General features: G+C 36.4%; 59 protein-coding genes and 1 tRNA gene (1 of these 60 running past the window's edge). 45 read left to right on the top strand and 15 right to left on the bottom strand.

The features are described from left to right. From LI241_RS03820 to LI241_RS03810, 3 genes are all read left to right on the top strand, one after another. Nucleotides 1–1,428: the 3' portion of a GspE/PulE family protein gene (locus LI241_RS03820; protein ID WP_008687984.1), read on the top strand. 246 nt of this gene lie to the left of the window's left edge; 1,428 of the gene's 1,674 nt are visible here — the last part of the coding sequence; its start codon lies beyond the left edge, outside the window; its stop codon occupies nucleotides 1,426–1,428. Nucleotides 1,429–1,436: 8 nt separating this feature from the next. After that, nucleotides 1,437–2,495, top strand: coding sequence for a type IV pilus twitching motility protein PilT (locus LI241_RS03815; protein WP_008687985.1), 1,059 nt, complete (start codon nucleotides 1,437–1,439; stop codon nucleotides 2,493–2,495). Nucleotides 2,496–2,561: 66 nt separating this feature from the next. Further along, nucleotides 2,562–2,975, top strand: coding sequence for a DUF3788 domain-containing protein (locus tag LI241_RS03810; protein ID WP_008687986.1), 414 nt, complete (start codon nucleotides 2,562–2,564; stop codon nucleotides 2,973–2,975). Nucleotides 2,976–3,222: 247 nt separating this feature from the next. Here the strand turns inward: LI241_RS03810 and LI241_RS03805 are convergent, their stop codons facing one another. Next, complete coding sequence (locus LI241_RS03805) at nucleotides 3,223–3,903, bottom strand: peptidoglycan-binding protein (RefSeq protein ID WP_008687987.1); 681 nt, start codon at nucleotides 3,901–3,903, stop codon at nucleotides 3,223–3,225. Between the two features lie 250 nt (nucleotides 3,904–4,153). On the opposite strand from LI241_RS03805, the gene LI241_RS03800 reads away from it, so the two are divergent. Beyond that, nucleotides 4,154–5,866: an oleate hydratase gene (locus LI241_RS03800; protein ID WP_008687988.1), complete on the top strand. Its 1,713-nt coding sequence runs from the start codon at nucleotides 4,154–4,156 to the stop codon at nucleotides 5,864–5,866. A gap of 42 nt (nucleotides 5,867–5,908) precedes the next feature. Here LI241_RS03800 and LI241_RS03795 read toward each other — a convergent pair whose 3' ends face one another. The 3 genes from LI241_RS03795 to LI241_RS03785 all read right to left on the bottom strand — a co-directional run bounded on the left by LI241_RS03795 (nucleotide 5,909) and on the right by LI241_RS03785 (nucleotide 7,211). After that, nucleotides 5,909–6,205 (bottom strand): hypothetical protein, encoded by a 297-nt coding sequence (locus tag LI241_RS03795; RefSeq protein ID WP_117547522.1) that lies wholly within the window; start codon nucleotides 6,203–6,205, stop codon nucleotides 5,909–5,911. Nucleotides 6,206–6,332: 127 nt separating this feature from the next. Continuing rightward, nucleotides 6,333–6,406: transfer RNA gene (locus LI241_RS03790), tRNA-Gly, on the bottom strand. Nucleotides 6,407–6,533: 127 nt separating this feature from the next. Next, on the bottom strand, nucleotides 6,534–7,211 hold the full coding sequence (locus LI241_RS03785; RefSeq protein WP_008687990.1) for a TIGR00266 family protein: 678 nt from the start codon (nucleotides 7,209–7,211) through the stop codon (nucleotides 6,534–6,536). A 111-nt stretch (nucleotides 7,212–7,322) separates the two neighbouring features. On the opposite strand from LI241_RS03785, the gene LI241_RS03780 reads away from it, so the two are divergent. From LI241_RS03780 to pheT, 8 genes are all read left to right on the top strand, one after another. Further along, complete coding sequence (locus LI241_RS03780; protein ID WP_008687991.1) at nucleotides 7,323–8,291, top strand: Gfo/Idh/MocA family protein; 969 nt, start codon at nucleotides 7,323–7,325, stop codon at nucleotides 8,289–8,291. A 64-nt stretch (nucleotides 8,292–8,355) separates the two neighbouring features. Further along, nucleotides 8,356–9,621, top strand: a complete 1,266-nt coding sequence (locus LI241_RS03775) for an O-acetylhomoserine aminocarboxypropyltransferase/cysteine synthase family protein (RefSeq protein WP_008687992.1) — start codon at nucleotides 8,356–8,358, stop codon at nucleotides 9,619–9,621. Nucleotides 9,622–9,632: 11 nt separating this feature from the next. Further along, on the top strand, nucleotides 9,633–10,553 hold the full coding sequence (metA, locus tag LI241_RS03770) for a homoserine O-succinyltransferase (protein WP_008687993.1): 921 nt from the start codon (nucleotides 9,633–9,635) through the stop codon (nucleotides 10,551–10,553). Between the two features lie 64 nt (nucleotides 10,554–10,617). Beyond that, the gene (locus tag LI241_RS03765; protein ID WP_008687995.1) at nucleotides 10,618–11,736 is read left to right on the top strand and encodes an aldo/keto reductase; all 1,119 of its coding nucleotides are present in this window, start codon (nucleotides 10,618–10,620) and stop codon (nucleotides 11,734–11,736) included. 181 nt (nucleotides 11,737–11,917) lie between these two features. After that, nucleotides 11,918–12,160, top strand: a complete 243-nt coding sequence (locus tag LI241_RS03760) for a FeoA family protein (protein WP_008687996.1) — start codon at nucleotides 11,918–11,920, stop codon at nucleotides 12,158–12,160. Further along, on the top strand, nucleotides 12,150–14,270 hold the full coding sequence (gene feoB, locus LI241_RS03755) for a ferrous iron transport protein B (protein WP_008687998.1): 2,121 nt from the start codon (nucleotides 12,150–12,152) through the stop codon (nucleotides 14,268–14,270). The genes LI241_RS03760 and feoB overlap by 11 nt, the downstream gene beginning before the upstream one ends. 275 nt (nucleotides 14,271–14,545) lie before the next feature. Continuing rightward, nucleotides 14,546–15,589 carry a phenylalanine--tRNA ligase subunit alpha gene (gene pheS, locus LI241_RS03750; RefSeq protein WP_008687999.1) on the top strand — a complete coding sequence of 348 codons (1,044 nt, stop codon included), beginning with the start codon at nucleotides 14,546–14,548 and terminating at the stop codon, nucleotides 15,587–15,589. 12 nt (nucleotides 15,590–15,601) lie between these two features. Next, complete coding sequence (gene pheT, locus LI241_RS03745; protein ID WP_008688002.1) at nucleotides 15,602–18,007, top strand: phenylalanine--tRNA ligase subunit beta; 2,406 nt, start codon at nucleotides 15,602–15,604, stop codon at nucleotides 18,005–18,007. Between the two features lie 395 nt (nucleotides 18,008–18,402). Here pheT and LI241_RS03740 read toward each other — a convergent pair whose 3' ends face one another. The 4 genes from LI241_RS03740 to def all read right to left on the bottom strand — a co-directional run bounded on the left by LI241_RS03740 (nucleotide 18,403) and on the right by def (nucleotide 22,820). Continuing rightward, nucleotides 18,403–19,290 (bottom strand): DUF3658 domain-containing protein, encoded by an 888-nt coding sequence (locus tag LI241_RS03740; protein ID WP_213540024.1) that lies wholly within the window; start codon nucleotides 19,288–19,290, stop codon nucleotides 18,403–18,405. A gap of 44 nt (nucleotides 19,291–19,334) precedes the next feature. Further along, a complete protein-coding gene (locus LI241_RS03735; protein WP_008688006.1) occupies nucleotides 19,335–20,201 on the bottom strand; it encodes a metallophosphoesterase in 867 nt (288 codons plus the stop codon). Between the two features lie 78 nt (nucleotides 20,202–20,279). Next, on the bottom strand, nucleotides 20,280–22,121 hold the full coding sequence (gene rnjA, locus LI241_RS03730; RefSeq protein ID WP_008688007.1) for a ribonuclease J1: 1,842 nt from the start codon (nucleotides 22,119–22,121) through the stop codon (nucleotides 20,280–20,282). A 141-nt stretch (nucleotides 22,122–22,262) separates the two neighbouring features. After that, the gene (gene def / locus LI241_RS03725; protein ID WP_008688008.1) at nucleotides 22,263–22,820 is read right to left on the bottom strand and encodes a peptide deformylase; all 558 of its coding nucleotides are present in this window, start codon (nucleotides 22,818–22,820) and stop codon (nucleotides 22,263–22,265) included. Between the two features lie 135 nt (nucleotides 22,821–22,955). Here def and LI241_RS03720 point away from each other — a divergent pair, with 135 nt between their 5' ends. From LI241_RS03720 to LI241_RS03705, 4 genes are all read left to right on the top strand, one after another. Beyond that, complete coding sequence (locus LI241_RS03720) at nucleotides 22,956–24,224, top strand: FtsW/RodA/SpoVE family cell cycle protein (RefSeq protein ID WP_008688009.1); 1,269 nt, start codon at nucleotides 22,956–22,958, stop codon at nucleotides 24,222–24,224. Between the two features lie 28 nt (nucleotides 24,225–24,252). Then, nucleotides 24,253–24,846 carry a 16S rRNA (guanine(966)-N(2))-methyltransferase RsmD gene (gene rsmD / locus LI241_RS03715; RefSeq protein ID WP_081484685.1) on the top strand — a complete coding sequence of 198 codons (594 nt, stop codon included), beginning with the start codon at nucleotides 24,253–24,255 and terminating at the stop codon, nucleotides 24,844–24,846. A 188-nt stretch (nucleotides 24,847–25,034) separates the two neighbouring features. Further along, nucleotides 25,035–25,526: a pantetheine-phosphate adenylyltransferase gene (gene coaD, locus LI241_RS03710; protein WP_008688011.1), complete on the top strand. Its 492-nt coding sequence runs from the start codon at nucleotides 25,035–25,037 to the stop codon at nucleotides 25,524–25,526. A 233-nt stretch (nucleotides 25,527–25,759) separates the two neighbouring features. Beyond that, complete coding sequence (locus LI241_RS03705) at nucleotides 25,760–26,641, top strand: hypothetical protein (RefSeq protein WP_008688017.1); 882 nt, start codon at nucleotides 25,760–25,762, stop codon at nucleotides 26,639–26,641. 123 nt (nucleotides 26,642–26,764) lie between these two features. Here LI241_RS03705 and LI241_RS03700 read toward each other — a convergent pair whose 3' ends face one another. The 3 genes from LI241_RS03700 to LI241_RS03690 form a co-directional block, all read right to left on the bottom strand. After that, entirely contained in the window at nucleotides 26,765–27,163 is a 399-nt protein-coding gene (locus LI241_RS03700) for an HIT family protein (protein ID WP_008688019.1), read from the bottom strand. Nucleotides 27,164–27,232: 69 nt separating this feature from the next. Further along, on the bottom strand, nucleotides 27,233–28,117 hold the full coding sequence (locus tag LI241_RS03695; protein ID WP_008688021.1) for a hypothetical protein: 885 nt from the start codon (nucleotides 28,115–28,117) through the stop codon (nucleotides 27,233–27,235). A 12-nt stretch (nucleotides 28,118–28,129) separates the two neighbouring features. After that, on the bottom strand, nucleotides 28,130–29,131 hold the full coding sequence (locus LI241_RS03690) for a peptidylprolyl isomerase (RefSeq protein WP_008688023.1): 1,002 nt from the start codon (nucleotides 29,129–29,131) through the stop codon (nucleotides 28,130–28,132). Between the two features lie 191 nt (nucleotides 29,132–29,322). Between LI241_RS03690 and sufC the strand changes: the two genes are divergently transcribed. From sufC to sigK, 16 genes are all read left to right on the top strand, one after another. Then, the gene (gene sufC / locus LI241_RS03685) at nucleotides 29,323–30,141 is read left to right on the top strand and encodes a Fe-S cluster assembly ATPase SufC (protein ID WP_008688025.1); all 819 of its coding nucleotides are present in this window, start codon (nucleotides 29,323–29,325) and stop codon (nucleotides 30,139–30,141) included. A gap of 1 nt (nucleotide 30,142) precedes the next feature. Continuing rightward, entirely contained in the window at nucleotides 30,143–30,931 is a 789-nt protein-coding gene (locus tag LI241_RS03680; protein WP_008688027.1) for a SufD family Fe-S cluster assembly protein, read from the top strand. Beyond that, on the top strand, nucleotides 30,924–32,156 hold the full coding sequence (locus LI241_RS03675; RefSeq protein WP_008688028.1) for an aminotransferase class V-fold PLP-dependent enzyme: 1,233 nt from the start codon (nucleotides 30,924–30,926) through the stop codon (nucleotides 32,154–32,156). Before LI241_RS03680 ends, LI241_RS03675 begins: the two co-directional genes overlap by 8 nt. Nucleotides 32,157–32,170: 14 nt before the next feature. Then, nucleotides 32,171–32,617 (top strand): Fe-S cluster assembly sulfur transfer protein SufU, encoded by a 447-nt coding sequence (gene sufU / locus LI241_RS03670; protein WP_008688029.1) that lies wholly within the window; start codon nucleotides 32,171–32,173, stop codon nucleotides 32,615–32,617. Next, the gene (gene sufB / locus LI241_RS03665) at nucleotides 32,614–34,011 is read left to right on the top strand and encodes a Fe-S cluster assembly protein SufB (RefSeq protein ID WP_008688030.1); all 1,398 of its coding nucleotides are present in this window, start codon (nucleotides 32,614–32,616) and stop codon (nucleotides 34,009–34,011) included. The genes sufU and sufB overlap by 4 nt, the downstream gene beginning before the upstream one ends. Beyond that, the gene (locus LI241_RS03660) at nucleotides 34,008–34,538 is read left to right on the top strand and encodes a 5-formyltetrahydrofolate cyclo-ligase (protein WP_008688031.1); all 531 of its coding nucleotides are present in this window, start codon (nucleotides 34,008–34,010) and stop codon (nucleotides 34,536–34,538) included. Before sufB ends, LI241_RS03660 begins: the two co-directional genes overlap by 4 nt. A gap of 359 nt (nucleotides 34,539–34,897) precedes the next feature. Then, entirely contained in the window at nucleotides 34,898–36,337 is a 1,440-nt protein-coding gene (locus LI241_RS03655; protein ID WP_008688032.1) for a GntR family transcriptional regulator, read from the top strand. Between the two features lie 347 nt (nucleotides 36,338–36,684). After that, nucleotides 36,685–37,314, top strand: coding sequence for a GDSL-type esterase/lipase family protein (locus tag LI241_RS03650; RefSeq protein ID WP_008688034.1), 630 nt, complete (start codon nucleotides 36,685–36,687; stop codon nucleotides 37,312–37,314). A gap of 86 nt (nucleotides 37,315–37,400) precedes the next feature. Continuing rightward, nucleotides 37,401–38,579, top strand: coding sequence for a D-alanyl-D-alanine carboxypeptidase family protein (locus tag LI241_RS03645; RefSeq protein WP_008688035.1), 1,179 nt, complete (start codon nucleotides 37,401–37,403; stop codon nucleotides 38,577–38,579). A gap of 79 nt (nucleotides 38,580–38,658) precedes the next feature. Next, on the top strand, nucleotides 38,659–38,820 hold the full coding sequence (locus LI241_RS03640; RefSeq protein WP_008688036.1) for a hypothetical protein: 162 nt from the start codon (nucleotides 38,659–38,661) through the stop codon (nucleotides 38,818–38,820). 129 nt (nucleotides 38,821–38,949) lie between these two features. After that, nucleotides 38,950–39,267: an anti-sigma factor antagonist gene (locus LI241_RS03635; RefSeq protein WP_008688037.1), complete on the top strand. Its 318-nt coding sequence runs from the start codon at nucleotides 38,950–38,952 to the stop codon at nucleotides 39,265–39,267. Continuing rightward, entirely contained in the window at nucleotides 39,264–39,698 is a 435-nt protein-coding gene (gene spoIIAB, locus LI241_RS03630; protein WP_008688038.1) for an anti-sigma F factor, read from the top strand. The genes LI241_RS03635 and spoIIAB overlap by 4 nt, the downstream gene beginning before the upstream one ends. Then, a complete protein-coding gene (locus LI241_RS03625; protein ID WP_119957456.1) occupies nucleotides 39,679–40,404 on the top strand; it encodes a SigB/SigF/SigG family RNA polymerase sigma factor in 726 nt (241 codons plus the stop codon). Before spoIIAB ends, LI241_RS03625 begins: the two co-directional genes overlap by 20 nt. Nucleotides 40,405–40,873: 469 nt before the next feature. Continuing rightward, entirely contained in the window at nucleotides 40,874–41,512 is a 639-nt protein-coding gene (locus tag LI241_RS03620) for an N-acetyltransferase (protein ID WP_008688174.1), read from the top strand. A 3-nt stretch (nucleotides 41,513–41,515) separates the two neighbouring features. Next, a complete protein-coding gene (locus LI241_RS03615; protein ID WP_008688175.1) occupies nucleotides 41,516–42,568 on the top strand; it encodes a hypothetical protein in 1,053 nt (350 codons plus the stop codon). Between the two features lie 588 nt (nucleotides 42,569–43,156). Then, nucleotides 43,157–43,891: an RNA polymerase sporulation sigma factor SigK gene (gene sigK / locus LI241_RS03610; RefSeq protein WP_008688178.1), complete on the top strand. Its 735-nt coding sequence runs from the start codon at nucleotides 43,157–43,159 to the stop codon at nucleotides 43,889–43,891. A gap of 57 nt (nucleotides 43,892–43,948) precedes the next feature. On the opposite strand, the gene LI241_RS03605 is transcribed toward sigK, so the two are convergent. Further along, nucleotides 43,949–44,983 carry a M42 family metallopeptidase gene (locus tag LI241_RS03605; RefSeq protein WP_008688180.1) on the bottom strand — a complete coding sequence of 345 codons (1,035 nt, stop codon included), beginning with the start codon at nucleotides 44,981–44,983 and terminating at the stop codon, nucleotides 43,949–43,951. Nucleotides 44,984–45,497: 514 nt separating this feature from the next. On the opposite strand from LI241_RS03605, the gene LI241_RS03600 reads away from it, so the two are divergent. The 11 genes from LI241_RS03600 (at nucleotide 45,498) to LI241_RS03550 (ending at nucleotide 53,220) form a co-directional block, all read left to right on the top strand. Next, on the top strand, nucleotides 45,498–45,989 hold the full coding sequence (locus LI241_RS03600; RefSeq protein ID WP_008688181.1) for a glucose PTS transporter subunit IIA: 492 nt from the start codon (nucleotides 45,498–45,500) through the stop codon (nucleotides 45,987–45,989). 5 nt (nucleotides 45,990–45,994) lie between these two features. Beyond that, nucleotides 45,995–46,855 carry a PRD domain-containing protein gene (locus LI241_RS03595; RefSeq protein ID WP_008688183.1) on the top strand — a complete coding sequence of 287 codons (861 nt, stop codon included), beginning with the start codon at nucleotides 45,995–45,997 and terminating at the stop codon, nucleotides 46,853–46,855. A gap of 72 nt (nucleotides 46,856–46,927) precedes the next feature. After that, nucleotides 46,928–47,242, top strand: coding sequence for a PTS transporter subunit EIIB (locus LI241_RS03590; protein ID WP_227151010.1), 315 nt, complete (start codon nucleotides 46,928–46,930; stop codon nucleotides 47,240–47,242). Continuing rightward, nucleotides 47,217–48,308, top strand: a complete 1,092-nt coding sequence (locus LI241_RS03585; RefSeq protein WP_227151008.1) for a PTS transporter subunit EIIC — start codon at nucleotides 47,217–47,219, stop codon at nucleotides 48,306–48,308. The genes LI241_RS03590 and LI241_RS03585 overlap by 26 nt, the downstream gene beginning before the upstream one ends. Before the next feature lie 2 nt (nucleotides 48,309–48,310). After that, a complete protein-coding gene (locus LI241_RS03580; RefSeq protein WP_008688187.1) occupies nucleotides 48,311–49,267 on the top strand; it encodes a translation initiation factor eIF-2B in 957 nt (318 codons plus the stop codon). Between the two features lie 2 nt (nucleotides 49,268–49,269). Beyond that, nucleotides 49,270–50,178, top strand: coding sequence for a pseudouridine-5'-phosphate glycosidase (locus LI241_RS03575; RefSeq protein ID WP_008688189.1), 909 nt, complete (start codon nucleotides 49,270–49,272; stop codon nucleotides 50,176–50,178). Nucleotides 50,179–50,319: 141 nt separating this feature from the next. Continuing rightward, nucleotides 50,320–50,811 carry a MarR family winged helix-turn-helix transcriptional regulator gene (locus tag LI241_RS03570; protein ID WP_008688191.1) on the top strand — a complete coding sequence of 164 codons (492 nt, stop codon included), beginning with the start codon at nucleotides 50,320–50,322 and terminating at the stop codon, nucleotides 50,809–50,811. Next, entirely contained in the window at nucleotides 50,798–51,196 is a 399-nt protein-coding gene (locus tag LI241_RS03565; protein WP_008688193.1) for an FMN-binding protein, read from the top strand. The genes LI241_RS03570 and LI241_RS03565 overlap by 14 nt, the downstream gene beginning before the upstream one ends. A gap of 1 nt (nucleotide 51,197) precedes the next feature. After that, entirely contained in the window at nucleotides 51,198–51,734 is a 537-nt protein-coding gene (locus tag LI241_RS03560) for a flavodoxin domain-containing protein (protein WP_227151006.1), read from the top strand. 278 nt (nucleotides 51,735–52,012) lie between these two features. Next, on the top strand, nucleotides 52,013–52,648 hold the full coding sequence (locus tag LI241_RS03555) for a TetR/AcrR family transcriptional regulator (RefSeq protein ID WP_008688196.1): 636 nt from the start codon (nucleotides 52,013–52,015) through the stop codon (nucleotides 52,646–52,648). A 2-nt stretch (nucleotides 52,649–52,650) separates the two neighbouring features. Further along, nucleotides 52,651–53,220, top strand: coding sequence for a flavodoxin family protein (locus LI241_RS03550; protein ID WP_008688200.1), 570 nt, complete (start codon nucleotides 52,651–52,653; stop codon nucleotides 53,218–53,220). Between the two features lie 349 nt (nucleotides 53,221–53,569). Here the strand turns inward: LI241_RS03550 and LI241_RS03545 are convergent, their stop codons facing one another. Continuing rightward, on the bottom strand, nucleotides 53,570–54,205 hold the full coding sequence (locus LI241_RS03545) for a DJ-1/PfpI family protein (RefSeq protein WP_008688201.1): 636 nt from the start codon (nucleotides 54,203–54,205) through the stop codon (nucleotides 53,570–53,572). Between the two features lie 376 nt (nucleotides 54,206–54,581). Here LI241_RS03545 and LI241_RS03540 point away from each other — a divergent pair, with 376 nt between their 5' ends. Next, the gene (locus LI241_RS03540) at nucleotides 54,582–55,514 is read left to right on the top strand and encodes a YafY family protein (protein ID WP_008688203.1); all 933 of its coding nucleotides are present in this window, start codon (nucleotides 54,582–54,584) and stop codon (nucleotides 55,512–55,514) included. Between the two features lie 277 nt (nucleotides 55,515–55,791). On the opposite strand, the gene LI241_RS03535 is transcribed toward LI241_RS03540, so the two are convergent. After that, nucleotides 55,792–56,187 (bottom strand): hypothetical protein, encoded by a 396-nt coding sequence (locus LI241_RS03535; RefSeq protein WP_008688205.1) that lies wholly within the window; start codon nucleotides 56,185–56,187, stop codon nucleotides 55,792–55,794. Beyond that, the gene (locus tag LI241_RS03530) at nucleotides 56,177–56,389 is read right to left on the bottom strand and encodes a helix-turn-helix transcriptional regulator (protein ID WP_026006723.1); all 213 of its coding nucleotides are present in this window, start codon (nucleotides 56,387–56,389) and stop codon (nucleotides 56,177–56,179) included. Before LI241_RS03530 ends, LI241_RS03535 begins: the two co-directional genes overlap by 11 nt. A 777-nt stretch (nucleotides 56,390–57,166) precedes the next feature. On the opposite strand from LI241_RS03530, the gene LI241_RS03525 reads away from it, so the two are divergent. Next, complete coding sequence (locus LI241_RS03525) at nucleotides 57,167–57,637, top strand: low molecular weight protein-tyrosine-phosphatase (protein ID WP_227151003.1); 471 nt, start codon at nucleotides 57,167–57,169, stop codon at nucleotides 57,635–57,637. Nucleotides 57,638–57,671 lie beyond the last annotated feature (34 nt).

Here is a 57,671-nt window from a genome sequence, read left to right as displayed (position 1 = left end):
TTAGCATTAAAGTATGATCTGATTGCGATTTCTGAGAATAATGGACGCTTAACGGTGGTTACCAGTGATCCATTGAATTTCTATGGCATTGAAGATGTACGATTAGTTACAGGTATGAATCTTGCTATATGCTTAAGTGAAAAGAAAGAAATTCTACGAGCGATTGATTATTATTATGCGGAAATCAAGGCACGTGAAGCTGCCAGTGTGGCAAATGAAAATGTTGTTTCTTTTGAATTTGATGAAAGTGAATTATTTAATTCTGAAGAAGATGATACACCGGTTGTTAAACTGTTTAGCTCTTTGCTGACAAGAGGGTATAATGCAAATGCAAGTGATATTCATATTGAACCATTTGAAGATAAAACCATGGTACGTATGCGTATTGATGGAATGATCATTGATTATGTTCAGCTGGCAAAGAATCTACATCAATCTCTTATTGTGCGTATCAAGATCATGGCAAATATGGATATTGCTGAAAAACGTGTTCCTCAGGATGGTCATTTTGTTACGACCTTAGAAGGTACGAAGATGAACCTTCGTGTATCTGTCATTCCTACAGTGTATGGAGAAAAGGCCGTTTTACGTTTTTTAAATAGCAATACGCCAATTCTGAATGATACTCAATATGGTATGAATTTAGAAAATTATCAAAAGATGCGCAAGATGATGGAAATGCCGCATGGTATCATATACTTAACCGGGCCTACCGGAAGCGGGAAAACAACGACGTTATATATGATTTTGGAAACTTTGGCAAAACGTCAGGTAAATATTTCAACGATCGAAGATCCTGTGGAGAAAAACATTGAACGTGTCAATCAGATGCAGATTAATAATGCGGCAGGCTTGACCTTTGAAAAGGGATTGCGTGCATTATTGCGACAGGATCCCGATATTATCATGGTTGGTGAAACACGTGATGGAGAAACCGCTTCTATATCTGTCAGAGCAGCAATCACCGGACACTTGGTATTAAGCTCTTTACATACCAATGATGCAATTAGTACGATTGTTCGTTTGCAGGATATGGGGGTAGAGCCGTATATGGTAGCCAATTCTTTAATTGGTAGTGTTTCACAGCGTTTGGTTAGAACAATCTGTCCACATTGTAAAGAAAAGATACGAACAACGGCGCTTGAACGTGAAGAACTTGGTGAAGATGTCGAATATATGTATCGTGGAGCAGGATGTCATCAATGCAACCAGACAGGGTATAAAGGCAGAACCGCAGTGCATGAAATTATTTTGATTGATAAAGAAATGCGACGTATGATATCCAGTCATAAAGATATTGATGATATTTATGCTTATGTGAAAAAAAGTCAAAATTTAAGAACGCTGCGTGAAGAAACAATACAGCTTGTGAAAGATGGTTTAACAACGATTGATGAATTACGTAAAATCAGTGTATACTCTGATTAGGAGGCTTTATGAATCAATTACTTGAAGAAGCTTTGCAATATGCGCGTGAGAATGGATGCAGTGATTTACATTTGAATGTAGATGGTCCGGCAATGATTCGTAAAAATGGAAAGCTGATTGAATTTCCTAAACAGTTTGATAATGCACAAACAACAGAAATGATCTTATCCATGTTGAATGATTTGCAAATGGAACAGTTGAAACAGGGAAAAGATATTGACTTTACGTATGTTGATCAAAAGCATGAACGTCAACGTGTAAATGTATATCGACAACAGGATAAGTTAGCAGCGGCTATACGTATCATTGATAATCGTATTCGTTCTTTAGAGGAATTGATGCTGCCGGATGTTCTTAAGAAGTTAGCAATGGAACCACGTGGTTTAGTACTAGTGACAGGTCCTACCGGAAGTGGGAAATCTACCACATTGGCAGCTATCATGCAGTATATCAATGAGCGTAGAGATTGTCATATCTTAACGATTGAGGATCCAGTAGAGTATTTATATGAACGCTCGAAAGCTTTGATTCATCAACGTGAAATCGGACGTGATGTTGATTCCTTTGATACGGCATTACGCAGTGCAATGCGTGAAGATCCGGATGTTATTTTAGTTGGAGAAATGCGTGATTATGAAACGATAGCAGCAGTAGTTACTTTGGCGGAAACCGGACATTTAGTATTTTCCACCTTACATACGATTGGTGCAGCTAAAACAATTGATCGTATCATTGATGTGTTTCCTCCTCATAAACAGGAACAGATCCGTATGCAGATATCAGGAATCTTACGTGCGGTAATCACACAGCAATTACTTCCAACACTAGATGGAAAAGGCAGAGTAGCTGCTTTGGAAATTATGGTTGGAAATGATGCGATTAGCAGTATGATTCGTGATAATAAGGTACATCAGATCAATTCGCAGATTCAAACAGGGGCAAAAGATGGCATGCAGACATTGAATTTTGCGTTAGCTAAGCTTGTGCGTACACAGAAAATTGGGTTGGATATTGCGGAGAAATATAGTGATGATGCAAAAGAATTACGTCAGTATTTAGGCATGTGAGAAATCATGTGCTTTTTATAATTATGAATGCAGGGATAATATAAAAATGATAAAGGAACTGATTTTATGTATGAAAGAATGCTAGAAAAACAAAATAAACCTACTATAGAAGCAATGAAAGCATATTGTGGAGAAGCATCTTCCTTATTCACAATATTGCATTCATGGTTAATGCAATATTCTGATATAACCTATGATATCGTTTTTCCTTATGGAAATCATTATGGATGGGGAATTGCATTTCGGAAAAAGAACAAGTTGATTTGTAATATTTTTCCTGAAAAAGATGCCTTTACTGTAATGATTCGTCTTACGAATCAACAATTTGAATCCATTTATGATAAGGTAGAATCATATACACAAGCCTATATTGATCAAAAATATGCCTGTGGAGATGGTGGTTGGATACATTACCGTGTGTTAAGTGAGGTCCATGTAGAGGATATAAAGAAATTAGTAAAAAGTAAGTGTCACATCTAGAATAACCACATTTTAAATATAATGGGAAGATGTTATATCTAAACGTTCGATTAATGTAAAATGCAATAGGCTGGATAAGGCTACTTGTTAAATATAGAATGCAAAAAGTTATTGACATTAAAATACTATCTTGGTTTAGACGAGTAGTTTTGCGTTTTATTCTATAATTAAATGCTTTCATAATTTATAAAAAGGCGATGTTATCGCCCTTTACTCATGAAAAAATACTAAGATAAAAAATCTTTTATTAAGGATCAATAACTGTAGGTGTTCTGCCAATACCTACTACTTCATTCACAAGACGTGTCCATGTTCCGCAACCACTTATGCCATCTGCTGTTAATCCATTATTACGTTGGTAAGCGATAAGAGCGGCGCGAGTATTACTTCCAAAGGCGCCATCCAATGTTTGTGTGCTATAACCTAAAGCATTTAAAGCATCTTGTAAAATGAGCACATACACACCTCGACTGCCTTGTCGCAGGGTAGGATAACCAGCACTGCACGCAGGAGTGCCATAACGTTTATCGAAATGAACCCATGTCGGTGTCATTGAAATAGGCTCTACATATACCCAAACACCTAGATTCTTTGCGACATTCCATATCCGATTTCGCTGTGTTTGCGACAATGCCTGACCGACATCAAAGGATACCCCTGCATAATGCTGGGACTGTCTGCCATGCCCGCCTTCCCATATACGTTTAAAGGCATAACGAAAGGGAATGGGAGCGCCATAAGATCGTCTTGTCGCGTTCCAGGATTCCATGGCAGCATTCGTCGTCCATAAAACATTAGAACGTGAAGAACCACGGAACTCACTTACCCGCATGGTATCACCATACACATATGGCATAGTGTCATTTTCACTCAAATCAAAAACTTCTAAAGCTTCGCTATATACATCATAAACGATAACTTTTGCCACATGAAGAACCTCCTTTCTTTCCACTTTATGAAATTTCTGGACAAATGGTATGGGGTAAATCCACAAACTTCCTTGAAAACAGTTACAAAGCAAAAATATTAGCTTATGCAGATATTGGTGATTTCTGAACTTGCTATATTTAAGTATCATAAACAAATCATACAAAAAAACATATATGTATAGATACTTTCCAAATGGAAATGACTATACTTAAATTGTAGATAAACATACAGAAGAGAGGAATATCATTATGAAACAGGAAAATGTAAAAAAACTCATTATCGCAACAAGTGTGGCAGCCGGCGCCGGTGTAGCCGCAGGCGTTGTAAAACGTATGCAAGAAAGAAATAGGGAAACTGCTCGTTGTAAAGTTTCATCAGGACGTGAAGGAGAGCGCCAAGCTTACTTAATTGGTGGAGGTTTGGCAACGATGGCAGCAGCTGCCTATTTACTGCAGGATGGTGGATTTCATGGAGAAAATATTCATATCATAGAAGGTTTACCGATCCTTGGCGGCAGTAATGATGGTGCCGGCAATATGCAAAACGGTTTTGTTTGTCGTGGCGGTAGAATGTTGAATGAAGAAACTTATGAAAATTTCTGGGATTTATTCTCAACGATTCCATCTCTCGATTGGAAAGGGAAAAGCGTTACAGAAGAAATTTTAAACTTTGATCATTTGCATCCTACGCATGCACAAGCACGTTTAATAGATCGCTATGGAGTAATTCAGGATGTTACCAGCATGCAGTTCAACAACACTGATCGGGTGTTGATGACAAAACTTCTGGCAACCCCTGAGGAAAAATTGGATAATGTGACCATTGAAGAATGGTTTGCGAACAGTCCTCATTTTTTTACAACGAATTTCTGGTATATGTGGCAGACAACATTCGCTTTCCAGAAATGGTCAAGCGCATTTGAATTCCGCCGTTACATGAACCGCATGATCTTAGAATTCCCACGTATTGAAACCTTAGAAGGTGTTACACGTACACCATATAACCAATATGAATCCGTCATTCTTCCTTTAAAGGCATATTTGGATGGCTTTGGTGTTGATTTTAGCATCAAGGCAGTTGTGAAGGATATTGATTTTAAAGAGGATGCCATTACAGTTACTGACATTCATCTCAATGAAAATGGCAGAGAGCGTACCATTCATCTAAATGAAGAAGATATTTGTATCATGACCAATGGCTGTATGACTGATAATGCTACTTTAGGCGACTATCATCACGCTCCAGCGTTTACCCCGGATGCCCCTATGAGTGGAGAATTATGGCGTAAGGTTGCTGAAAAGAAACCTTCACTAGGTGATCCAACACCATTCTTTGGCAAACCTGAGGAAACAAATTGGGAAAGTTTCACAGTCACGATGAAAGGTAATAAGCTGTTAAAGATGATTGAGCAATTCTCAGGGAATATCCCAGGCAGCGGAGCGTTAATGACATTTAAAGACTCTAGCTGGCTGATGAGCATTGTAGTTGCCGCACAACCGCATTTTAAAGCACAAGATGCGGATACCACGATTTTCTGGGGCTATGGTCTCTATACCAAGGCAATTGGAGATTATGTTAAAAAACCTATGCGGGAATGTACAGGAGAAGAACTGTTGCTTGAGTTATTAGGACATCTGCATTTTGAAAAGGATACGAAGGATATTCTTGAAACTGTAGTGAATGTCATTCCTTGCATGATGCCATACATTGATTCCCAATTCCAACCACGTGCGAAATCTGATCGTCCACTGGTTGTGCCTGAAGGTTCTACAAACTTTGCGATGATTTCTCAGTTTGTTGAGATTCCAGAGGATATGGTCTTTACTGAAGAATACAGCGTCCGTGCAGCACGTATTGCTGTGTATACGTTGTTAGGCATTGATAAGAAGATATGTCCGGTAACACCATACAATAGAAATCCCAAAGTATTAGCAGTAGCAGCAAAAACAATGTTGCGTTAATAAAAAAAGACACCGGTGAAGCTAACCTTTATCGGTGTTTTCTCATGCAATGATTTGAATCTTTACATCATAGGTATGTGAAGATTGTTTGATATGTAGGATATAGTTGCCGGTTTTATCTGTGTTGACTTGGGACATGTCCATTTCTACTTTTTTGGGATTGGTGATGCCTTTTACATAATAAGTTGCTTTCTTTGGCAAGACTTCACCTTTATGAAAGGTAAAAACTTTTTGGCGGGCAGCCAAAGCTTTCCCATTGGCACCTACACCAATCATATAGATTAGTAACAATAGGACAACACCAACGCCTATATAAAACCAAGTCTGTTTTCTTTTCATCTTTATCACCATGCCTATTGTATCGCAAATAAGGGTAAAATACTATGATGAAATCGATGAAGCAAAAGAAATATGATGAAAGTAGAAAATAAAAACGATGATAGGAATCATCGCTTATCGTTCTTAATGGAGCGGGTGATGAGAATCGAACTCACGTAGTCAGCTTGGAAGGCTGAAGTTCTACCATTGAACTACACCCGCATCTTGATTGCGTTAATAATATACAATATTTTTGTGAATTTGACAATACCTTTTTGTAAAAAAGAACCATCTATATTCGCAAAAGAAAAAGCCATCAGGATAGATGGCTTTGAAAGGAAGCATTGTTTTATTGATGTGGTACAATATCGATGATACGATCAGCTAAGACTGAGAATGGCATGGTTTGTAACCATACTTTGCCCGGACCTTTACAGGTTGCCAAGAAGAAACCTTCACCACTTAAAAACTTATTTTTTAAACCTTTTACTGTTGTGATATCAAAATCTACATGCTCTTCAAACATCGCGATATAGCCTTGATCGATCTTTAACAGCTGTCCTGGTTGTAACTCTTTCTCCACAATATCGCCATCAATTTCTAAGAAGGCGGTTCCCGGTCCTATCAGTTTTTGTAGGATAAAACCTTCTCCGCCAAAGAAACCGGCTCCTAAACGTTTACGGAAGAATGGTTGCAAGGTGACACTGTCTTCCGCAGCTAGAAAGGCTGTTTTCTGAATGATGATGCATTCTCCATCACATAAGGTAATGGGTAAGATCTTACCGGGGAAACTAGAGCCAAAGGCAATTTCACTATTATCGTTGCCGGCAGTATAGGTTGTTAAGAAAATGGATTCACCAGCCATAGCTCGGCCTAATCCTTTTAGTAAACCACCACGTGTATTCGCATACATTTCAAATCCATCATCCATCCAGCACATGCCACCGGATTCGGTAAATACTTTTTCATCTTTTTGTAAATGACAAACAACAACCGGTAATTGCCCGCCTTTGATTTCATATTCCATTTTAAAAGCCTCCTTTTTTTTCATTATAACAAAGAATCAAACATATGAAAATGACTTCTTTACGAGTTGTATCTCCTTGCGTTACAATAAAGGAAAAGGAAGGTAACGTCTATGAAAAATATCGGTATCATGGGATTAGGAAAGATTTCACATCGTGTTGCAAAGGGGATTGCCTATGCACACAATGCACAGCTATATGCGGTAGCATCGCGAAATATCGCACACGCTCAAGATTTTCAAAAACAACATCCTTGCCCCAAAGCCTATGGGAGCTATGAGGAATTGCTGCATGATCCTCAGGTAGATATGGTGTATATCTGTACCCCTAATTATTTGCATTATACACATATCATGGCATGCTTACAGCATCATAAGCATGTAGTATGTGAAAAACCATTTGTTGCTAATCATGAGCAAGTAGTGGAGTGTTTTACCTTTGCGAAAAAACAAGGATGTTTTTTAATGGAGGCAGAAAAAACGATTTTTACTCCTTTAAATCAGACCATTCAACAAATGATACAGGATGGAGCAATCGGGCAATTGCGCTATATTGAGGCAAGTTATGGTTATGATCTTGGTAAGGAAAATATGCCGGATGATTTTTGGGGCTATCGTCAAGAGGATGGGGGCTGTAGTTATGATGTCGGTGTATACCCATTGGTTTATGCAAACTTTTTTGCCAATAGCAGGCTTGTATCCTGCAAAGATATGGTCCATCTTACGCAAAAAGGGTATGATGATTTTATGCAATGCTTATTACAATATGAAAATGGCATCATGGCTAGTATTCGCAGCTGTTGGAATATGACAGTTGAAAATAAGGGGTTTTTATATGGAGATAACGGCTATATCGTTTGTGAGAATTTTTGGAAGAACACCGAGGCACTTCTTGTGAAAGAGGATGGGCAAGAGAAGATTCAAGTTTGTATGGAGAGTGATTTTACACCGGAAATCGAACATGCTGTAGATTGCATGGAACAAGGACTATTGGAAAGTCCGCTAATGTCACAGGCAGCCAGTATGGAGGTCATGCGGGTATTGGATCAGATCAAAGGAAGAACCTGTGTAGGAGTGAAATAAAAATAGATTGAATAATGAAAGAAATGATAGTAAAATTAAACATATGAAAATTGGAGGAGCGTTTATGAAAATAGAAACAAAATGCTTACATGCAGGGTATGAACCAAAGAATGGGGAACCACGTGTATTGCCCATTTATCAAAGTACGACATATAAATATGATTCAACTGATTTTGTAGGACAATTATTTGATCTAACAGCAGAAGGGCATATGTATTCACGTATTTCCAATCCTACTGTAGATGCAGTAGAAAAAAAGATTGCCGCATTGGAAGGCGGTATCGGTGCACTATGTACAACAAGTGGACAGAGTGCTTCTTTCATAGCTTTGATGAATTTGTTGGAAAGCGGAGATCATGTGATTTCTTCTTCAACGATTTATGGCGGAACGGTGAATTTATTTGCCATTACTTTGAAGAAGTTTGGCATTGAAGTTACCTTTGTTGACCCGGATGCACAGCCAGCCGAAATTGAAGCTGCTTTTCGTCCGAATACCAAGGCCGTTTTTGGTGAGATCATGGCGAATCCGGCCATGAATGTGTTGGACATTGAAAAGTTTGCCAAACTAGCACATGCCCATGATGTACCTTTATTAATTGATAATACATTTGCTACACCGATTTTGTGCCGTCCATTTGCATGGGGTGCCGATATCGTAATCCATTCAACGACAAAATATATGGATGGACATGCCTTGCAGGTAGGCGGTGTGATCGTAGATAGTGGGAACTTTCCTTGGGATAATGGAAAATTTCCTGGCTTAAGCACACCGGATGAATCTTATCATGGTATTGTTTATACCGAAAGCTTTGGTAAGGCTGCTTATATTACCAAAGCACGCGTACAGCTGATGCGTGATTTAGGTTGCTATCCAGCTGCCCATTCTGCTTTCCTATTAAACCTAGGCTTAGAAACACTGGCTTTGCGCATGGAGCGTCATTGTGCAAATGCCCAGAAAGTGGCTGCATATTTAGAAAGTCAGGAAGCTGTTGAATTTGTAAACTATCCAGGCTTAAAAAGTTCTAAATACTATACTTTGGCACAGAAATATCTGCCAAATGGCTGTTGTGGAGTTATTTCCTTTTCCATTAAAGGGGGAAGGGAGCGCGCCGCTGCCTTTATCGATCATTTACAACTCGCTTCTTTGGAAGTCCATGTAGCCGATATTCGTACCTGTGTCTTGCATCCGGCAAGCTCAACACATCGTCAGTTAAGTGATGAACAGTTGGTAAATTGCGGTATTACCCCAGGCTTGATACGTTTATCATGCGGTATTGAAAATGTGGAAGATATCTTAGATGATCTGAAACAAGCCTTTGCGCAAATTTAGGGTGATTTGGTATGCCAATTAATATACTAAATGGATTGCCTGCTAAGGAGATTTTGGAAAGTGAAAAAATCTTTGCCTTAGAAGAGGATGTTGCCCGAAAACAAGATATTCGTCCATTGCGCATTGCTATTTTAAATCTGATGCCGAAAAAGATTGAAACAGAAACGCAGATCTTGCGTTTGATCAGTAAATCACCTTTACAGGTAGATATTGACTTTATGAAGGTCAGCAACCATGTTTCTAAGAATACCAGTGCCGATCATTTATTGAAATTTTATGATGATTTTTCCATGTTGAAGGAGAACCATTACGATGGTCTTATTATTACCGGAGCACCGGTAGAACATTTAGAATATGAAGATGTGGATTATTGGCAAGAGCTTTGTACGATCATGGAATGGAGCAAATCCCATGTTTATTCCACCGTGCATATCTGTTGGGGTGCGCAGGCAGGCTTATATTATCATTATGGGATCCAAAAGCATTTACTTCCACATAAAGTATTTGGTATCTTCCCGCAGCTCTTGTGTGATGAATATAACTTTTTGACCAATGGCTTTGATGAGGTACATATGACACCGCATTCTCGCCATACAGCGATTGATGAAGAAGCTTTAGCAGAGGTCAAGGAACTGGAAGTTTTATCACGCTCTAATACAACAGGCTCTAATATTATTGCTACACGTGATTTTCGCCGTATCTTCATTATGGGGCATTTAGAATATGGAAAGGATACCTTAGCACAGGAGTATTTCCGTGATCTGAACCAGGGCAAAGAAATTCAGATTCCATATAATTATTTTCCTGAAGATGATCCTAGCAAAGAGCCGCTTTTTAAATGGCGTGCCCATGCCAATTTGCTTTATCGCAACTGGCTGAATTATGTATACCAAATGACACCATTTGACCTAAAGGAATTGACAACAGGATGAAATAGTCCTGTTTTCTTTTAAAATTTCATAGTATAATGATAAAAAAAGTAGGAGGTATTTTCACATGGAATATAGAGAGATGAAACATGGATATACACCATCTTTATTAGGATTTGGCTGTATGCGTTTTCCAACGAACAAGGATGGCAGCATTGATGAGAAACAAGCAACGAAAATGTTGGATACAGCCATTGCCCATGGAGTGACGTATATTGATACGGCTTTTCCTTACCATCATGGTGATAGTGAACCTTTTGTGGGCAGGGTGCTGAAAAAATATCCACGTGATAGTTTTTACCTGACAACCAAACTTCCTTTATGGGATCTTACTTCTTTAGATGATGCAAAGGTAATGTTTGAGAAACAGCTTGCGCGTTTAGATGTAGACTATGTTGATTTTTATTTGTTACATGCCTTAGACAAAGCAAAATGGGAAAAGGCAAAACAATTAGGTATTGTGAGCTATTGTGAGGAATTAAAGCAAGCAGGAAAGATTCGCAATTTTGGTTTTTCTTTTCATGATAGTTATGAGGTCTTTGAAGAAATTCTAACTTATCGTGCTTGGGATTTTTGTCAGATTCAATATAATTATGTAGATACAGATGTACAGGCCGGAGATCGTGGCTATGCTTTAGCTGAGCAGCTAGGGATTCCAATGGTCATTATGGAACCAATCAAGGGTGGTTCATTATCTTATTTGCCAGAAGATATCGCTGCCGAAATGAAGGCATACGCTCCAGAAAAAAGCATTTCTTCTTGGGCATTGCGTTGGGTTGCCAGCAAACCAAATGTGAAGGTTGTCTTAAGTGGCATGTCTAGCATGGAACAGGTCTTGGATAATCTTTCCACCTTCGAGCAATTCACACCATTGCAAGAGGAAGAACGTCAGTTGGTTGAAAGAGCAGCGAAGAAGATCAAAGAGCGTACCCGCAATGGCTGTACCGGATGTAGTTATTGTATGCCTTGCCCTTTCGGTGTAGATATTCCTAAAAATTTCAAATTGTGGAATGAGTATGCTAAATATGCCTTTGCACAAAAAACCAAAGATGCGTATACTAGTATGAAGGAAGAAGAAAAAGCTAGTCATTGTCAACAATGTGGAAAGTGTGAAACGCTATGTCCGCAAGCCTTAACTATTCGTAAGGATCTAAAATGTTTAGATGAGGAATTAACTAATTTATAAACCGATAAGATATTTGCAAACATCTCTTGCAGATATCTTTTTTATTATATACGAATTCTCTATGTTTTTGTCTTAAGTTATACAACCTAGCTGCATTTGTACATATCTTATTCTATGTCTAGGTATTTGCCATCAGCTATTTTTACCAGGTTCAATATACTAACATAGGAGGTGTTTAAGGATGACATTACAGGAGGTGCCTTTGCTTACACAGGTGGAAATCATAGCATTACATCATGAGGCACATATGAAACGCCGGCTGATGGATCTGGGCTTTGTTGTGGGTAATATCGTAGAACCTATTCTTTCCTCACCCTCCAAAGGTATGCGGGCATATATTGTAAAAGGTGGTAAGATTGCTTTGCGTGCGAGCGATGAAAAGAACATCGAAGTTCGCGAAAAGGGGGAGTTTCGTGCTGTTTGAGAAATTAATGCAGATGAATGAGGAAATTAATGAATTATATGAAAAAGAAACAAAGGGCTATACAATTGCCTTGTTGGGAAATCCAAATGTCGGAAAAAGTACAGTGTTTAATGGTTTGACAGGCATGAAACAGCATACGGGGAATTGGCCTGGTAAAACTGTTGAACTGGCTAGTGGCACTTTTACACATCATGATCGCATTCATGAAATGATCGATCTTCCTGGCACTTATTCACTTTTAGCACATTCTAGTGAGGAAGAGGTAGCACGCAATTTCGTTTGTTTTGAGAAATGTGATGTCTGTCTGGTCGTTTGTGATGCGACGATGTTAGAACGCAATATGAATTTAGTCTTACAAACCATGGAAATTACGAATCGTGTTGTAGTAATTGTTAATTTGATGGATGAAGCCGAAAAGAAACACATCCATCTGGATCTTGATAAATTAGCTAACTTATTACAGGTTGAAGTCGTTGGCATGAGTGCTCGTAATGGAAAAGGATTTCGCAGCTTAAAGGAAGCCATTGAAAAAACAGCTCAAAAACCACTGCGTGAGTGGTGTGTACTGTCTTATGATGCACAATTGCAACAGGCAATCGAAAGACTGGCACAGACTATTCATGCGCCTGGATGGAATCATCATTTTCTGGCATTAAAATTACTTGATCCGCAAGTAGAGGACGAAAAATTTTATGCCGTCTTGACGAATAAAGAGGAAGTTCAGACTATGGTCAGACAGGAACAGGAACATCTAAAAAGAAGTGGCTGCTATGAACAATTTGAGGATATCATAGTGAATGCCTTACAAAAAAAAGCGAAGATGATCTGTGATCAGTGTGTCAAGATTGAGGATGGATCCTATTTAGAAAAGGATATGCGTATGGATCGTATCGTTACGCATAAGGTGTGGGGCTTTTTGTGTATGATCGTGTTATTGGCATTGATTTTTTGGATCACAATTGCCGGTGCCAATGTTCCAAGTGCTTATCTAAGTGCCTTCTTTGTTCAATTGGAAGCATGGCTACATCAGGCTTGTGAGCAGCTGCATGTGGCAAAACTGCTAGAAGGTTTATTCGTGGATGGTATGGTAAAGACAGCAGGATGGGTCATTGCCGTCATGTTGCCACCTATGGCTATTTTCTTTCCCTTATTCACCTTATTAGAAGACTTTGGCTATCTTCCGCGTATTGCCTTTAATCTGGATGGCTTTTTTCAAAAGGCTTGTACGTGTGGAAAACAGGCATTGACTATGGCAATGGGCTTTGGGTGTAATGCAGTTGGGGTTAGCGGTGCTCGCATCATTGATAGCCCTAGAGAGCGTTTGATTGCTATTTTGACGAATGTCTTTGTGCCGTGCAATGGACGTTTTCCTACGCTTATCAGTATTATCACCATGTTTTTTGCCGGTATGTTTGCAGCACCGTGGAATGGTTTATTTGCTACGCTCCTGCTGACTCTTGTCATCTTGTTTGGTATCTTTTTGACCTTTTTGGTATCAAAAGTCTTATCGAAAACCTTATTAAAGGGTATACCTTCTAGTTTTTCTCTGGAACTACCGCCATATCGCCGCCCACAGTTTGGTAAGGTCATCCTTCGTTCTATCTTTGATCGTACTTTATTTGTTTTGGGAAGGGCCATCAGTGTGGCGTTACCAGCCGGCATCATCATTTGGTTGTTCGCCAACGTGGAGGTGCAGGGAATTACGATCTTAGCATATGTCTCCGGTTTTCTAGATCCTTTTGCGAAATTGATGGGATTGGATGGGGTAATTCTATTAGCATTCTTATTAGGATTTCCAGCAAATGAGATTGTCGTACCTATTATGATTATGGCTTATATGGCAAGTGGTTCTATGAATGATCTAAGTAATCTGACCTTACTTAAGAGTTTATTTGTTGATCATGGTTGGACATGGATCACTGCCATTTGTACGCTGCTGTTCTCCCTTGTGCATTTTCCATGTGCTACCACATTATTGACTATTCATAAAGAAACGCAAAGCTGGAAATGGACATGGCTGGCATTTCTGATTCCTACAATATTAGGAATCCTGTTGTGTATGAGTGTGAATGCTGTTGCACATCTGATTCTTCTGATTTTCCCCTTGTAATTTCAGCATAAGTTCTTTATAATAATAAAGAATACGTTGATGAGGACTAGTAGTAAAATGCCTTCACCCAGAGAGAAAAGACACCAGCTGAAAGTCTTTTTGTGAAAAGCCTTTATGAATTCACCTAGGAGTGGGAGTAATGATCCCCCGTATCACACAGCGGTTATCTGTGTATTGTAAGTAAGTGTGTCGCAAGATGAAACAGGATGGTACCGCCCATACGCATGGGTTCCTGTAGCTTGCGGCTTTTTTTATAAGCAGAAAGGAATGAAAGTATGGAAAAGCTTACAAGTATCAAAGAAGAAGGCCTTGCTAAGATTGCAGCCTGTGAAAGTTTGCATGATCTGCAAGAATTACGTGTATTGTATCTTGGTAAAAAAGGTCCGATTCAGGAAGTTATGAAATCAATGAAAGATCTTCCTAAGGAAGAACGCCCTGCCTTTGGCCAACAGGTCAATGAGGTCAAAACAATGTTTGCGGATGCGATAGAAGAACGCAAGCAGGTGTTGGAAATCAAAGAAATGGAAGAAAAGATTGAAAAGGAAAAAATTGATATCACTTTAGATGGTCAAAAGCCGAACCTGGGCAATTTACATCCTTTGATGCTCATCCAGCAGGAAATTGAAGATTTGTTTATTGGTTTAGGCTATACGGTAGCTGAAGGTCCGGAAGTAGAAGAAGACTTCTATAACTTTGAACGTGCCAATATACCAAAGGATCACCCTGCCAGAGATATGCAGGATACCTTCTACATCAATGAAGAAGAATTGCTACGTACCCACACGACTGCCGTACAAATGCGCCAATTGGAATACTATGCAAAACAAAATTGCCATCTGCCAATCAAGGTCATCTGCCCAGGTAAGGTCTATCGCCGTGATGATGATGATGCAACGCATTCTCATCAGTTTATGCAGTGTGAAGGTTTGGTTGTCGCAGAAGGCATCACCTTATCTGATTTAAAGGGAACCTTGGAATTCTTAGCACAGAAAATGTTCGGTGAAAGCCGTACGATTCGTTTCCGTCCAAGCTATTTCCAGTTTACAGAACCTAGCGTGGAAGTTGATGTTAGTTGTCATGTATGTGGAGGCAAGGGCTGCCCGGTTTGTAAAGGAACCGGTTGGATTGAAATCTTAGGTGCCGGCATGGTGCATCCAAATGTGCTACGTATGGCTGGGTATGATCCTGAGAAATGCAGCGGTTTTGCGTTTGGTGTCGGTATTGAACGTGTAGCTATGCTGAAATATGGCATTACGGATATACGTAATTTCTATACAAATGATCTTCGCTTCTTGAAGACATTTAATCGTTTCGAGTAGGAGGATGTTGGCATGATAATAAGTAAAAAATGGTTAGGACAGTACATGGATCTGTCCGATATTACGATAGAAGAAATGGCCGAACGCATTACCGATGCTGGCTTGGAAGTTGAAGGCGTTGCGCATATGTCAAGTGGCAGTAAATTGGTGATTGGTAAGGTATTGAGCTGTGAAGCACATCCAGATAGTGACCATTTGCATGTTTGTCAGGTGGATCTAGGGGATACAAGTGAGCAAATTGTTTGTGGGGCACCAAATGTTGCCGCTGGACAAAAGGTCATCGTTGCTCGTGTTGGGGCAAAGTTACCTGATGGTGAAATCAAAGCCGGTATGATTCGCGGACAAGCCTCTAATGGCATGATCTGTTCTTTATTGGAGCTTGGTGTTGATGCACATATGCTGAGTGAAGAAAGTAAAAACGGAATTGAGGTCTTGGATGAAGATGCACCTGTTGGCAATGAAGATCCATTAGGATATCTAGGCTTGGATGATGCCATTTTGGATGTTGGATTAACACCAAATCGTAACGATTGTATGGCTGCTTGGTCTATGGCTTTGGAAACCGGGGCTATCTTACATAAAGAAGTGACATTGCCCTATGAAGAAGGCAGTGCTAATATAGGAACACCTACGAAATTAAAAGTTTCCAGTGAAACAGAAAAATGTCCATTATTCTTAGGGAAGGTTATCAATCATGTGACTATCAAACCTTCACCAAAATGGATGAAAGAGCTGTTAATGGCAGCCGGTATGAAATCGATCAATAACGTGGTAGATATTTCCAATATCGTCATGTTAGAAACTGGACAGCCTTTGCATTTCTATGATATCAATGCGATTCCGGCTCAGGAAATCACGGTAAAAGATCATCAAGCATGCACATATACCGCGTTAGATGGTGTTGATTATGCTTTAACTGATGATGATATCGTAATTACCACCGAAGGAAAACCAATTGGTATTGCTGGTATTATGGGCGGTGATGATTCTAAGATTGAAGATACAACAAGTGGAATTATCATTGAAGCAGCCATCTTCCATCATGTGGCAATCCGTAATACGGCACGCCGTTTGAATCTGAATACCGATGCCAGTGTGCGTTACCAAAAAGGCATTGAACCGATGGCAACCTTCAAGGCAATGGATCGAGCAGTTGCTTTATTACGTGAATATGCAGATGCGGATGGTATTGAAGAAACTGTTCAGTATGGGGATAATCACTATACACCGGTTGCCTTTGATGTGAATCTGGACAGCATCAACAAACTGCTAGGTACAACCTTTGCCGAAGCAGAAGTTATGCAAGTATTAGAGGATTTGCACTTTGCTCCTAGCAAACAAGGGGAAAACATTCATGTCTGCATTCCTAGCTATCGTACCGATATCAGTATGGAAGCAGATATTGCAGAAGAAATCATTCGTATTTTAGGGTATGATCGTTTGCCTAGTACTTTGCCATATATGCCAGCAACTTTAGGGGCTTTAGATAATCGTCAAAGAATGCGTAGAAGAGTACGCGATATTTTAAGTAATCTTGGTTATAATGAGGCTGTCAGCTATTCTTTGGTAAGTAAAAAACATATCGAAGATGCTATCCTTCCATGCAGTCAGGATATCGTAGAAATGGCATCACCAATGAGTGAAGATCGCCGTTATGTACGAAACAGCTTACTGCCATCCTTGTTGGGATGTATTGCTTATAATCAGGCAAGAAATCAGCATGATGTAGCATTGTTTGAAATCAGTAATGTGTATGGCAATCATCATGTAGAAGAACGCTTAGCTGTTGCGGCAAGTGGTGCTTTGCAGAAAAACCGTTGGCAGAAATTCAGTGTGGATGTTGATTTCTACACGTTAAAAGGATTGGCTGAAAGCATGCTGGAAGCATTAGGCTTTAGTAATAATCGTATTCGTGTTCAAGAAAATAAATTAGATACGAAACATTTCCACCCATATCGCAGTGCAGAGTTATATTTGGGTAAAGAATTACTGGGTATTTTTGGAGAAATTCATCCGGCAATGGCAAAAGAATATGCGATTGATGATGTGTATGGCATGGAATTAAATCTTGAAGTGCTGTTAAACAATAAAGCAAGTAAGGTTAAATTTATCGAAGTCAGCAAATATCCTAGTGTATCACGCGATTTGGCATTGGTTGTTAAAGAAGATGTAAAGGTTGCGGATATCTTAAACAGCATTCGTAAAAATGGTAAATTGGGTAAAGAAAACATCATTCAAAACGTAGAAGTCTTTGATGTTTATACCGGTGAACATGTAGAAGAAGGACATAAATCAATAGCATTGTCCATCAACTTCCAGTCAAATGAGCGTACCTTAAAGGATAAGGAAATCAATGAAATCTTTGATAAAATCCTGGAAACTTTGAAACATGATGTTGATGCCCAATTACGCGCATAGACAAAAAAGTATTAGAATCAAAGCGTAGATACAGTAAAAAGATCAGGCAAAACACTGCCTGATTTTTTCTTTTTGTATGTATGTTTACGATAAAATGAATTCATAGTATGTAAGAGGATTAGTAAATGCATGGAAAAGGAATTAGTATCATTATAAATCATTTTTTTCGATTCTCAGCAATTGCAATCTTCTCCTTATTGCATGAAATAGGGATGCTTTAATATATTTGTGCAGGCGCTGGCTTTACGATAAACTATGCCAGCTAGACATCCTTCTGTGATATGATTCTTATAGTAACTTCCATAAATTTATGATTTCGTACTATTTTATGTATGTTTCATAATTATCTGTTGAATTTAGCGTAAACAAAAGACTAGTACATAGCTGAAATATGCTTACATCAGATAGTCGCTAAGGAGAAGTTTATCATAATAAGGTTTATCTTCAGCTTTTTCAATGCATTTCAATAGTTTTTTTTGTAGGAGAAATTGAATGCGTGCATGTAAAAAAGTATCATGAATTCCAACAGCTTCTTTGCTAAGAAGCTTTCCTATTACAAAGGCTTCAACAACCGGTTTATGAAATTTAGCAAAAGTTTTTATGATGAGGAAATCATAAAAAGTAAGTGGAACAGTAAGTAAGTTATTATTGATGATGGCACGTAAACTACCATTTTCCTCTTGCAATGTATGCCAGCATTGTGCATAATACTGAATCAGCGATGGGGGAGCAACTTGTTGAAGGGGAAGGTAAGAGAAGAAGGCTTCTGGGGCAACTTCACTCCAAAGATGGTTCACATTAACATGATCTCCATCATGATATTCCCAATCAGGTAGTTTCAGAAGATATACAGTATTTGAAAACTGCCATTGCTGTAATAGATGACAAAACCAATAAAATCCACAAATATCATCCGGTGTTTGGCTGTACCAGATACGGATTGTTTCTTTTTCTTGTAAGCGTTTCTTTAACATCGTCATTTGCTGCTTGGTTTGTTCTATGCAATCCTTAGCCATTTGTGTTCCACTAGGAAGATCTTTTGGTAAATCATGATAAAGCTGCTGCAGTATATCTTGACGTTGGGAAAAGAACAGCTCTTCAGAAATCTTTCCAACAGTTAACATAAGGGAAAAACAAAACACATTTTCCCCTACATATGCTTGAAAAGAAGGTGGGATTTCTGTTGGCAAGGTGGTTTGTGAAGAAGATTGCTGATTGTGCAAAAGGGCATGAGCCATTTTTAAACCGCCACCGGCACTTTCTGTAAATGTGATTTCAATCATGAAAGAACCTCCTTTTAGAAGTGATGTTTGTAAAAAGGTGCATGTTAATTTTCATGCACCAAACGAAAGATCAAAATTTGTGGTCTGGCAAACAAACGCATATCCATATTAACAGTCCCCAAACCATTGGAAACATAGAGCTTAGTTTCATTGATGCTATATTTACCATGTGAATATGTATCAGCACCTTCACTTTTCTGTAAAGCTCCTATCAATGGCAAATAAATTTGACCACCGAGAGAATGACCACTGAGGATGATATCTAAATACTTTGTGTTAATTTCATTATTATTAATGATATCAGGACAATGCGTTACCATAATATTAAATTCATCAGAACTAATGTTATCAAAAGGCTTGGATACATTTGGGTTGCCATTGATCATGGAATCTAAGCCAATGAGTGTAATGCTATCTTTACTGCCGTTGCGAATTTGCAATTTCTTATTGGTGATAATTTCAAAATCACTGTTATAAAGAATAGTGGTGACTTTTTGCTTGGCTTCTTTGCTTACTAGATCTTCATCTCCTAATACAGCAAATTTACCTAATGGAGCTTTAATATTTTGTAACAGGGAAGTAATTTCACGCACGGTTTGTGAATCGGGTTTTTGTTCTTCAAAGGAAGTAAAGACATCGCCGCCAAAGATAACAATGTCAGCCCCTGCGGTTTCTAAGGTTTCCATCATGGTAGAAAGTCTTTCTTTTTTCATAAACCCATGATATTTGATATCGCTTATAAAAGCAATTTTAATATCATTCATTGAAGTGGGGATTTTTGTACTACTGATTGTTTCATTTACAAGCTTCACATGATCCACAGAATAGTAGATAGAATAAAAGAAAACACCTGCAATTAGAAGGGCAAAAAGTAATAATACAGAAACAATTTTTACTAGTTTTTTCACCATGCTGTTTACACCTCATATTCTCATTTATTTTACCATAAAGAAGAGGATAAGAAAATAAAAACCGAAGGTTTCCTTCGGTTAAGATGGTTCATGTGTTGTTGGTTTTCGTGGCGTTTTTCGTTGATTGACGCGTGTGGCTCTAGCTTGTGCCATGGCTGCCATAGCCGCTTTTGAATTAATGATAACAGGAATAACGATAGGATTACGATGTGTCTTATTGTATAAGAACGGTTCCAAAGTAGAACGCACGCAATTCTTTAAATCAGAAAAGGTTGTACGCTGTTTCATTTTTTCCTTCAATGCATCGTATACAATCATTTCTGCTTCTTTCAATAAGCCCTGACTATCTTTAATAAAGACAAATCCACGAGATACAATAACAGGTTTGCATAACACTTTATTTTCTTTTGAATCAATCGCTATGATAGCTGCAACTAATCCATTATCCGCCAAAATCTTACGATCTTTTAAAACGGCAGTAGATACACCGCTGATATCATTGCCATCAACATAAATATCATCAGCCGCAATACGGAAGCTGCTTTCGTATACATGGTGATTACGCAAAATCAATACATCCCCATTTGCACAAGTAAAGATATTTTCTTCAGGAATACCAGTCTCCATAGCTGTTTCTTTGTGCTGTTTCAACATTTTATATTCCCCATGGACAGGCATGAAGTATTTCGGCTTAATCAACTGCAGCATCAATTTCTGCTCTTCCTGTGAGGCATGGCCGGTCGTATGCAAATTACCTAAAATTGATTTTGTCAGGACATTTGCCCCGGCTTTAAATAATTTGTTAACAACCTGATTGACACTAGCTCCGTTACCAGGTATCGGAGAAGAAGAGAAAATTACGGTATCACCAGGAATCAGTTTGATGAAACGATGTGTTCCATTCGCAATACGAGACAATGCCGCAAGTGGTTCTCCTTGGCTGCCGGTACATACGATACATGTCTTTGATGCTGGTGTATGAGAAAGCTGTTCCGGTTTTAAGAAGTGTTCTTCACCAACCTTGATCTTACCCATTTTACGTCCAATGGTTACAACATTCTCCATGCTACGTCCAAAGATAATGACCTTACGTCCACAAGCAACAGCCGCTTCTAAGATTTGCGAAACGCGATAGACATTACTAGCAAAGGTTGCTACAATTAAACGTCCATCCGTTTTTTTCATGGTATCTAAAATTTCTGCTGCCACTTTCTTTTCAGAAATGGAAAAATCCGCTACACCAGAGTTGGTAGAATCACTCATTAATAAGTCTACGCCAATCTGTCCCATATAAGCCATGACCTGATAATCAGCATTGCTGCCAACCGGTGTCAAGTCAAATTTAAAGTCACCAGTTTCAACAATACGCCCATTTGGCGTATTAATCAAAATACCCAAAGAATCAGGTATCGAATGTGTCGTGTTGAAGAAACCACATGTGAAATGTTGCATCTTGACCGAACTACGATCATTGATTTCTACGATTTTAACGCCTCTTAGCATTTTACGTTCTTCTAATTTTTTATTGATTAACGCTACCGCAAAAGCCGGTGCGTAAATAGCTTCGATATCAACACTTTTTAAAAGGAAGGGAATTCCTCCAATATGATCCTCATGACCATGCGTGATAATTAATATTTTACGTTTACGATTATTCTTCACCAGATAGTTATAATCTGGAATGACATAATCGACACCGAGAAGATCGTCCTCAGGAAAACGAACACCAGAGTCAATGATTAAGATTTCATTCTCGTGTTCAAAGCAGTACATATTTTTTCCGACTTCGCCTAATCCGCCCATTGCATAAATTAGCGTATCGCCTCGTTCGGTATTTATTTTATTATAACTGTCTTTATTCGTTGTATCCTGACTGATTCTCGGTGCACGATTTTTATTTGTTGTATGATGATTTATCATAATAACTCCTTTCTTACTATATTTGATATGCACCCTATATCTTTTTCTATTATAACATAAATCAGCGAAAATAATCAGCTTCTGTATCTTTTTTTCATTTAACTACCTGTTTTGGGCATAAAAAATGCTCTTAATGAGCATTTATTCAATAACCTTAGCGTCTGGAATTTCCTGCCAAGGATTCGTAACATTGATATGATCATAAAACAAAGTACCATTGAAATGATCCATTTCATGTTGTAATACAATGGCGAGATAACCGCTAGCTGAAATTACGATTTCTTCATTACGTAATAAATCAAAGCCTTTGACCTTAATGCGGGCAGCTCGAGGAACGATGCCTTCATGTTCTTCTTCTACAGATAAACAGCCTTCACCGTTTTTCAGATATGCTTTTTGAATTGATTCAGAAATAATCTTAGGATTTGCTAAAGCAAATTCATAATCTTCTTCTTCATCTTTAGGAACAACAACAGCAAGCATTTTTTTAGGAATTCCTAATTGAATCGCCGCTATGCCGACGGCTGGGCGTAGGTTCTGCTTTTCTGCCAGTTCACTGTCTTGTGAGTCACGAACATATTGCAACATGTCCATTAACAATTCTTTATCTTCTTCATGCATCGGAATTGGTACGGTGACGCTTTTTTCTCTAACGATAGGATCACTATCCTTAACGATGTTATCATAATTAAAGCTCATATACAGACTCCTTTTCTTTCGTTCTTTATTTTATACGCTTTTCTTTCAGAATGGAAGAGTTTTGCTAAATAAATATTAAAAAATGATATAGAATATGATATCATTAAGAGTACATGAAAGAAAGGAGAATGTCACTTGCGGATAAAAAATATAATTGTATCTTTAAAGATGCCAAAGAAATTTGATGTGGCGCTGCAGGCAGCTGTGTTGATCCTAATTGCTTTTGGTACTTTAATGATCATTTCAACGAATGCCGGAAAGGCCGGTGGCTTACTGGTTCTGGTGAAAGTTATCCTCAAACAGATGGCTTTTGTGGTATTCTCATATGTCTTAATGACTTTTTTTGCTAATAACTTTACGATGACAAGGGCAAAGAAGCTTTATCTTTATGCTGGTTTAATACTATTAGGCTTATTGGCATTTACTTTAGTATCAAAAGAAACGTTTGGTTCTAAAGCATGGATTCAAATTCCGATTCCTGGAATGGAGGTCACTTTGCAGCCTTCGGAATTTGCTAAAATCTTCATGGTGGTTATCATGGCTGTGTATGTAGAATTGGCAGGTCGCAAAAACTATGATTTTTGGACAATTGTGCGCATTCCAGTCATATTCTTTATTGTTTTCTTTGTGATAATTTTATTTCAGCGTGATTTAGGTACGATGTTGGTATTGACGATGATCACGATAATCTGCTTTTTAATACCTTCCCATCGCAGTTTAAGAAAAGCACAGCGTACGGTAAAACTGTTACTCATAGTTGGCACAGTATGTACATTGTTCCTTATGAGTGAAACCGGAAGTACGATGGTAGCAAAACTGCCTGTTTTTAAACATGTAAGTAGTCGTGTGGATATCGCCATCGATCCTTTCCAACATCCGCATGGTGTAGGGTATCAATTGATTAATGGCTTATATGGTTTCGCCAGAGGCGGTATCACAGGTGTAGGTTTTGGTAGCTCTATTCAAAAATATGGATATCTTACACAGTCCGATAATGATTTCATCCTCTCTATCGTTGTAGAAGAATTAGGCGTGTTTGGATTAGGTATCGTAGTAATCGGCTACTTGCTTATTTTACAACGCTTATTCTATTATGCTTTTCATACGCAAAGTGAAGGCTATAAAATTATTTTGATTGGTACCGGCATGTATATTTTTGTACATTTTGTTTTGAATGTCGGTGGTGTCAGCGGATTGATACCGTTGACTGGTGTACCATTATTGTTTATATCCAGTGGCGGTAGTTCTTTGATGTCTATCATGAGTGCCATAGGAATATCTCAGGGGGTCATCTCACGCATTCGACGTCAGGGCAGTGTGAAAGTAGGCGTAGATAAAAAAAGAGCCCCAAGGGGTAGGGACTCTTTAAGAAAGGGAAGAGGAGAAACAAAGATTGGGGGGTAGCAACCATTTACTTGGTTGCACTAGTATGATGCCCATCCAATTTTGGTTTATACATAAGGAGTTGAAAAAAATGCGAATAGTTGCAGGAAAATTTCGTTCTCGTGTTATAGAGGCAGTAGATGGGGATGCGACACGGCCTACTTTAGATAAAGTAAAAGAGGCAGTATTCTCAAGAATTGGACCATATTTTGATGGTGGTGAGATGCTGGATTTGTTTGGTGGTAGTGGAAATATGTCTTTGGAAGCTATCAGTCGTGGCATATCCCATTCCATCCTTTGTGATATTCATGGCAAGGCGATTGCGACTATACGTCGGAATATTAAAACATTAGGCATTCAGCAAAATTGTGAAATATGGAAGATGGATTACAAGAAAGCTCTAGCAGCTGCTAGTGAACAAGGAAGAAAATTTGATCTTGTTTATCTAGATCCACCTTATCAAAAACAACAGATTGATTGGATCTTAACTTACTTGGAGGAACATGATCTGCTTTCTTCAGGAGCTGATGTTGTTTGCGAAAGTCTTAAAGAGGATTCCTTTAAAGAGTATTATGGAACATTAGAGCAGGTAAAAGATGCCACCTATGGCATTACGCGTATTACATATTATAAGAAGAGGTAAGGGTGAAAACTTGATAAAAATGGGGAACTTAAAAATACGGCAAAGGTACTTATTTAAATTAAGCAAATAAGAAATACCATTTACTTCCACATGCTCTATAGTGTTCTTTCCTAAAAACTATAAAACAACTAGTGGTAAGTGTGTTTAGAAAATTTGTGCCCGCATGTAGCGAAAGAATGGAGGCCATTATGAAAAAAGCCATTTTTCCCGGCAGCTTTGATCCAATCACCAATGGACATCTGGATATTATCACCAGAGCTAGCCATTTGTTTGATGAAGTTATTGTTGTCATATTAGAGAATTCAGAAAAACGTTCTGCGTTCACTTTAGAAGAGCGCCTACAGTTTATGAAAGCAGCCTGTGCGAAATTAGCGAACGTACGCATTGATCACGATACCTGTCTGACGGTAGAATATGCAAGAAAACATGGAGCTTCTGCCATCATTCGCGGTGTTCGCAGTGTGAAGGATTATGAGTACGAACGCGATATTGCTAGTATCAATCAGCATATGGCTGAAGATATTGAAACAATCCTTTTATTTGCTTCTCCTTCACAATCTTTTGTATCTAGTACCATCATTCGGGAAATGGTACGCTATGGTCAAGATATTTCCGCATTTGTGAATGATGAAGTAAGGAAGGCATGTGTACAACGTTTAAAAGATGAAGAAGGTAAATAGAAAAGGGAAGAAATCCAACACGCTTAGGATTGATCATAGCAGTGTTGGATTCTTTTATTTCATATATTCATCAACATCGTATGATTATATAAAAAGATGGTCTTGTTGAGACTTGATAAAGGAGAAATCAAATATGCGATACGTAATAAGTAAGAAATACGTAAGAAGAAAGCATGGTAACGATTCATAAAAAATGGTATACTAAATAGGAAGTCAACAGAAAGGATGAGTGTATGAGCACACACTTTAAACCGCCTGGAAAAGAGGCAATGAAAAGTAAAACCATTACCTCAATCTGTATGCTGGCAATTATCATCAGCTTGTATGCGACTTGTTATATGTTGTTTTTTAGAACAGTTGATGTTGATTTAACAAAGGACATTTCTATTGTATATGATGGAGAAAGTGGTTCTGCCAGTGTTAAGGTTTTTAATAGTATTACGGATTACAATCAACGGAAACAAGAATTTATGGATTCCGTTGCGTATAAGGTTTCACCTAAGAAGAATTTGCAAAATGGCGATACGCTTTTGATAAGCAGCACCTATGATGAAGATTTGGCGGATCAATACCATATTCATCCCATTCATACGATACGAAAGATAACAGTAGAAAATTTACCGGAACGTTTAAGCAGTGTCGATGAATTGCAACCAGCTTTTTTGAAAGAAATCAATCAAAGAGGAACCAGTTATTTAAAAAAGAATATGGAACAGATTTTAAATGAAGATTTCACTGATTTCTACATTAATTCGAAACCAGAACTACAAGAGCAAAAATTAATGTATCGTATTTTTATGGATGCAAACAAGAAAAGTAATAAAGACCGAATCTTAGATATTTATGCCATAACGGCAAAAGGTCAGGTCAATGTTTCCGCAAAAGGTGAAAAGCTAGAAGAGAAGGAAAGTACGATTTATTATATGATTACATATAATGAAATTAATACCTCTTTCATGTTACGTGAGGAAAATATCTATGGTGAAAAACTGATTTATAGTGGTACAAAAGATTTAACAAATCAAAAAGTGTTTGAAAAAGTCATTCAGAATAAATATGGGAAACAATTCCATATAACATTTTTAGATTTACCTGTGTATACCGATGACAAATAACAATGACCATGGATAGCTTCTTATATGGAATGGCATGATACGAAGCGTAATAAAAAAAGGATTCATTTCACAATTAATGGATCCTTTTTTATACCTTTATTAAGTGCTATCGTGATAACAAAGTCATACAGTCTTTAAGAGTTCAGCCAAAGCCTCTAGATCTTGTTTTTCACTTTCATGAAATTGAATGACACAAGCATCTTCCTTTGAATAACGTGGAATTAAATGGATATGGAAATGCGGAACGCTTTGTCCAGCCACTTCATTTACATTACTAAGAATGTTCATTCCTTCTGCTTGCAATGTTTTACATATTCTATTAGCCAGCTTTTGAGCAACTTCCATCATGTGTTTCAAGGTTTTACTGTCACATTCTAAAAAGTTATCATAATGTTGCTTAGGAATTACCAGAGTATGGCCCTTGGTTACTTGTGAGATATCTAAAAAAGCCATGACCTCATCATCTTCATAAAGGCAATAGGAGGGAATTTCCTTTGCGGCAATCTTACAAAAAATACACATCTTATGATCATCCTTTCTGTAACGTCATTATAACAGAATTCAGATAAAAGAAAAAGAGCGGCAACGCTCTTATTTCTGGGTAATATAGCTTTCGTTTGTGCTCTTAATCTGATTTAAGATATCAATATCATAGATTGTAAAGTTATACTTCTTCAAATAATGTTCCATCATGGTGTTTGATAAATCACTAACACCAGCAACTAAAGCGTCATTTGCTTCATCAGCAAAACTACTAGGATCAATATTTGTTAAATTGACAAGATAATAGGTTTTACCTTCTGTATCTTCAATCACTTCTTTGATAAGTCCCTTACTGGATGTTGCAGTAATTTTACTGAAAACAACATCAGGAAGTCCAGATCCGCTGAAGTAGATTTTTTCACTTCCATCATAGGTTCCTGTCTTGCCATATTTTTTAGCTACTGTTTTCGCACTATCGCCTTTTTTTAAGGCAGCAAGTGCTTTTTCGGCATTTTCTTGCTTTTCTATCTGAATCACATTCGCTTTTACCGGATGGTATTTTTCAAATAATGTTTTTTGATTGTCTTTTGCATATTTCTTTAATAATTCTTTGTTTAATAAAGAAGGGTAGCTCGCTTTTTCTAAATATTCTTCTTCACTGTTGAATCCATAACTTTTAATAGCATTTAGAAAGGCTTCTTCGCCGCCAAACGTTTTTTTCGTGGATGCCAATGTCTTTTTGGCCTCTTTTTTCATATCTTCGCTAAGCTTGATACCTTCTTTTTCATATATTTTATTTTGTACTAATTCTATTGTAGCACTGCCACCATTGCTGCCTTTTAGCAGATTATACAATTTATCTTTAGTTATTGTCGTATCGCCAACGCTTACTAATTTTTCACTGCCATTCGATATATCCGCAACGGCATCCTTACATCCTGTAAGAGTTGCCAGCATGGCGAATGCACATACGATAAGTCCTGCTTTTTTCATTTCCATGCCTCCTTATTTGCTTTCCAGGGATGCCTGGATGTCTTTTTTGATATCATCATTACCATATGTTACATCTAATTTCTTCATGGCTTCACTGATGTATTTGCTTGCTAAATCACTATTTGCGTTTTCAATAGCGCTATAGATGGAGTCTTTTGCTTTTTTATCCTTTAGGATAGCATCTTTATCGGTTTCTTCTACCTTGATCATATGCCAACCATTGTAATTGTCATTACTTTCTTTGACCCAATTGCTAACTTCACCTTTTTTCATCTTCAACGCCTGTTTCTTAAAGCTGTCTACAAAGCCTGTTGTAGAGTCCATGTATCCAAGATAGCCGCCTTTTTCAGCACTTGATGTGTCGCCTTTATCCTTATATTTCTTAGCGACTTCGGCAAAACTCATGGTCTTTAAATCTTTTTCAATTGCTTTGACGGTTTTCATCTCTTCCTCAGTAGGATTGTTAGCATCTTTCATTTTCACTAAGATATGAGAAACCGTACGTCCCTTGTTTTTCTCATAGAGCGGTGTAAATAATTCCTCCATATGTTTGTCGATGTAGTCTTTCTGCATTTTTGACATTTTTGCTTGTACGTTACAGAAATAATCTAATTCATCTTCTTGGAATCCATATTTTGCTAATTCTGTTTTCAAATACTCTTCAGCGCTCTGACCAGAACTGCTCGCCTGATTTTGCGCATTGCTGTTCAAATACTCTTTTAATTGATCTGCAGTTTTTTCAATTTCATCTGTAGATTTGACGCTTTCATCAATAACAGCTGCTTGGAAACGCAGATATAAAAGGGTATTACCACCGTTTGATTTGTACATGGAATCATACAGATCATCAGCTGAAATACTTTTTCCATTGATCGTTGCAATGACATCTTTACCATTTTCGCTTTTACCAGGGAGCTTGCCCTTATTTGTATCATAGATGATAAATACGGTAAATCCGATGAAAATAAGTGCAATCAATACAACGAACCATTGCTTCTTTAATGTGTCTATCATATAGGTCCTCCTAAACTCATACTGTTTTATTATAATAAATATGGAGATAAATTGCAATTTTTTCAAAAGGATTACGACAATTTCCCATAAACCTTCACTTATCGTTCACATTGCATAAGACTTTATAATCGTTACAATTGTGAATCAAAAGAAAATTTGGTATGATAATACTGTTTGAAAGGATGATATACATGAGTTGTTTAAAAATAGATGATCTGCATGTAGATGTGGATGGAAAACAGATATTAAAAGGTGTAAATTTGGAAATACATGAGCATGAAACACATGCGTTGATGGGTCCAAATGGGAATGGAAAAAGTACATTGTTAGCTGCCATTATGGGAAATCCCAAATACCATGTAACACGTGGTAGTATTACGTTAGATGGTCAGGATGTCTTAGCCATGGAAGTAGATGAACGTAGTAAAGCTGGACTTTTTTTAGGTATGCAATATCCAAGTGAGGTTAGCGGTGTTACGAATTCTGATTTTTTAAGAGCGGCAATGAATGCAAGAAGAGAACGTCCGATTCCTTTATTCACGTTTATCCGTGAAATGGAAAAAACAGTAAAAGAAATGGAAATGAAACCGGATTTGGCACATCGTTTCTTAAATGAAGGGTTTTCTGGTGGTGAAAAGAAACGTAATGAGATTGTTCAGATGAAGATGTTGAAACCATCAATTGCAATGCTTGATGAAATAGATTCAGGCTTAGATGTCGATGCATTGAAATTGGTAGCTAAAATGATCCATGAAATGCAAATCGAACAAGGCATGGGATTGGTCGTAGTAAGTCATTATGCACGCTTTTTGGATTTATTAAAGCCAACACACGCCCATGTTTTAGTGGATGGTGCTATTGTGGTCAGCGGTGGCAGTGAGTTAATAGAAAAAATCGATCAAGAAGGTTATGACTGGATTGAAAAGGAATATCATGTGCAGGTCGTAAAGGAAGAAAAGAAAAAAGTTGCGTTGTTGCAGCAATGTGCTGCAGGAACCAAAGGTGTTTAATATGGAACTGCATGTATCAACATCTGGCTTTCAGGTGATAACGCTTGATGATAACGAAACACAATTTAATCTTCATGTAGACAAACACCTGAACGTAAAACTGGCAATTCCATATGGTGGTATAGAGGCATTAAGAACCTCTTGTATTGAATTAGAAGAAGGAGCTTCCCTTACGATCTTGATGAAGAATGTAAAACAGCAAAAGAATATGTTGAATCAGCAGGCTGTTTTACATAAAGATGCAATATTAACAATCGCCTATTGGGAAATTGAGGATGGGGCATCACAGATTAGACTGGATGTACAATTGATGGAAAGTGGTGCGCAGGTAATGGTGCGCAGCGCTTGTATTGCCAAAGAACAAAAAGACTTTTATGTGAAATGTCATCATGAGGTAGCACATACGAAAAGTCAAATGGAGCATTATGCGATCGTCGAAGATGAAGGTAATTATCGCATGGAAGCTATTGGTAAGATCGTTAAGGGTGCACATGCCAGCGAATCGCATCAGACAACACGCGTTTTGACTTTGAGTGATCATCACAACAGTGAAGTTGTGCCTGTGCTTTACATTGATGAAAATGATGTAAAGGCAAGTCATGCGACGACGCTTGGGCAACCGGATGAAAATCAATTATATTATTTACAATCACGCGGATTAAGCCGTTCACAAGCATTAGGTCTTTTGACAGTCGGCTATTTAATGCCTATCAGTGATTTGTTTGATGATGCGACATATCATGATGAAATGAAAAATGAAATCGAAAAGAGGGTGGGATTGCATGCTTAATGTAGAAAACATCCGTCAGGATTTTCCAATGTTGCAAGGAAAAATGATGCAACAACATCCATTAATTTATTTAGATAATGGAGCAACGACGTTAAAACCACGTGCTGTGATTGATGCTGTTGTTAAATATTATGAAGAGTATGGTGCCAATGCACACCGTGGAGATTATGATCTCAGTTATTTTGTAGATCAGGAATATCAGCAGACAAGAGAAGATGTGGCAGCTTTCTTACATGCGGAAAGTGAAGAAATTGTCTACACATCAGGTGCTACAGCTGGCTTAAACATGGTGGCTTACGGTATTGGAGAACGTTTGCTGCAAGAAGGCGACATCGTTTTAAGCAGTGAGGCAGAGCATGCCTCTTGTGTATTGCCGTGGATGCGTGTGGCTACCAAATGTCATGCTAGCTTAGCCTACATCCCTTTACAAGAAGATGGACGCATCGATATGGACATGCTGGAACAAATGATGAATGAGCGTGTCAAGGTTATTGCATTAGCACATATTGGCAATGTACTTGGCTATATCGCACCAATGAAGGAAATTTGCGCCCTGGCCCATCGTTATGGAGCTATCGTTGTTGTTGATGCTGCACAAAGTGCGCCTCATATGCCAATCGATGTTAAAGATATGGATTGTGATTTTCTGGCGTTTTCTGCGCATAAGATGTGTGGACCTACTGGTGTTGGTATCCTATATGGCAAGAAAGCATTACTTGCGCAAATGGAACCAATGCTGTTGGGCGGTGACAGTAATGCACGTTTTGATGTTTGTGGAAATATCCAGTTAAAGGATGCCCCCTATAAATTTGAAAGTGGTACACAACCAATCGAAGGTATTTTTGGATTGCATGCAGCCATACGTTATTTGCAGGCAATTGGGATGAAAGAAATCCATCGTTATGAACAACAATTGCATGCGTATGCTGTAGCCAGATTGAAACAGATGGATAATATTATCCTTTACAATGAAAACAATGATACCGGCATCATCACCTTTAATGTGAAAGGGGTGTTTGCACAAGATGCGGCTACCTTCTTTAATGCAAATGGTATTGCCGTAAGAAGCGGACAACATTGTGCTAAATTATTAAATGAAGTATTACAGACAAGTGCGACGATTCGTGCCAGTTTGTATTTCTATAATACCAAAGAAGAGATTGATCGTTTCTTAGCTGTATGCGCAAATGCAACTATGGAAACATGTTTAGATGTATTTTTCTAGCAGGAGGAAGTAAGATGAATAATTTCATGAACGATCCCATGATGCTACGTTCGATCATCATGGATCATTACGAATATCCCAGAAATCATGAATTGAAGAAAGAGGATGGCTATCTACAGAAACATATGGCCAGTGAATCTTGTATCGATGATATTTATGTGCAAAGCAAGATAACAGATGGAATCATTGAGGATATACGTTTTGATGGTGTGGCATGCACCATTTCAACTTCCTCAACTTCCATCATGAGTGAGCTTTTACAAGGGAAAACCATCGATGAGGCAAAAAAAATAATTGCTAATTATTATCAGATGATTGATGGCAAAGATTTTGATGAAAATGTTTTACAGGAGGCGATTGCCTTTCATAACGTAGGAAAGCAAGCAAATCGCATCAAATGCGCTACGATCGGCTGGAAAGCAATGGAAGAGCTGATTGAGGAAAGCGAGGCTAAAAAATGAGTGATATGCAGATACCTAGTGAAGATTATAAATATGGTTTTCATGATGAAGATATAAGCCTTTATAAAACGAAACAAGGATTAACAGAGGAAACAATACGGGAAATATCTCGTATTAAACAAGAACCAGAATGGATGCTGAATTATCGTTTACAAGCATTCGCTAAATTTATGGAAATGCCAATCCAGGATTGGGGACCAGAACTTTCGCGACTGAATTTTGATGAATATACATATTATATCAAGCCTAGTGATAAAACAGAGCAACGTTGGGAAGATGTACCAGAAACGATTAAGGAAACGTTTGACAAGCTGGGAATACCAGAAGCAGAAAAGGAATTCTTAGCCGGAGTGACAACACAATATGATTCCGAAGCTGTATATCATAACATGTTAGAGGAAGTAGAGAGAAAAGGGGTGATTTTTCTTGATACGGATACAGCTTTAAAAAAACACCCTGATCTTTTTAAAAAGTATTTCGGTAAGCTCGTACCGTATACCGATAATAAATTTGCAGCTTTGAATAGTTGCGTTTGGAGCGGAGGAAGTTTTATTTATGTGCCTAAGGGCGTTCATTTAGAAAAGCCGCTACAGTCTTACTTCCGTATCAATACCGAACGTATGGGGCAATTTGAACGTACGCTGATCATTGTAGATGAAGGTGCAGATGTACACTATGTAGAAGGCTGTACAGCACCGATTTATTCAAAAGATTCATTGCATGCGGCGGTTGTTGAAATTTTCGTTCATAAAAATGCCAGATGTCGCTATTCCACTGTTCAAAATTGGAGTGATAATATTATCAATCTAGTTACAAAACGTGCAAAAGTTTTTGCGAATGGCAGTATGGAATGGATCGATGGCAATATCGGATCAGGTGTCAATATGAAATATCCTGCTTGTATATTAGCGGAACCATATGCAAAGGGAATTTGTGTTTCTATTGCTGTAGCTGGGAAAAAGCAAATCCAGGATGCTGGTGCGAAAATGATACATCTGGCAGAAGATACGTATAGCAACATTATTTCAAAATCCGTATCACGAAATGGCGGTGAAGTAAATTATCGCGGGTTGGTATTCCATGGTCCAAAGGCACAACGGGCGAAAAGCAAAGTGGAATGTGATACCTTAATTCTTGATAAACAATCTCGCAGTGATACGATTCCAACGAATGTTTCAAAGAATAAGACAAGTCAGATTGAACATGAGGCAACGGTTTCTAATATCAGTGAGGAACAGCTGTTTTACCTCATGAGCCGCGGTTTATCACGAGGACAGGCAACTGAGATGATTGTAATGGGCTTTTTAGAACCATTTACCAGAGAATTACCAATGGAATATGCAGTTGAATTAAACCAGCTGTTAAAACTGGATATGAGTGATTCTATCGGATGATGAAAGAAACTGTGCGAAAGCTTGCTCTTGCTCGTCGTAATGCTTTGACGCAAAGGGAGATAGCATGCAAAAGTAAAGCCATTGTCCAACGCTTAGAACCATATTTAAAAGGTACCATTGCCTTATATCGTAGTTATGGCAATGAAGTTTGCATAGATGATGTACATCTAAAGAGCTATGGGCTTCCAGTAGTATTACACGATACTTCCATGTGTTTTCGCATGTGGTATAAAGGTTGTAAAATGAAAAAAGGAGCTTATGGAATTCAAGAGCCAATCGAAGGAAAAGTGCTTTTGGCTGATGAACTGGATGTGATCGTCGTGCCAATTGTAGCCTTTGATGAACATCTATATCGTTTGGGACATGGAAAAGGATATTATGATCGTTATTTGAAACAATGCAGGGCTCTTAAAATTGGTGTGGCTTTTGACTGTCAACAGGTTGAAAAAGTACCAATAGAACCACATGATGTGTGTTTGGATATGATTATTACAGAAACATGCATACGTAAGAAAGATCACTTATGATCTTTTTTTCATGCTAAAAGACAAAGCATACATAGCAGTGCTATGCTAGACTTTAAGTTTTCTTCATTTTCAAGTTTGATGCAAGACTTATTATCAATCGACATACACATGTTTAGAAACTATCAAATGTTCAACCATACATTACTAAAAAATTATATATAGTTATACGACAAAAGGTAGTAAGGAATACCATGTGAAAGCAATATAAAACGAAAGAAAAGGCAGTAATCGCAAATATGTGTTTACAGAATATGTAATTTTTATTTTATGTTATGTTTCTGTGTTGCTTTTTATAGAAATGAGTGGTATATATTACTATATGTTATAACAATTAGAAATATATGGAAAGAGGTGTAGAGATGGAACAAGAAAAGACATTATATGAGTATGTTTACCGCATGATTTTGCATACGATTCATAATGGAAAATATCGTTATAATGAAGAACTTCCATCTTTAAACACCTTATGTAAAGCGTATGGTGTTGGGCGTAATACCATGCGCACAGCATTACAAAAATTGCAAAGTCATGGTTATGTTGTGCTTGAAAAAGGCAGCCCGGCTAAAGTGTTGTTTGATATTAATGATTTTGATAACAATGTACAATATCGCCAGACTATGCTAGACTCTTATCAAATGATTTATGATGTTTTCACGGTAATAGAATGGATCATGCCGGATATTAGTGTTATTTGTATGCGTAATGCAAGCAAAGAACAAATAAAGGGATTAGAAGAAAAGGTCATTGCGTTATCACAACGTCAGTTGGTGAATGAAATTGACGTCTATGAGTACCTATATGATCTTTATCTTTATGTATTATCTTTTTTAGATAATCCGATATTAAATGATTTGTTTTTAACATTAATGAATTCTCTTACTTTACCGCTTGTTCAAAACGAAGAAGAGCATAAAAAATTAACAAACAATTTTGATGCTATGAAGAAAACCTTTACGATAGCTCTGCGTTTTGTATTAAAGGGAAATGATTTCATGCTTCGTAAATTAATCTATGCATTATGTAAAGGAATAAAGAATATTACTTTAAGTTATACCAAACGTTTGACTCAGGGGATGACGATAAAGGAAAAGGCGAAATTCAGTTGGGTCAGCAATCGCTCACAAGAATATTTATACACACGTGTAGTAACGGACATCATGAACGATATCAAAACAGGTATTTATCATAATGGGGATTTATTGCCATCTTTGGCAAAGCTTGCGACACTGTATGAAGTCAGTGAGCGGACAAGCCGTAAAGCGGTCAAAAAACTGAATGAATTTCATATTGTCAATACAATAAACGGCATTGGCAGTCGTATTCAACTCGATGATCAAACGATTAAAGATTTCATGAAGAGTGCAGATGATCATATGTTGAATGGGTTACAGCATTATCGCCATAGTTTGCAGCTGTTGGATTTATTTGCTGGTTTTATATTTCCGCATGTACAAAATCAATTTAATAAAGAACGTTGTCAATCATTAGCTGATAAAATAGGTGAATTGGATGTGTTTACATTCGATGAATACTTCCAGCTTCTTTTCACAGAAGAAAATGATTGCCTGCGGGTAATTTATGAAGAGCTGAATAAACCTATGAATTGGAATTTGATAGCTTGTATCATGGCTGATAAACAGGAGATGATTAATGAAATTAAAGCCCTGCAACCACTTTATTGTGAGCATCTACGAAAACGACATTTTCATAAGATGAATGAAATCATGCATCAGGTTTTCGCAATACGCTTGCAAATGGCAGATATGGCAATTGCTGCTTGTCAAAAAGCGTTCCAATAAGACACCTTATTTTGAAATACTATTTAGAATAATATGATACTCATAACTCCAAAACGGCAGTAGACATTACGATATTTTATATTATGTGAAAGGCAGATGTTAGTAAGCATCTGTTTTTATATTGCTTTGTTAAATTATAACAACAGTATATCATACAACAAAAAGAATTTATTTGGTAAAAATATAACCATTTGTTTTTAGAATTCTTGTTATGTTTTTTATATATAATTGCTTTTTACGGTCAAAAATCTACAAATTGCTTGAAAATTCAACTATATATTATATAATTTAAGCAGTACTATATAGTTCAAGGTGCGTTGTTAGGGAGAATTGAGGTGAATGGTGGCATGAATGAAACAACAACTGCAAAAAAAGAAAAAACATATGTAAATTATCTTTCAGAAAAAAAACGAAATAAGGCCATTTATGCGATGTTGCCTTATTATGAAAATGTCATCATCTTAGGGGATTCATTAGCAGAGTCAATTCTGGATTATCGATTATTACGAAAGAAAAATGTTATAGCGAAGCGAGGGCGCTGTGTGGATATGATTGAGGGGGATATTCAGCGGGCCATTTGTATGGCTCCGGAAATGATTATTTTGGAGTATGGAAAAAATGATATCCTACATTTTCGGGATAATTTTACTTCTTTTATTACCTTGTATCGTAAGCATATCCATACATTAAAGGAAGAATTGCCGGAAACAACATTATATGTCAACTCTTTAATTCCTATGGGACAATGTCAATTAGAACGCATTGGTGGTCTGGAAGTATTTAAAACGTGTAATAGTCTATTACAATTGATGTGTGAAAAAGAGGGTATAGGATTTATTGACAACACAGCATTAATCGAATGGAAAGATGAATTGTTTGAATTTGATGGTATTCATCCCAAATATCCATTCTATCCCAAATGGCTGTATCATATGGCTGACATCTTGGGACTTTTAAAAAGAAATTTTATTATATGACCGCATATTTTGCGGTTTTTATTTTCTGCAGGGGGTTTAGGTATATCTTTCTATTCTTTCACATAGGCTTTATTGAGGTTGATACCATGAAAAAAATGATACTTTGCTGTATGGTGGCAGTGTTGAGCATGACGATGCTGACAAGTATACATGCAGATGAGAAAACAAAACAAACGACAAAAAACGATCCCCAAATTGCTCAGAACGCGAAATCCGCCTACTTAATGGAATATACAAGTGGGAAAGTTATTTATGCTAAAAATGAAAAGGCGAAATTATATCCAGCTAGTATGACGAAAATGATGGGTCTATTACTTATTTTTGAATCTTTGCACGATGGTAAACTGGATTGGAAAGATGAGGTTACTACGAGTGCATATGCTGCTAGCATGGGAGGCAGTCAGGTATTCTTGGAAGAAAATGAAACCATGAGTGTAAAAGATATGATAAAAAGTATTTGTATTGCCTCAGCCAACGATGCTATGGTTGCCATGGCCGAAAAAGTAGGAGGAAGTGCTGAACATTTCGTTGAGATGATGAATGAAAAAGCCAAAAAATTAAATCTTTGTAACACCCATTTCATGAATCCTACTGGCTTACATGATCCACAGCATTATACCTGTGCTAAAGATATGGCAATTGTTGGGAAAGCTTTAATTAAGGAAGGCGGAGATGATTTGTTAAAAATCACTTCAACATATGATGCCTATATTCGCGAAGATAGTGAAAAAGCTTTCTGGTTGGTAAATACAAATAAATTATTAAAACAATATCCTGGCGTTGATGGCTTGAAATCAGGCTTCACCTCACAAGCGATGTCCTGTATCACTATTACCGCAAAAAAGAAAGATTTACGATTAATAGCGGTCGTTATGGGAGAGCCTAGTTCAAAAGTTCGCAATGGGGAAATCAAGCAAATGCTAGATTATGGTTTCTCACAATATCAGCAAGGCTTATTATATGCAGCAGGTACTAAGATGAAAACAATACCAATTGAAAATGGAAAGCCGCAAAAAGTAGATGTGTTAACGGATAAAGATTTAGTTTATGTGTTTGAAAAAGGCAGTGAGCCAAAGGAAACGGCGAAAGAAATTTCCTTACGTAAAACACATGCGCCTTTTAAAAAGGGAGAAATTATTGGTAAGGTGCAAATTAAAATGAGTGATGGTTATACTATGGAAACGGCATTGAAAGCTGCACATGATGTAGCCGCGCTAGATTATACTGATTTATTTATGAAAGCCTTAAAAGATGTTTTTGCGTAAATATCCAAAAAAAGGTTTGCTACGCTCATCATAACGATGCTAATTAAAGGCATACTACTTCTGAAAAGAGGGATAATTGATGAGTGTTATGTGGACCATTATTGGATTTATAGCGATATTAGCATTTCTATTCTTAATATTTGCTGTTGTAAGATCAGCAGCACAATCAGATCATATGCCTAATTATGATGAAGAATATGCAAGTGATTTCTTTGATGAACAAGAAGATGATATGTATTAAAAACGGATAAGATATATCCGTTTTTTCGTGTGACAGAATAATTACTAATTGTCGAAGTGAAACATCCTTTGTCGAATATCCCCAAGGATAAGAGAATTCATGCTAAGATGAGCTGCGGAGGGATAAAAGATGAAACATCAATTTAAAGATGGTACCCTATATTTTTATTTTTATGGGGAACTGGATAATCTGACAGTTTGTAATTTGAAGCAAATATGTATCGATTTAATCGATCAGTATCAACCAAAAACTGTCAAACTGGATTTTGAAGAAGTGAGTTTTGTAGATAGCACGGGTATAGGGTTTGTTTTAGCTCGCTATAAGCAGTTGCAAAAATATCATGGTGAGTTGATTATTTGTAATTTATCAAAAGTAAATCATCGCATTTTTGCGATGAGTGGAATTTTTCAGTTAATGAAAGAGGAAAGAAATGGGGTAAAACTATGAACAAGATGACATTGGAATGTTTGGCGCATCTGGAAAATGAGGCATTTATCAGAACGAGTGCTATCGCTTTTTTAATGCCATTAAATTTATCCATGGAAGATTGTATGGAAATCAAGACGATGCTGGCAGAGGCTGTTGTCAATGCGATGATTCATGGTTATGAGGGAAATCATGAAGGGATTGTTCGTGTGCATGTATCTTATGATGAAAATCAGATCGAAATTATCGTTGCAGATGAAGGCTGTGGAATCGACGATATATCACAAGCTATGCAACCATTATTCACCAGCAAACAACACTTAGAACGAAGTGGTATGGGTATGACAATTATGCAGACATTTGCTGATGATTTTCATATTACAAGCGAAAAGGGAAAAGGGACTGTCGTCACATTACGTAAACGGATTCAACATGAATGTGTCAGCGAATAATGAAGAATTGATTCAAAGAATCAAAGATGGGGATGAAGAAGCAAAAAGTATTTTTGTAGAAAAGAACTCACCGTTAGTATATTCTATAGTTCGTCGTTTTTCTCGTCAACGCATAGCCATTGATGATTTGTTTCAAATTGGATGTGTTGGATTAATGAAGGCTTTGAACAATTTCGATACAAGTTATCAAGTTAAATTTTCAACATATGCAGTGCCCATCATCATGGGTGAAATCAAACGCTTTTTTCGTGATGATGGAAATATGCGCATATCGCGTTCATTAAAAGAAGGTTATTTGCAAATGTCAAAAAAGAAGGAAGAACTTTTGCAGAAATTGAATCGCGAACCAACTTATCAGGAAATTGCCGACGCTTTGTCAATGGATGTTGCAGATGTTATCTTAGCCTTTGAAGCGAATCAGTTTGTTTATTCTTTAGATGAAACTATTTATGAAAACGATGGATCGCCGATATTGCTAGAGGATAAGGTGAGTAATCGCAAAGAAGAAGATGTTGTTATGAAGGTGTCTTTGCAAAATGAGATTGCGCATTTAGAACAACGGGAACAATTGTTATTGCACTATCGATATGATCTGGGAATGAAACAGGAAGAAATTGCCAAAAAATTACAGATATCTCAAGTACAAGTATCACGTTTAGAAAAAAAGATATTATTAAAATTAAAAGAGCGCCTTATGGTAACATGATGAAATTCCTTTTCGAAAGAAAAGGAGTTGATGGATAGAGAATGTAATGGTTTGATCATCGTCTTTTGGTTTTTGTATTGATGAAAGAAACGAATCTTAATTGGTTATGCTTTTACGGTAGCAACCAAAGACAGTATCTTTCTTTTTGCAAAAAACATAATGTGTATATGGGCTTATGGCATTTTCGGTGTTCTTATTATAAGTCTTTGGCTATAAAAGTTTTTTCTTATGTTTTGCGTGTGTTAGCTTTAGCGTTTGATGCTTAAATTAAGTAGAGGACTTAGGCTTTTTACATCATCTTATCGTGTAAGACTTCATTTTATCTGTTGATCATATGTAGCATGATTGATTACTCAATATAAAAAGAAAGCTCTTGTTTTGTTGCGCGCAAGATCTTTTCTTTATCCTTACTTGTGCTGGTTTTAACACCTGTGATATAATAAACGGTAGCAGAAATGGATGTGAAAAGATGAATTTGGAACATGTATATCATTTAAGTGATGATGAAATCAGCGAAATTTACCATAGTTTTGCGGATAATTTCTTTCATGATGACTTGTATCGGACGATTTTTCCTTCAGAACCATCACGTCGATGGGCTTTGCCATATCTGCTGAAACATTATTTACAGGCAGTAAGACCATATTGTTATTTTATAGCGGATAGTAAAGACTTGAATTGTGTTATGGTTCTCTTTGACAGTACTTTGGAAAAAACGCTGTTATATCGTTTGCGATTATTACATCTAATTATAAAGCTTATACCAATTGCTGTAGGTGTTCACTCTATTCGCAGTATTCATCATGCTCTTGATTGTATGGATATGTTCACTAGCAAATGGACGAGAGAATTTGTGAATGGTGCATATTATCATGTGGATTTATTATACACAGATAAAGCAATGCGTCATCATGGTTTGGCGGGACATCTCTTACAGGAAGTAAAACAGGAAGCAATCAAAGAACATCGCGATATCACGTTAGAGACACATCATAAAGATAATTTACCATTATATGAACAAATTGGTTTTCATCTGATGAGTACCATTACTCATGAGGAATATGATTTAACGCAGTATTGTATGCTGCTTAGGACAAGTGAGGAATAGCTTATGTATATCAAACATCGTGTACAAAACTTTTGGAAATATTTTATATTAAACCGTGAAGAACTAGAGCATGCGTTACGAGAAAATGATCACCATGAGATTACACATCTCTTACAAGATTTAAATGAACATTTAAAAACGATTTGTGCGTGTGGCATGGAAGTTGAGATGAGTGATACAGGTTTTTATGAAATGACCTTTACACCACAAGGAAATAAGAATGCGCAGTTTGCCACAGCATTATTAAAAAAGGATGCTCCGCAAGCATTAAGTGAAGATTGGATCATTAATGCCGTACGACCACCATTAAGTGAGCGTGCTATGCATACGATATTACGTATAAAAGATAAAGAAGTTACTGGTGCTGATTTTCATGTTTATTATACGATAAATGAAATAAGCAAAACGCTCGATATCAAAGTATATTGCGAGGCTTTAAAAGATGTGGAGGAAAAGCGTCGTGAGTCGATGGTTGCTTTTATGTTGGAGTTATTCATTGGTGAGTTAGAATTTGAAGCACGCATATCAAGCATCGAAATCATAGATACACCAGATGAAGAGGCAGAAAATTTCTGTTTATTGCCAAACCTGTATGAAGATATTTGTGATATTATCATTGATCAAGATTGGATGGAATATCATGATCCATTATCTATTTACATGGCTTATAAACTTGATGAAAAGCCAGTTAGCGAAACATTGCGAAAAGATATGAAATTAATCGTAACGACGAATCCACAGCTACAAGAAGAACTCTTAAGCGATAGCTATGAAATGTGTAAGGAGTTCAAAGACTGTGGTGGAGAATATGGATACTTCTATTATGAAAAGCTATATGAGGATGAAAAAGAAGCATTGGTTCGTCAACAACTGGAAAAGGAAATAAATGAACTTTTATATGAGATGTCGATTGCCAGAACGATGGGTGGCGCTGTTGGTATTTATTATTCTTATATTGATGTAGCTATTTTTGATAAAGATGCTTTTGCTATCGCATTAGCAAAAATCAATGAAAAGATGAATTTTAAAGTTTATTATCAACCTTTTTTGAAATAAGCTACATGTAATGGGTATTGATCATGGAACTTTCATTTAATAAGTAAGTATTAAGAAAATGACAGACCATTAAGTTATTTGATGCGTAACGTATATGGTAAATACGATACCTAATTGTAATTTTTTGTGGTTTATCAAAGCATATAAGTCTTAAGGATGGATCGTTTATCGAGTTTGTTATCTATCCATAAGACTTTTTATTATCTTTTATTGTATGGGATAAATGAAAAAGGCTAGCTTTGACATAGGGGATGAAAGCAAACTTATTAACAAAACAGTACAAAAGATCATGTAAAAGAACATCAGTTTTGATATTCTTGAAATGGAAATGAAGTAATGATTTTTTGGAAAAAGCTGCAGTGAATTTTTATGAAATTACAAAAAGCAGCTATGAGATAGGATAGCAGCTTGGTAAGTATTACTTAAAACCAAGCGTTTAAGCGATATCAGCGTTTCTATTTTATATTTTGCAATAGTATAAAAAGCTTGTTTCAAATAGCTTACTTACATACTTACGACACATTATCACGAATCTTGATTAGACATATCTTGATAAGATTTTTCATATACTGACAATAGGTGATGGAAATGCTGTTTCCGATATTTGAGATTTTAAGCAGTGCTCTTGGATATGTCGGCTATATACGTTCAAATTCTTTTTTACAACCTTTAGATAAAGAAGAAGAAGCACATTGTATTGCCGGCTTAAGCTTGCAGGATGAGGAATGTCGTAATAAATTAATTGAACATAATTTGCGACTAGTAGCTCATATCGTAAAAAAGTATGATATCAAAAAAGAACAAACAGAAGATTTAATAAGCATTGGAACTATAGGTTTAATCAAAGCAATTGACTCTTTTAAACCAGAAAAAGGGCATAAATTAACTACGTATGCTTCGCGTTGTATAGAAAACGAAATATTGATGTATTTACGTAGTTCTAAAAATTATTTTCAGAATGTATCGCTTAATGATCCTATTGCAACGGATAAGGATGGAAGTGAGATTACGCTGATTGATGCAATCAGTTCTCCGCAAGAAACAAGTATCATTGAAGATATGGTCGTTGAAGATAATATCAGTAAACTAAAACAATTTCTACATGTTTTAGATTCCAGGGAATTGGAAATCATTACGAAACGATTTGGTTTATACGGTGTAGAAGAAGAAACGCAGCGAGAAATTGCCAAGCAATTGCATATTTCCAGATCATATGTTTCACGTATTGAAAAAAGAGCTTTTATGAAATTGTATCGTGAGTTTCAAAAAGAAGAAGCAAAGCATGGCGAAAAAGAACCACGGATTAATATATTTAAAGAATAAAAAACCTGAGAACAGTATAACATTTGAAATGTCTCTGTTCTCAGGTTTTTATATAGTTTATTTGCTTAACAGATAGGCATATAATAATTTTGCCGTTTCAACAACACTATCAATATGACAGCGTTCCAATCCATGACTTGAAAAACATCCCATGCCAAAGGCGGCAGCATATACATTATTACCAGCACGTATTGCGGCACTGGCATCTGTTCCATAATGATAAAAAACATCCACACAATAATGAATATTGTTTGTTTTTGCTAATTGGATAAGCTTACTGGTCAAGCCGCGATCATAGGGTGTATAATTATCCTTTGCGCAAATGGATACGCTATATTCATCTCCTAAATGATCTGGGCCAATCAAGCCGATATCCAAAGCTACATATTCTTCAACTTCAGGAGGCAGCCAAGCACCACCATGTCCGATTTCTTCATAAAAGGGGAAAGCAAAGAGCACATTGTAATATGGCTTTTTCTGCGCTTTTTGTAAATTCTCCAGTACGGCAAAGACAGCACCTACTGCCGCTTTGTCATCTATATGGCGTGACTTGATAAACCCTTTTTCGGTATAATGATAATTTGGATCAATGGAGATGATATCACCATGTTCAATACCTAAGGCACGAACATCTTGTGCACACTTGACATGCTCATCTAATACGACCATCATATTACGTTCTTCGCGAACAGCACTTCGTGCATCATCAAATACGTGTGTGGAATGTGAAGTACAAGCAACCAATCCGCTATAGCATTTGCCATCGCGAGTATGAACATGCACACATTCTCCATCAATGTTATTATAGTTAATGCCACCTAAATTACGCAGTGCCAATGTACCATCCTCATTTATATGACGTATCATCAAACCAATGGTATCTAAATGTGCACCCACACATATGGTTTTTTCTGGATGTTCACCTTCTACTTTAATATAGATGGTGCGCTTGCGATCATAACTGACCGCATAGCCAAATTCTGTAGCTAAGGCTTCCATGACGGGTGTGATTTCTTCATAATAGCTGACAGGGCTTGGCGTTTCTATCAGTTTTTTGGTTACACGCTCAATTGTTTTCTTATTAATTTCCATACAGATTACCTCTTTTCTGAAGATTATTTTAACAGTTTTTCAGAGGAGATACAAGTAAAGCTGAAAGCTGTGATGGTGATTATTAACAATTGTTAAAATTACGCGATATCCAATTTTTCTCAATGTGAAACTACGTAGTTTGATAAGAGAGCCTTAGGAAAGAAAAGGTAAGTTTTTGTTAAAACCACAGGGGAGCTTTGATCCTGAAAATAGTAGTCTAATGTATGTATATTGCAATAGAATAAGCTTTTGCCATATGCTTAAAAGCAGCACCATGAAAAAGCCATGTATTAACTATATCAGTATCTGTGATATAGAAGTGATCATAGGATTATTTTTGTTGTATTCTTGGATATTTCATAAAATAAAAAATAGGTGTTGCAAACGCTTCCATACCTTGCTATACTATACATGTATAAAGGTTAGCGAATTAAGGAATCAATCCATTTACTTAATGCTAGACCACATTATATATTTGATGTGGCCTTTTTTTTGTTCTCTGGAGGTATGAAGAATGCGAATTTCGATATTTAAAAATCAAAAAGTAAACGAAACAGAAATCGTTTCACCGTGTGAAGGTAAGTTAAAACGTTTAGAAACATCTAATGATGAAGTTTTTGCATTAAAAACACTTGGCGAAGGATTCTTTGTAAGAGCCAGTGATTCACAGATTTATGCTCCTGTTTCAGGTGTTGTTACATCAATCTTTCCGACTAAACATGCCATCGGAATACAAACAAAGAATGGAATGGATGTAATGTTACATATTGGTGTAGATACAGTAAAACTACAGAAAAATACGATTGAAAGTAGGTTACAGGTACATGACGTAGTAAAAAAAATGCAGCCTATATGTGAGATAGATCTTATCACATTTAAAAAATTGGGGATACTACCGGATGTTTATGTATTTGTCACAAACAGTGCTGAATATGATATCAAAGCAATTAGAGAAGAACAGGATATTTATGAGGGGGATGTTGTATTGAAATGTATTAGGAGGTAATTACAATGAAATACTTCTATCTAAAATCGATTAACAATAATGCTATTAGCGCAATGGATGAACATCATCACGAAGTGATTATCTTAGGGAAAGCAATAGGTATTAAATGTAATCGAACAATCCATTCACTTGTGGATAAACAACTTATCGAGCGTATCTTTGTTAGTGATACTAGTAATAAAAAATATATCGAAACCATTTTGAATAAAATGCCTTATGCATTATTTATGATCGTTGAGAAAGTCATTAAAACAGCGGAAGAAGATTTACAAACGAAATTTAAAGACGTGTTGTATCTATCGCTTTTAGATCACATATACTTCGCCTATACGACATGGCAAGATAAACAGAAAATAGAGAATCCATTGCTAAATGAAATTAAGATGTTTCATACGAATGAGTTTCATGCCGCATTACATTCCATTGCTATCATCAATCAAGCGTTACATACAGATTTTGATGAACATGAAGCAGCCTTTCTTGCTTTTCACTATATCAATGCGTTATCTAATTTAAGCAGTTTGCAAAACAAAACAATTATGAAGGATTTGGAAAGGACGGTAAATTATATTGATACATTAACAGATTATACACTTGATAAAAATTCATATTTATATGGAAGATTATTGATTCATTTAAAATGTTTATTCAATCGTCTTATTACGGATGAGAAGAAAACATTCGACAGGACGTTTATGGATGAGGTTTCACGTTCTTTAAAGATAGCACATGGGGAAGAATGGGAATATGCTGCTAAGATATCTGATTTTATGAAATCTGAACTGCACTTAAATGTAAGTGATGAAGAAGCGGCATATTTGACAATGCACATCGTCCCCATTTTAAAACAGAAGGGAGGAAAATAAAAAAATTATACAGTATGTTTATATGTTGATGTCATAAAAAGGTTAGCAGTAGAAAGAGAGAGGTGTAAAAACATGGCAGACTTTAAAAACATGGCAAAGGAAATTTTGAATTGTATTGGTGGAGTAGATAATATCAAAGAAATGTCACATTGTATGACACGACTACGTCTTAATTTGAAGGATGATGCGAAAGTTAAAAAGAATGAATTGGAAAAAATTGAGGGTGTGATGCGGGTTGTCGTCATAGGTGGACAATATCAAGTCGTATTGGGTGGAATTGTAGATGAGGTGTTTGCAGAAGCAAGTACACTAGTTGGTGATACTGTAGATGTAAATAAAGAAATGATTCAGGAAAATTTAGATGCGGATGTTCCTAAAAAAAAGTAAATTCATTGAAAATCTGATAGCATTATTATCCGGAATTGTCAGTCCTATTATACCGGCAATGTTGGCAGCCGGTTTCATTACGGCTTTGGCGAAACTTGCAGTACTCGCTGGGGTATCAGAAACAAATACGACGATCCAAATATTGAGTGTTGCAGGTGATGTCTTATATGGCTTTTTCCCTATTTTTATTGGCTGGTCAGCAGCTAAATATTTTAAGGCGAATATATCCATTACATTAATGGTAGTTGGATTATTGGTATATCCTAATTTTTCGGCAATATTTGCCAATGCGACAAGCGTCAATTTTTTAGGGATACCAGTAACCAATGTTTATTATGGTAGTTCCATTTTACCAGCAATCTGTTCGGCCTATTTGATATCTAAATGTGAATTTATTTTACGTAAAATACTTCCAAATGCCTTACGCAGTATCTTTGTTCCGTTTCTGAGTGCATTAATCGTAATTCCTTTACTTATTGTTGTGATTGGCCCTATAGGGGTATGGGGTGGAGAATTGTTTGCGAATTTGTTTAGATCGACATATGAGTTGAGCCCTGTATTAGCAGGTGCTATCATAGGCGGAATCTGGCAAATATTGATTATCTTTGGTATGCACATCGCTATTCTAGGGCTTGTATCTGCGCCTAATATCGCAATGTATGGAAGAGATATGATTATTATGACGCATGCGCCATCTTTGATTTGTCAAATTACAGCCGGGTTAGCTGTTGCTTTAAAAGCAAAAGATAAGAAAATTAAGAAAAATGCACTAACCTTAAGTTTAACATCATTTTTTTCAGGTAACGTCATTGAGCCTGTAATGTATGGTATAAACCTTAAATATAAAAAACCATTTATCGCAGTATGTATAGGTGGTGCTATTGGTGGCGCAATTACTGGAGCAGCAGGAGCTGGAACAGTGGCAGCGGTAGCACTAAGTATTTATACATTCCCAGTCTATTTGGGAGCAGGTTTTGGCGGTTTGATGTTAGGTTGTGTTGTTGGTGGCCTCATAACTTTTGTTTTAACTTATTTGATGGGAATTGATGAAAAGGAGAATGCATAGTAATGAAAAATCGAGTAAAAGATATTGCATTTCAATCAGCTGATCATGTAATAGAAGAAATACGCAATATGAATGTCAAGGGAGGAAGTCCTTTTGGTAGAGCAGCTGCTTGGGCATTTAAGCTTGCTTTGCAACAAGAGGATTTAAAAACTTTTAGCGAAATCAAAACACGGTTCACCTATTTAAAAAAACAGATGTATGAATTAAAGCCAACAATGGCAACAATTTATAATAGCTGTGAAGCCATTATGCAAGAATTAGATGAAACGATGAAAGTAAACATACTAAAAGAAAAGGTGATTCACTTATGTGATAATATTATTGAACAATCGTTTGTAGCTGTAGAAAAAGTCGGGGAAATTGGATCTCATCTTATTCATGATCATGATGTTGTTTTGATGCACAGCTATAGTAGTACATTGATGGGAATCTTTCAATCAGCAGCAAATGACAAGAAACGCTTTAAGGTTATTTGTACGGAATCAAGGCCTTTACGTGAATCACGAAATGCTGTGAATGTATTAACTCGATTAGGTATTGAAACGATGTTTATTTCAGATGCATCGGTATACGAGTTTATGAATGAGGCAGATATGATCATTATGGGAGCAGACACACTTTGTACCAATGGCGATGTTGCGAACAAGATGGGGAGTGCGCAAATTGCGCGTCTTGCACAAAGTTGCAAGATACCAGTTTATTTTGCAAGTGAATTATATAAACTTGATATAAGAACCTTAAATGGTGAAAAAGTGGTTTTAGAAAGAAGAGATAAATGCGAGCTTGTAGATGAAGATGATTTTAAGGATTTTGATCAAGTAGAAGTCATAAACCAATTTTTCGATCTGACACCAGCAAGCGATATAACAGGAATCGTTACGGAATTCGGTGTTCTGCATCCATCCCAGATGTTGCAATACTGGTCAAAATTATGGGATAACATTAAGGAGGGTGAATAAATATGAATGCATTTTTAGATATAAAAGATGAGGTGCTGAAAGCAATTGAAGGTAATAAAGCAGTCGTGGCTTTAGAATCAACAATTATTTCACATGGAATGCCGTATCCCCAAAATGTGGAAATGGCGAAAAATTGTGAAGCTATTATCCGTGAGCAAGGGGCAGTACCAGCAACCATAGCAATTATGGATGGAAAAATTAAAATTGGTTTAAATGATGAAGATTTACAAACATTGGCAACCGCAAAGGATGTTGCGAAAGTTTCACGTAGAGATTTGGCTCAGGTTTTATCTGAAAAGAAAATAGGCGCTACTACGGTTGCAACTACGATGATATGTGCGAAACTTGCTGGTATTAAATTTTTTGTGACAGGCGGAATAGGTGGAATTCATCGTGGATATGAACAGACACTAGATGTTTCAGCTGATTTAGAAGAGCTTGCACAAACGGATGTTAACGTCATTTGCGCAGGGGCGAAGTCAATCTTAGACTTGCCGAGAACATTAGAATATCTTGAAACGAAGGGGGTTTGCGTCGTAGGATATAAAACAGATTATTTACCACAATTTTTTACTGCTGAAAGTGAGTATAAATTAAACACGAGAATGGATTGTGTTGAAGATATCAGTGCCTTAATACATACAAAAGAGAAATTAGGTTTACAAGGTGGCATTTTAATCACCAATCCTATTCCTAAGGAAGATTCTATGGATAAGGCATATATTGATTCTTTGATTTTACAAGCATTAAAAGAAGCTGATGAAAAAGGAATTAAAGGAAAAGCCGTTACACCTTTTCTGTTAGCTGAAATCGTTAAAAACAGTCATGGTGAAAGTCTTAAAGCAAATATTGCATTAGTATACAATAATGCAAAGCTAGGTGCAAAGCTGGCGGTTGAATATTTTAAATAGATAATATGAATGTAGAGGAGATTGTACTTATCTCCTCTTTTTGATGTCACAAACATTTCTTATTTTTTAATTATTTATCTTGCTAAATACGTAACAAGTTGCTATAATATGAGTAACTTGTTACTAATAAAGGAGATAAACATGGAACTACAAGAACTGATACAACGTTTTTCAAAGACGCGTGAGCAACAGGAAAAAGCTATTTTTAGTACTTTATTCATATTAGGGAATCGTTTGCAGACTATTTTTGATGAACGGATCCCAGATATCACATTAAAGCAGTTTATGTTGCTGTCATTAATTCGCCAAGCAGATACACAGATGACCTTTACTCAATTAGGTAGTATGATGGGGTGTTCGAGACAAAATGTTAAAAAGTTAGCAACTGTTTTAGAACGAAACGGTTATGTAACCATCAAAAAAAACAAAGCAGATGTGCGGGCAGCTACAATTGTTCCTACACCAAAGATGCATGATTTCTTTGATACGGTATTTGTGAATTATCAAACAGAGCTTACGTATGTATTTGAACACTACAGCAATGAAGAATTACAACAATTGTTTCAATTGTTTATGCGTTTATATGAGGGAGTAGAGTATTTGGAAATGAGGACAAAAAGTGAAAAAACATAAAAAAATGAAACGCATTGCTATCTGTGTACTTGTGGGTTTGGTGGGAATCGGCATTTCCATCGTTGTATTATTACAGGATATTACACAAAAAACAAACCGGATAAAGCTTCATACACCGAAACTTGCAGCAATAAAGGATGGTGTGTATGAAGGAAGTTATAGCATATTTCCTGTATCCGCAAAGGTCAAAGTGTATATTGAAAACAAACGCATAGCCGATGTGAAAATCATTACCCATGAACATGGTTTAGGAAAGGCTGCTGAAAATATCGTAAGCGATGTATTGCAGAAACAATCCTTAGAGGTAGATACTGTATCACAAGCAACCATTAGCAGTGTATGTATTTTAAAGGCTGCCGAACAGGCGATGGAAAAAGGAGAATAACATGAAGAATTTAATTATCTATACATCAAAATATGGCGCATCCCAACGCTATGCAGAAATGATATCACATGCGTTAGGGGATCCTGCGACGGAATTAAAGCAATGTAAGAAGCAAATGTTAGAAACAGCCGATCGTATTATCCTTGTAGGAGGTATTTATGCCGGAAAAATTGCTGGGATGAAGTATGTAAAGAAAATGGAACGTCATATTAAGATGAAAAAAATTTATGTATTTGCGGTAGGGGCAAGTGCGTATTGTGATGATTATCTTGAAGAAATTAAAATGAATAACATGAAGAATTGTAATCTTTCGATTTCGTTTTCCTATGGGCAAGGGACATATGATGAAGAGAAGATGAATTTCAAAGACAGAGCATTATGTCGCTCATTACGCAAATCTTTACAGGGGAAAGAGGTTTCGGAAATGGATGCATCTATGCGTGCGTTGGTAAATACGCAAGGAAAAGCCCATGATTGGATAGATAAAAAATATGTGGATATGTTCTTAAAAAAGGTGAGTGAAAGTATTAACGCATAGATATATGCGTAACCTATATGAACTGGCCTCATTTCAACCTTGATAATTTGAAAATGGAAGGAAAGTGCCTTAATATGGTATGATTGTATGTTTTATGAAACGGTGGCTTCTAATAGAAATGGAAGCTGCCTTTTTTTCATGTGAAAGGGAGATGATCGTCAATTAATAAAAATAAACCAAAAAAGTCAATTGTACACGAAAGAAACCATTTAAATTGACATGAGCACTGGAAATTGTTTATAATTAAACTGTGAGTTTAATTATAAGAGGAGGAGACAATGGGACGAAGGAAAAAAGAGCCGAAAAGTACTCATCGGGAAAAGATTGCTGCAGCAGCATCTACCTTATTTATGCAAAAGGGTATTACGGCGACTTCTATGGATGATATAGCAAAAGCAGCCGGATACAGCAAAGCGACCCTTTATGTTTATTTTAAGAATAAGGAGGAAATTATCGGTATTTTGGTTTTAGATAGTATGCGAAAACTTTACGATTCTATATCTTCTGCGTTAGTACAAAAGGAAACAACGAAAACAAAATATGATTTTATTTGTCGTGGATTGGTGCAGTATCAAGAAGCATTTCCTTTTTATTTTAAAATGGTATTAGATAAAATCAATATTGACTTTGAAAATAATGATTGTTTGCCCGAGGAGAAGGAAACATATCAAATAGGAGAAAAAATAAACGATAAGTTAAAAGATTTTCTGATATCTGGTATGGAAAACGGTGATTTGCGTGAAGATCTGAAAATTATCCCAACTATATTTACTTTTTGGGGGATGCTATCAGGACTTATTCAACTAGCTACAAATAAGGAGAACTATATTCAAAGTACGATGAATTTATCGAAAAAGCAATTTTTGGATTATGGTTTTCAAATGTTGTATCAATCTATTGCAAAGGAGAAATGACTATGAATGAAAAGAATGTACTTGCCATTTTTGGTAGTCCCCATACAAATGGGATGACAGCAGCTATGTTTGATTGTGCAGTTCATAAAGCAGAAGAAAGGGGATATACAGTAAGGAAAGTAAATTTATATGAAAAAAATATTTCTTTCTGCAAAGGTTGTCGGGCTTGTATGGATACCAAAGTTTGTGTTCAAAAAGATGATATACAAGAAATTGTTGCCTTATTACATGAATCCTTGATTGTATTTCTGGCAGCACCTGTTTATTGGGCAAATGTGCCAGCACCGGTCAAAAATTTGTTTGATAGATTATTAGGAACAGCAATGGAAGAAACGACAACTTTCCCCAAACCACGTTTAAAAGGCAAGAAATATTTGCTATTAACTTCCTGTAATACTCCTGCACCGTTTTCGTGGATTTTTGGTCAAAGCAGAGGGGCAATCCGCAATATGGATGAATTTTTCAAAACAGCAGGTATGAAACCTATAGGAAAAATTGTATGTGCAAATGCGGCTAATAGAAAGAAACTATCCCCGGCATTAATTAAAAAGATAGAGCGGTGTGTGAAATAAATGGATTGTATTGTTTACTTATATGCTTAATATTGGAAAGATAGCAAGATGATTAGAGAATACAAGATAAAATGAAAATGACGTAGCATTTACGTCATTTTTTAATGGGATAGGATACTTAAAACTTCATATAAGACATTGCGTAAAAGCGGAAGACGTTCACTAATAATTCTTTTGCATTCTGTATATATTCTTATATAGTTTATTAAAAATCGGCATTTTCTGTTTGATATTGAGAATTGGAAGATAACCATTCTCCAGTTTGTCAAAATAATTGTTCCTCATGACGCTAATTTGAAACGATTAGCAGTTTCACATTATCATTCTCTTTAAGCAAAGCGTATAACATTTATTCATCGTTAGATGACAAACTTTGCATAAGAGCAAAGAAATGCTTTGGTTCTCCTGTACTGAAATATTCATACCAATACTCCAGGGTGCTTGATTGAAAGACATTTAAATGCTTAATAATTTGTTTTGACCATAGCAAGGCTCCGGCTGAACTTGCTGTAATAAGGTTATTATCTGCCACAGAGGGCTTATCAATATAATGATTTTTCCCTTCATAGCAAGGAGAAAACATGTCTAGATAACCTATCCCATTACTTGTATGGGGACGATTATCCAATAACCCATAGTTAGCAAGTGCGACAGTGGCTCCACAAATTGCACAAACAGTAGCACCTAAAGAAAGAAATTCGCTCGCTTTTTCAATAATTGTACCATGTTTTCGATCGCTCCAAGTATCAGCGCCCGGTAAGAGTAAGACACTTGTTTCATTCACAACAATATCATCGATTAAGCAGTCCGGTACTATTGTCATACCACCCATTGTATGGATAGGCTCATTAGAGCAGCTAACTGTTTTGAGTGCTATACGTTGTGCATCTTCCTTAAAGAAACGACCAGATTTAAGCTCTGATATAACATGACCTAATTCCCAATCTGCTAAAGTATCAAGAATATAAACATAAACGGTAACCATAAAATTCCTCCATTTTCGTTTGCTTTTTATTCACTTTCAAAAGTTCCTAAGCTTTAAATTTCATACAATTAATTACATTCTTTGCATCATAATAGTGAAACTTTTCTAGTAGTTGCTGTTTATTATGACAACTATTAAATTATCTGGTCTAATGTATGGCACATGAATATCATTATTTATCGTCTATTACATAGGATGTTTACATATCCGATAATTTCCTTATAATTCTTTATTGTCATTTTGAACAGTAATGATTACTAAGAATTTTTTCTTTTTATTATAGACTCCTTTCGTTACTTAGTGTATCACACTATCGTTGACACCATTATGACAACAATCTATAATAAAATAAGTAAATTTGAAAGGTGGTAACCAAATGAAAGTTGATAGACTAATAAGTATAGTTTTGGTTCTCCTTGATAAAAATCGTATTAGCGCACAAGAGTTAGCGGATATGTTTGAAGTTTCATTACGCACAATCTACCGTGACATAGATGCTATTGAATTGGCAGGCATTCCTATTCGTTCTACATCGGGAGTTGGCGGTGGATTTGAGATCATGCCAAATTATAAGATTGATAAAAAGGTATTTTCAACTGCTGATCTTTCCGCTATTCTAATAGGACTTTCCAGTATTTCAAACATGATACAGAGTGATGAATTAAGAAATGCACTTGCGAAAGTCAAAAGTTTTATACCCACAGAAAGGGCTAAAGAAATTGAACTAAAGGTTAATCAAATTTATATAGATTTTAGTCAATGGATAGGTAACAGCAACATACAATCATATATAGAAATTATCAAAGTAGCTTTACAAGAAAATAAGCTACTGTCATTTGATTATATAGCCCATCGCGGAAATAAGACTACACGTGTCGTTGAGCCTTATCAACTCGTATTAAAAAGTACGCATTGGTATGTATATGGATATTGCCTTAAAAGAAACGATTTTCGCTTATTCAGATTGTCGCGTATGTCAACTCTACAAAAACAAAAGGAAACTTTTATACCACGCGATTATCAAAAACCCAAATTAGAGTTTGCAGATGTTTTAGCAACCCTACAAACAAATATTAAAATTCGTATTCATAAGTCTATCGTAGATAGGGTACTTGATTATTGTCCATACGAAAATTTCATTCCCGATGATAAGGAGCATTATATCGTCAGTTTTCCTTTTATAGAGAATGATTATTATTATGATATTGTTTTGAGCTTTGGAGATAAGTGCGAATGTTTGGAACCATTACATGTTCGTGAAAAAATGAAGCAGAGAATATATGATATAGCTTCTCTATATAAAAAGTAATAGTTACTATAATATAGTGTTATAGTAACTATTACTGAGAATGTTAAAATTATTTTGCTAAGAAAACACGTGGGGTTTTAAGAAGATATAAAAAGTAAGAGAAAGTTTATATAAAACGATTCCTAAAAAAGTTTGGATAGGAATAAATGGGATATAATTCTTATAATCCATGCGTCAACATGAAGTAAGTAAATACAAGAGCAACAAACAAGTACGCAAAAGTTATTAGCTTACACACAAAGAATTAATTTGAATTTATAATCAATATACTTTTCATTCACATTTTTTTCTCAATCATATTACTTACTATAATAAGAATAATCGGTTGTACGGCAATAATAACTCCCGTAATAATCGCTGGAATGAAATAATCAAAGGAAATAAATATAACTGTTACTATACCTAATAGTACCATAGTAATCATATTCGTGATATTTCCAGATTTCTCTTTAATTGAGATATTTCGTTCGTCCATCACATTCACTTTATAATCAATATCATTTTTCATCATTCTATTATGCATAAGTTGTGTATGAGAAATGCTAAAGATTATACTCATTAAAATTAGGAGCCCTATATCTGCTGTTTTAGGAAAATCTGTAAATAAAATGATAGGAACTAAAATTGCTGAAACAATATAACCAATGTACCACAGTTTATGTTTATTTTTCACTTTTGCTTTCCTCCTCATAAATAAAAATTTCTTCAATACTCATTTGAAAGTATCTTGCAATTTTAAAGGCTAATAAAATAGATGGATTGTAGCGCCCATTTTCTAAAGAGCCTACTGTTTGACGAGATACCTCAAGAGCAGTTGCTAAATCTTCTTGTTTAATACCTCTTAGTTTTCGTAATTCTTCTAAACGATTTTTCACAACATACTCCTTTCTGAAATACATGGAAAGTTTGCTTTCCTTTTCTAAGCCTTATAATGCTTTTTTGAACAGAAAATGTCAAGTGAACTTTCCATATTTTTTATTCCTTTCTTCTTTATTAGGATTTTTGTATTCTGTATCTTCTCGCAAGAGGAAAAGGTTACTTATCCTCATCATCAAAATGATTATTCCTTAATACTTCTGAAACAGTTCCATATCCTCTTCTTAAATTTGCGAAACAGGGCAAGCATTTTAGTAAGTATTATGAAGTAATTTACATTCTATTTAAAACAGGGCTTCATATTTCTGAATAGTTGGTTTGATGATTTCTGATATTGATTTAGAAAAAGGTGTTATTGATGTAAATCACAGTTGCAAAGTAAATGTTATATAGAATATACTATAGAGGGCATAAAGATAGAAAGCGGTACAAGGCTTGTGCCTATGATAGATTGCAAAAGCGGTTCTTAGAAGTATAATAAAATATATAAACAGGAATCACTTAAAATCACACCTCATGTTTGTCAACATACCTTTGTTCTAATATGGCAAAGTTAGGAATGAACCCTAAGACATTATAAAAGATTATGGAACATTCTGATGTAGGAGTTACACTGAATGCATACAATCACTTGGTCTTTGTTGATATTCAAAAGAAATGATAGAAATGGATAATAAGTGAGTTATAAAATAAGGGTAGTTTATTTTACAACTTTTTCCTGCTAAAATATAAGAATTTATACAAGGAAATATGACGATTTAAGGAGATATAAGAACATGATTAAAATACTTTTTATTTGCCATGGGAACATCTGTCGCTCAACAATGGCAGAATCCATCATGTGCTGGCTGGTTAAAAAGAACCATCTACAAGGAGCATATTGTATTGCCTCTGCTGCAACAAGCACAGAAGAAATTGGCAATCCGATTCATCATGGAACAAGAAGAAAACTTAGGGAACAAAATATTCCAATTGTCGAACATTATGCACGACAGATTTGTTTACAAGATGCAGAAAAATACGATTACATCATTGGTATGGATGATGCCAATATACGTAATCTAACACGCATGCTGCCAGCACAGTATCATCATAAACTTTCTAAATTATTGGATCATACAAAGCGAAAAGGGAATATCGCGGATCCTTGGTATACAGGTGATTTCGATGAAACATTTGTGGATGTATTGGAAGGCTGTCAGGGATTATTAGAGGAAACAAGACCAAAATCGAGTAGGGTGAAATAAATCACCCTCTCACACCACCGTACGTACGGTTCCG

Source organism: Longicatena sp. 210702-DFI.1.196 (genome assembly GCF_020563125.1).
GTDB lineage: Bacteria > Bacillota_I > Bacilli_A > Erysipelotrichales > Erysipelotrichaceae > Longicatena > Longicatena caecimuris.
This window is presented reverse-complemented; position numbering and strand designations above follow the sequence as displayed.

Coding starts and splice junctions, on each gene's coding strand:
- LI241_RS03815 (WP_008687985.1), top strand. CDS start 1,437: ATGAATCAATTACTTGAAGAAGCTTTGCAATATGCGCGTGAGAATGGA.
- LI241_RS03810 (WP_008687986.1), top strand. CDS start 2,562: ATGTATGAAAGAATGCTAGAAAAACAAAATAAACCTACTATAGAAGCA.
- LI241_RS03800 (WP_008687988.1), top strand. CDS start 4,154: ATGAAACAGGAAAATGTAAAAAAACTCATTATCGCAACAAGTGTGGCA.
- LI241_RS03795 (WP_117547522.1), bottom strand. CDS start 6,205: ATGAAAAGAAAACAGACTTGGTTTTATATAGGCGTTGGTGTTGTCCTA.
- LI241_RS03785 (WP_008687990.1), bottom strand. CDS start 7,211: ATGGAATATGAAATCAAAGGCGGGCAATTACCGGTTGTTGTTTGTCAT.
- LI241_RS03780 (WP_008687991.1), top strand. CDS start 7,323: ATGAAAAATATCGGTATCATGGGATTAGGAAAGATTTCACATCGTGTT.
- LI241_RS03775 (WP_008687992.1), top strand. CDS start 8,356: ATGAAAATAGAAACAAAATGCTTACATGCAGGGTATGAACCAAAGAAT.
- metA (WP_008687993.1), top strand. CDS start 9,633: ATGCCAATTAATATACTAAATGGATTGCCTGCTAAGGAGATTTTGGAA.
- LI241_RS03765 (WP_008687995.1), top strand. CDS start 10,618: ATGGAATATAGAGAGATGAAACATGGATATACACCATCTTTATTAGGA.
- LI241_RS03760 (WP_008687996.1), top strand. CDS start 11,918: ATGACATTACAGGAGGTGCCTTTGCTTACACAGGTGGAAATCATAGCA.
- pheS (WP_008687999.1), top strand. CDS start 14,546: ATGGAAAAGCTTACAAGTATCAAAGAAGAAGGCCTTGCTAAGATTGCA.
- pheT (WP_008688002.1), top strand. CDS start 15,602: ATGATAATAAGTAAAAAATGGTTAGGACAGTACATGGATCTGTCCGAT.
- LI241_RS03740 (WP_213540024.1), bottom strand. CDS start 19,290: ATGATTGAAATCACATTTACAGAAAGTGCCGGTGGCGGTTTAAAAATG.
- LI241_RS03735 (WP_008688006.1), bottom strand. CDS start 20,201: ATGGTGAAAAAACTAGTAAAAATTGTTTCTGTATTATTACTTTTTGCC.
- rnjA (WP_008688007.1), bottom strand. CDS start 22,121: ATGATAAATCATCATACAACAAATAAAAATCGTGCACCGAGAATCAGT.
- def (WP_008688008.1), bottom strand. CDS start 22,820: ATGAGCTTTAATTATGATAACATCGTTAAGGATAGTGATCCTATCGTT.
- rsmD (WP_081484685.1), top strand. CDS start 24,253: ATGCCCATCCAATTTTGGTTTATACATAAGGAGTTGAAAAAAATGCGA.
- coaD (WP_008688011.1), top strand. CDS start 25,035: ATGAAAAAAGCCATTTTTCCCGGCAGCTTTGATCCAATCACCAATGGA.
- LI241_RS03705 (WP_008688017.1), top strand. CDS start 25,760: ATGAGCACACACTTTAAACCGCCTGGAAAAGAGGCAATGAAAAGTAAA.
- LI241_RS03700 (WP_008688019.1), bottom strand. CDS start 27,163: ATGTGTATTTTTTGTAAGATTGCCGCAAAGGAAATTCCCTCCTATTGC.
- LI241_RS03695 (WP_008688021.1), bottom strand. CDS start 28,117: ATGAAAAAAGCAGGACTTATCGTATGTGCATTCGCCATGCTGGCAACT.
- LI241_RS03690 (WP_008688023.1), bottom strand. CDS start 29,131: ATGATAGACACATTAAAGAAGCAATGGTTCGTTGTATTGATTGCACTT.
- sufC (WP_008688025.1), top strand. CDS start 29,323: ATGAGTTGTTTAAAAATAGATGATCTGCATGTAGATGTGGATGGAAAA.
- LI241_RS03680 (WP_008688027.1), top strand. CDS start 30,143: ATGGAACTGCATGTATCAACATCTGGCTTTCAGGTGATAACGCTTGAT.
- LI241_RS03675 (WP_008688028.1), top strand. CDS start 30,924: ATGCTTAATGTAGAAAACATCCGTCAGGATTTTCCAATGTTGCAAGGA.
- sufU (WP_008688029.1), top strand. CDS start 32,171: ATGAATAATTTCATGAACGATCCCATGATGCTACGTTCGATCATCATG.
- sufB (WP_008688030.1), top strand. CDS start 32,614: ATGAGTGATATGCAGATACCTAGTGAAGATTATAAATATGGTTTTCAT.
- LI241_RS03660 (WP_008688031.1), top strand. CDS start 34,008: ATGATGAAAGAAACTGTGCGAAAGCTTGCTCTTGCTCGTCGTAATGCT.
- LI241_RS03655 (WP_008688032.1), top strand. CDS start 34,898: ATGGAACAAGAAAAGACATTATATGAGTATGTTTACCGCATGATTTTG.
- LI241_RS03650 (WP_008688034.1), top strand. CDS start 36,685: ATGAATGAAACAACAACTGCAAAAAAAGAAAAAACATATGTAAATTAT.
- LI241_RS03645 (WP_008688035.1), top strand. CDS start 37,401: ATGAAAAAAATGATACTTTGCTGTATGGTGGCAGTGTTGAGCATGACG.
- LI241_RS03640 (WP_008688036.1), top strand. CDS start 38,659: ATGAGTGTTATGTGGACCATTATTGGATTTATAGCGATATTAGCATTT.
- LI241_RS03635 (WP_008688037.1), top strand. CDS start 38,950: ATGAAACATCAATTTAAAGATGGTACCCTATATTTTTATTTTTATGGG.
- spoIIAB (WP_008688038.1), top strand. CDS start 39,264: ATGAACAAGATGACATTGGAATGTTTGGCGCATCTGGAAAATGAGGCA.
- LI241_RS03625 (WP_119957456.1), top strand. CDS start 39,679: ATGAATGTGTCAGCGAATAATGAAGAATTGATTCAAAGAATCAAAGAT.
- LI241_RS03620 (WP_008688174.1), top strand. CDS start 40,874: ATGAATTTGGAACATGTATATCATTTAAGTGATGATGAAATCAGCGAA.
- LI241_RS03615 (WP_008688175.1), top strand. CDS start 41,516: ATGTATATCAAACATCGTGTACAAAACTTTTGGAAATATTTTATATTA.
- sigK (WP_008688178.1), top strand. CDS start 43,157: ATGCTGTTTCCGATATTTGAGATTTTAAGCAGTGCTCTTGGATATGTC.
- LI241_RS03605 (WP_008688180.1), bottom strand. CDS start 44,983: ATGGAAATTAATAAGAAAACAATTGAGCGTGTAACCAAAAAACTGATA.
- LI241_RS03600 (WP_008688181.1), top strand. CDS start 45,498: ATGCGAATTTCGATATTTAAAAATCAAAAAGTAAACGAAACAGAAATC.
- LI241_RS03595 (WP_008688183.1), top strand. CDS start 45,995: ATGAAATACTTCTATCTAAAATCGATTAACAATAATGCTATTAGCGCA.
- LI241_RS03590 (WP_227151010.1), top strand. CDS start 46,928: ATGGCAGACTTTAAAAACATGGCAAAGGAAATTTTGAATTGTATTGGT.
- LI241_RS03585 (WP_227151008.1), top strand. CDS start 47,217: ATGCGGATGTTCCTAAAAAAAAGTAAATTCATTGAAAATCTGATAGCA.
- LI241_RS03580 (WP_008688187.1), top strand. CDS start 48,311: ATGAAAAATCGAGTAAAAGATATTGCATTTCAATCAGCTGATCATGTA.
- LI241_RS03575 (WP_008688189.1), top strand. CDS start 49,270: ATGAATGCATTTTTAGATATAAAAGATGAGGTGCTGAAAGCAATTGAA.
- LI241_RS03570 (WP_008688191.1), top strand. CDS start 50,320: ATGGAACTACAAGAACTGATACAACGTTTTTCAAAGACGCGTGAGCAA.
- LI241_RS03560 (WP_227151006.1), top strand. CDS start 51,198: ATGAAGAATTTAATTATCTATACATCAAAATATGGCGCATCCCAACGC.
- LI241_RS03555 (WP_008688196.1), top strand. CDS start 52,013: ATGGGACGAAGGAAAAAAGAGCCGAAAAGTACTCATCGGGAAAAGATT.
- LI241_RS03550 (WP_008688200.1), top strand. CDS start 52,651: ATGAATGAAAAGAATGTACTTGCCATTTTTGGTAGTCCCCATACAAAT.
- LI241_RS03545 (WP_008688201.1), bottom strand. CDS start 54,205: ATGGTTACCGTTTATGTTTATATTCTTGATACTTTAGCAGATTGGGAA.
- LI241_RS03540 (WP_008688203.1), top strand. CDS start 54,582: ATGAAAGTTGATAGACTAATAAGTATAGTTTTGGTTCTCCTTGATAAA.
- LI241_RS03525 (WP_227151003.1), top strand. CDS start 57,167: ATGATTAAAATACTTTTTATTTGCCATGGGAACATCTGTCGCTCAACA.